The organism is Terrabacter sp. AAH1 (assembly GCF_054456855.1).
Window position 1 is genome coordinate 1 of the sequence record NZ_JBTJJV010000012.1, and the last position, 56,597, is coordinate 56,597.

Consider the following 56,597-nt stretch of genomic DNA (forward strand, 5'->3'; position numbering starts at 1 on the left):
AGTTTCGGCTGTCATAGCGAAGGGGAAACGCCCGGCTCCATTCCGAACCCGGAAGCTAAGCCCTTCAGCGCCGATGGTACTGCACTGGTGACGGTGTGGGAGAGTAGGACGCAGCCGGACAACCATTCACGACAACCCCGCCACACCTGTGGCGGGGTTGTCGCATTTCCCGGCCTTTTCGCGTCCACTAGGGTTGGCTCGTGCCTGAACTCATCCCCTCCCCGACGCGTATCCCCGTTCCCGGCGGCAAGGTCATCGACGAGCACGTCGGTGCCGTCAACACCCCCGACGCCGGCCTTCAGAGCTCGGTCTCCGTGGCGCGCATGGTGGCCCCGGCCGGCTGGTCCGAGCCGTTTCAGAGGCCCGAGTTCGACGAGATCACGCTCGTCCTGGCCGGCACCGTGCTCGTCGACCACGACGGCGGCACCATCGAAGTGGGTGCCGGCCAGTCGGTGCTCACCCGAGGTGGCGAGCGCATCCGCTACTCGTGCGGGCCTGAGGGCGCCGAGTACGTCGCGGTGTGCCTGCCCGCGTTCAGCCCAGACACCGTGCACCGCGACGCGGAGGACGAGGAGAACGCGGGGGAGGCCCGGTGACCACGGTCGAGCAGGGCGCGCCCGGCGAGCTGGTGCGCGCCCCCAAGGTGCTGCTGCACGACCACCTCGACGGTGGCCTGCGGCCCCAGACGATCCTCGAGCTGGCCCGGGAGTGTGGCTATGACGGCCTGCCCGAGAGCACGGCCGCTGACCTGGGACGTTGGTTCCGCGAGAGCGCGGACTCCGGGTCGCTGCCGCGCTACCTCGAGACGTTCGACCACACGCTCGCGGTGATGCAGACCCGCGAGGGCCTGTTCCGGGTGGCGAGCGAGTGCGCCCAGGACCTCGCTGCCGACGGCGTCGTCTACGCCGAGAGCCGCTACGCGCCCGAGCAGCACCTCACCCAGGGCCTGACCCTCGAAGGCGTCGTGGAGGCCGTGAACGCGGGTCTGCGCGACGGCGAGGCCAAGGCTGCTGCGGCGGGTCACCCGATCCGCGTCACGTCGCTGCTCACCGCCATGCGCCACGCAGCCAAGTCCACCGAGATCGCCGAGCTCGCCATCCGCTACCGCGACGAGGGGGTCTCGGGCTTCGACATCGCGGGTGCCGAGGCCGGCTACCCGCCCACCCGTCACCTCGACGCCTTCGAGTACCTCCAGCGCGAGAACTTCCACTTCACCATCCACGCCGGTGAGGCCTTCGGCCTGCCCTCGATCTGGCAGGCCATCCAGTGGTGCGGGGCCGACCGGCTCGGCCACGGCGTGCGCATCGTCGACGACATCACGGTCGACGGCTCGCCGTTCGACGAGTGGCTCGAAGGCAACAAGGGTGACGCGAGCGCCCTGACGACGCTCGAGCTCGACCGGGTGCGTCTGGGCCGTCTGGCGGCCTACGTGCGCGACAAGCGGATCCCGCTCGAGATGTGCCCGAGCAGCAACCTGCAGACCTCGGCGGCGCCGTCCATCGCGCTGCACCCGATCACGCTGCTGCGGCGGCTGCGTTTCCGGGTCACGCTCAACACCGACAACCGGCTCATGAGCGGCACGTCGATGAGCCGCGAGGCCGCGTTGCTGCGTGACGAGGCGGGCTGGACGCTCGGGGACCTGCGGTGGGTGACCATCAATGCGATGAAGTCGGCGTTCATCCCGTTCGACGAGCGCCTGGCACTCATCGACGGGGTCATCAAGCCCGGCTACGCCGACCTGGGCTACGAGGCGCCGCCGATCGGCTGACGTCTGCTGGTGACGGGGCGGTCAGCCGGTCGCGAGGGCGGCCGAGACCGCGGCCTCGACGTGCAGGCGCGTCGTGGGGAAGACCGGCACCGGCGAGTCCGTCTGGTCGACGAGGAGCTCGATCTCGGTGCAGCCGAGGACGATGCCCTCGGCGCCGGCCGCCACGAGCCGGCCGATGATCTCGCGGTAGGCCCGCCGTGACTCGTCGCTGACGACCCCGACGCACAGCTCGTCGTAGATGATGCGGTGCACCACGGCCCGGTCGTGGGCCTCGGGCACGAGGACGGTGAGCCCGTGCCCGGCCAGCCGCTCGCGCAGGAAGGGCTGCTCCATGGTGTACGCGGTGGCGAGCAGCCCGACGCGCGAGAGTCCGTGGAGACGCACGGCCGCGGCCGTGACGTCGCCGATGTGGAGAAGCGGGATCGACACGGCCCGCTCGACGGTGTCGGCGACCTTGTGCATCGTGTTGGTGCAGAGGACCAGCAGTTCCGCGCCGCCTGCCTCGAGCTCGGCAGCGGCGGTCGCGAGCAGGTCTCCCGCCTCGTCCCAGCGCCCCTGTGCCTGAAGGCGCTCCACCTCGGCGAAGTCGACCGAGTGCAGCAGCAGGCGGGCCGAGGCGAGGCCTCCGACCCGCTCGCGCACGAGCTCGTTCGCCAGGCGGTAGTACTCGGCGCTCGACTCCCAGCTCATGCCGCCGAGCATCCCGACGAGCTTCATCGCCCCGCCGCCGTCCCGAGCAGCGCGCCGAGCTCGGCCTCCGCCTCGCGCGGGTGCACGCAGCGGGCCCCGTCGGACCGGGCCCGGGCGACCACCGCGGGCTCGTCACGCCACAGCGTGAGGCCGCGTCGCACGAGGATGTGGGGTGGCTTGCGCCGCTCCGACAGGTCGCGGACGAAGCGGCGCAGGGCCGTCAGCGTGCGGTTCTGGCGCACGCACAGCGCGTCGGCGAGCAGCCCTTCGGCCGACAGGGGCTCCACGAGGCGTCCGGCGAAGAGTCCCTCGGCCAGCACGTAGTCGTGCGGGCGGGCCGTCACGGTGTGGCGGCCGGTGACGGCCGAGGCGCCGATGTCGTAGACGGGAACCTCGACGGAGCCGTGGTCGACGAGGGAGCGCAGCGCCGCGACGGCTGCGCCGGCGTCCCAGGAGCCGGGGTGGTCCCAGTCGGCGATGCCGAGCGGGGAGCGCGGCAGAGCAGGGTCGCTCGCCTCTCGGTAGAAGTCGTCGAGACGCACGACGGGCCACCCGTGGGTCGCGTTGAGCCGCGCCGAGAGCCGGCTCTTGCCCGACCCGCTCGGGCCGGTCAGCAGGATGACCCGGCGGCGGCCCACTGCCGCGTCGTCGACGGAGCCCACCTGTCGTCCTCCTCGTGCGCTCCGCACCGGATGCTCAGAGACCCTTGGGGTGCCAGACGGTCTTGGTCTCGACGAAGGCGCGGATGCGGCCGAGCCCCGGGTCGGCGTTCCAGTCGGGCTCGACGGGCCGGCCGTCGACCACCATCGGACGGTAGACCCGCTTGAGGTTGCCGGCGGCCTCGGCCTCGAGCGCGGCCCAGTCGACGCCGTCGGCACCCGCCACGCCGGTGAGGTCGATGGCGTTGACGTCACGGTGTGCGGCAAGCCACGAGGCGACCTCGGCCGTGCGGGCGGTGATGATGTTGACGACCCCGCCGGGGACGTCGGACGTCGCGAGCACCTCACCGAGCGTGACGGCAGGCAGCGGGCGGTCGGCCGAGCTCACGACGACCGCCGTGTTGCCCGACGCGATGACCGGGGCGATCACCGACACGAGACCGAGCAGCGAGGAGCCTTGCGGCGCGAGCACGCCCACGACACCGGTCGGCTCGGGAGCGGACACGTTGAAGAACGGACCGGCCACGGGGTTGAGGTTGCCGAGAACCTGCGCGATCTTGTCGGTCCAGCCGGCGTACCAGACGACGCGGTCGATCGCGGCGTCGACGGCGGCACCGGCCGCGCGGGTCGAGAGGCCCTCGCCGGCCGCGACCTCCTCGATGAACTGGGCACGACGTCCCTCGAGCACCTCGGCCACGCGGTAGAGCACCTGGCCGCGGTTGAAGGGAGTCGCGCCGGACCAGCCCGACAGCGCCGTACGCGCTGCGACCACGGCGTCGCGGACGTCCTTGCGCGAGCCCATCGAGGCGTTGGCGAGGAACTCGCCCTTGGCAGAGACGATCTCGTAGGAGCGGCCCGACTCGCTGCGCGGGAACTTGCCGCCGATGTAGAGCTTGTAGGTCTTGCGCACGTCGAGGCGGCTCATCGGGTGGCTCCCGTCAGCTGTGTGGAGGATGTCGCAGGGGAAGTGGTGACGTAGGCCTCGAGGCCGTGGCGGCCGCCCTCGCGGCCGTAGCCCGACTCCTTGTAGCCGCCGAACGGCGACGTCGGGTCGAAGCGGTTGAAGGTGTTGGCCCAGACCACACCGGCCTTGAGCTGGTCGGCCATCCAGAGGATGCGCGAGCCCTTCTCGGTCCACACGCCGGCGGAGAGGCCGTATGCCGTGTTGTTCGCCTTCGCCACCGCCTCCTGGGGCGTGCGGAACGTCAGCACCGACAGCACCGGGCCGAAGATCTCCTCGGTGGCGACACGGTGCGTCTGCGAGACGCCGGTGAGCACCGTGGGCGGGAACCAGAATCCCTTTGCGGGCAAGGAGCATTCGGGGCTCCAACGCTCGGCGCCCTCGGCGACGCCGGCCTCGACGAGCGCCGTGATGCGGTCGAGCTGTGCCTTGCTGTTGATGGCGCCGAGGTCGCTGTTCTTGTCCATCGGGTCGCCGACGCGGAGCGTGCCGAGGCGGCGCTTCAGCTTGGCGATGACCTGGTCGTGCACGTTCTCCTGCACGAGCAGGCGCGAGCCGGCGCAGCAGACCTGGCCCTGGTTGAAGAAGATGCCGCTGACGATCCCCTCGACGGCCTGGTCGATGGGGGCGTCGTCGAAGACGATGTTGGCGGCCTTGCCGCCGAGCTCGAGGGTCGCCTTCTTCGACGTGCCGGCGATCGAGCGCGCGATCATCTTGCCGACCTCGGTCGAGCCGGTGAAGGCGACCTTGTCGACGTCGGGGTGCTCGACGAGCGCCTGGCCGGTGCGGCCGTCACCCGTGATGATGTTGACGACACCCGCGGGCAGGTCGGCCTGCTGGCACACCTCGGCGAAGAGCAGCGCCGACAGCGGCGTCGTCTCGGCGGGCTTGAGCACCACGGTGTTGCCGGTCGCGAGGGCCGGCGCGATCTTCCACGCGAGCATGAGCAGCGGGAAGTTCCACGGGATGACCTGGCCGACGACACCGTGCGGCCGAGGCGCCTCGGCCCCGCCGGCGGACAGGCCGGCATACTCCAGCTTGTCGGCCCAGCCGGCGTGGTAGAAGAAGTGCGCGGCCGCCGTCGGCACGTCGACGTCGCGGGTCTCCTTGATGGGCTTGCCGTTGTCGAGGGTCTCGAGGACGGCGAACTCGCGGGCACGCTCCTGCAGGATGCGGGCGATGCGGAAGAGGTACTTGCCGCGCTCGGCGCCGGGCATTGTGCCCCAGACGCCCTCGTAGGCGCGGCGGGCGGCGGCGACGGCCTTGTCGACGTCCTTCGGGCCGGCCTGGCTGACCTCGGCCAGCACCGTCTCGTCGGCCGGGTTGATCGTGGCGAAGGTCGCCTTGGGGCGGGTGAACGCTCCGTCGATGAAGAGGCCGTAGGACTTCTCGATCGTGACGATCGCGCGTGACTCAGGCGCGGGGGCGTACTCGAACGTGGGCATCAGGGTGTCTTTCGTGAGCTCTGTCGGTGCAGTCAAGGGCGTCGTGACGTGGCGGACCGTCAGTCGATGGTCACGTAGTCGGCGCCCGAGTAGGCACCGGTCGCGAGCTTCTGACGCTGGAGGAGGAGGTCGTTGAGCAGGCTCGAGGCGCCGAACCGGAACCACTGCGGGGTCATCCAGTCGTCACCCGCGATCTCGCTGACCATGACGAGGTACTTGATGGCGTCCTTGGTGGTCTTGATGCCACCGGCCGGCTTGACGCCGACCTGCACGCCGGTGAGCTCGCGCCAGTCGCGCACCGCCTCGAGCATGATGAGCGTGACGGGCAGGGTCGCCGCCGGCTGCACCTTGCCCGTGGACGTCTTGATGAAGTCGCCGCCGGCAAGCATCGAGAGGTACGAGGCGCGGCGCACGTTGTCGTAGGTGACGAGCTCGCCGGTCTCCATGATCACCTTGAGGTGCGTGTCGCCGCAGGCCTGCTTCACCTCCGCGATCTGGTTGAAGACCGTCAGGTAGTCGCCGGAGAGGAAGGCGCCACGGTCGATCACCATGTCGATCTCGTCGGCGCCTGCCTCGACGGCGTCACGGGTGTCGGCGAGCTTGACCGGCATGCTGGCGCGGCCCGACGGGAACGCCGTGGCGACGGCCGCGACGTGGATGCCGCTGTCGCCGAGGGCCGCCTTCGCCGTCGCGACCATGTCGCCGTAGACGCAGATGGCGGCCGGGCGAGGGGTCGTCGGGTCGAGCGCGTCGGGCACGAGCGCCTTCGCGCACAGCGAGCGGACCTTGCCGACGGTGTCGGCGCCCTCGAGCGTGGTGAGGTCGATCATCCCGATGGCCGTGTCGATGGCCCAGGCCTTGCTCGTGGTCTTGATCGAGCGGGTGCCGAGCGCCGCGGCGCGGCCCTCGCAGCCGACCTGGTCGACGCCGGGGAGGCCGTGGAGCCACGAGGTGAGGGCGGAGTTCGTCAGGCGCGACACCCCGAGGACGTCACGCGCCTGAGCGGTGAGTTCCTGCGCGGAGCGCGTCGTGGTGCTAACAGTCACCACGGGAGTCTATCCACCATTCGAGACGGCCCGTGACGCGTGAGAGAGTGCCACCGTGAGTCCTGAACCCCAGCACCCCGAGCCCACCCGGGCCACCCCGGGCGCAGGCGGCCACGACGCGCAGACGCTGCGGCCCGGGTCGGCCATCGCGGTCGGTGTCATCGCCGGCCTGTGCGGCTTCGCCCTGCTCGTGCCGGCCCTGCTGACGCCACCGCGCAGCTGGTCGCTCGTCTCCGGGGTGCTGCTCGTCCTCGTGCTCGTCTGGCTCTTCGTCGTGCACCCGTGCGTCGTCGTCCACTCGGAGGGCCTGCGCCTCGTGAACCCCCTGCGCACGGTCGAGCTGACCTGGCCGGCCATCACCGAGGTGCGCTCGCGCTGGTCGCTCGAGCTCGTCGCCGACGGCGCGCGCTACACGGCTTGGGGCGTGCCGGCGGACCCGGGCCGCCCGAGGTACGGCCGCGGCATGCTGAGCCTCGGTGCGAACCAGGTGCGCGGGCGCGGCACCACCGAGCTGCCGACGAAGTCGAAGGTGCAGGCGCAGCTGGTCGCAGCGGAGGTCGAGCGGCTCATCGCGGCCGACCGCAAGCGCAAGGACGGCCGCACCCCGCGCATCGCGACCCAGGCGTGGGACCCCGTCTCGGTGGGGCTCCTGCTGGCCGCGATCGCCTTCTTCGTCATCGCGACCTTCGTCGCCTGACAACCGGCCTCGAGGGCCCATCACAGGCCCACGACCGTCCCCCACTGCGGGCCCCATCGGGGGTCCGCAGCGGGCTCAGAGCGACGTGAGGCGCTCCATGTCGGCGCGGACCGCGGCCAGCCGCGTCTCGGCGACCGCCTTGGCCTCTGCGAGCCCGGCAGCGTCGGTCACCGGCTCGATGACCTCGAGGTAGACCTTCACCTTCGGCTCGGTGCCGCTGGGGCGCACGATGATGCGCGACCGGTCGGCCAGGTGGTAGCGCAGGCCCTCGGTCGGCGGGAGACCGCCGTCGCCGCGCGCGAGGTCGTCGGCGCGGGTGACCTCGGTGCCGGCCACCGTCGTGGGCGGCTCCTCGCGCAGCCGGCCCATCAGGGCCTCGGTCTGGGCGAGGTCCGAGACGCGCACCGAGAACGAGTCGGTGGCGTGCACGCCGTGCTCGACGGCGAGGTCGTCGAGCAGGTCGGTGAGGGTGCGCCCCTCGGCCTTGAGGGTCGCGGCCAGCTCGGCGAGCAACAGCGCCGCGCTGACGCCGTCCTTGTCGCGCACGAGGCGCGGCGCGACGCAGTAGCCGAGGGCTTCCTCGTAGCCGAACCTCAGCCGGCGCACGCGCGAGATCCACTTGAAGCCGGTGAGCGTCTCCTCGTGGGCGAGCTTGGCGGCCCTGGCGATCGAGGCGAGCAGGCGCGACGACACGATGGAGTTCGCGAAGACGTCGCGACGGGAGACCCCGCGCCGCACGACGTGCGCGCCGAGCAGCGCCCCCACCTCGTCGCCCCGCAGCATGCGCCAGTCACCGAGGGCCGGGTCCAGGACGGCTGCCGCGCACCGGTCGGCGTCAGGGTCGCTCGCGATGACGAGGTCGCACCCGACCGCCCGGGCCCGTGCCAGGGCCAGGTCGATGGCGCCCTTCTCCTCGGGGTTGGGGAACGCCACCGTCGGGAAGTCCGGGTCGGGCACCGCCTGCTCGTCGACCGGGATCGGCGCCGCGAACCCGGCCCGCACGAACGCGGCGTGCACCGTGCCGTGGCCGACCCCGTGCAGGCTGGTGTGGACGACGCGCAGATCGCGGGGCGAGTCGGGCGCGACGACCGTGGCGACGGCGTCGATGTAGCTCTCGAGGAGGTTGTCGCCGAGCGTCACCCAGCCCTCGGAGGCGCGAGGCACGTCGGCGACCCGCTCGACGCGACCGATGTGGGCCGCGATCTCGCCGTCGGCCGGGGGCACGATCTGGCTCCCGTCGCCGAGGTAGACCTTGTAGCCGTTGTCCTGTGGCGGGTTGTGGCTGGCCGTCACCATGACCCCGGCGTGGGCGCCGAGGTGGCGGATCGCGAAGGCGAGCACCGGGGTGGGCAGCGGCTGGGGCAGCAGCATCGCCCGACCCCCGGCCGCGACGACGACGGCGGCCGTGTCGCGGGCGAAGACGTCGGAGTTGTAGCGGGCGTCGTAGCCGATCACCACGGTCGGGTGCTCGCCCGCACGCCCTTCGTCCTTGAGGTATGCCGTCAGGCCGGCGGCCGCACGGATGACCACGCTGCGGTTCATGCGGTTGGGGCCCGCCCCGAGCGCCCCGCGCAGCCCCGCGGTGCCGAACTCGAGCAGGCCCGACATGCGGTCGGCGAGGTCGGCCTCGGCGTCGCCGTCCCCGTCGGTCGCCCGGGTGAGCAGCGCGTCGAGCTCGGCCCGCGTCGTCGGGTCGGGGTCGTCGTCGCGCCAGGCCCGCGCGGCGGCATACATGGTCTCGGTGGCGTCCACGGCGGTCATCACAGGCGCCCCACGACGGCGGCGAGCAGGCGCCCGCACCGCTCGGCGGCGAGCTGTCCGGCCTCGAGCACCTCGTCGTGGCTCAGCGGGGTCTCGGAGATGCCTGCGGCGAGGTTCGTCACGAGCGAGATGCCGAGCACGTCGAGACCGCTCTGACGCGCGGCGATCGCCTCGAGCGTCGTCGACATGCCGACGAGGTCGCCACCGATGACCTTGGCCATCTGCACCTCGGCAGGCGTCTCGTAGTGCGGCCCGCGGAACTGGACGTAGACGCCCTCGTCGAGGTCCGGGTCGACCTCGCGGGCGAGGTCGCGCAGCCGCGGCGTGTAGACGTCGGTGAGGTCGACGAAGTTCGCGCCCTCGATGGGGGAGTGGGCCGTGAGGTTGATGTGGTCGCGGATGAGCACGGGCGTGCCGGGCGCCCAGGCCGGGTTGAGCCCGCCGCAGCCGTTGGTCAGCACGATCGTCGAGCAGCCGGCGGCCTTCGCCGTGCGCACGCCGTGGACGACCGAGCGCACGCCACGCCCCTCGTAGAAGTGGGTGCGGGTGCCGAAGACGAGGGCACGGCGGCCGGTGTCGCCGATCGCCACCGAGCGCATGCTGCCCGAGTGGCCGACCACGGCGGCCTTGTGGAAGCCGGGCACGTCGGCGTTGTCGACGGTGGCGAGCGTCTCGCCGATGAGGTCGGCCGTCTGGCCCCAGCCCGACCCGAGCACGAGCGCGACGTCGTGGCGCTCGACGCCCGTGCGCTCGGCGATCACGGCGGCCGCGTCGGCGGCGACGTCGAACGGGTCGGTGGAGGGGTCGTTGAGGTCGCGGGAGGTGCTGTTCACGATGTGGACTCTAGCGAGGTCGTCCTGACCGGCGCACCGGTCCCGCCAGGGTGCGGAGCCCGACCTCGGGGTCGTCCGGGGGATGGTTGGATGGAGCACGTGATCACGCGCGAGACGTCCGTTGTCATCATCGGAGGTGGCCCCGGCGGCTACGAGGCGGCCCTCGTCGCCGCACAGCTCGGCGCACGCGTCACCATCGTCGAGCGCGACGGACTCGGTGGCGCGGCCGTGCTCACCGACTGCGTGCCGAGCAAGGCGCTCATCGCGACCGCCGACTACATGTCCGACTTCGAGACAGCCTCGCAGCTCGGAGTGCGGCTCCAGGACGACGACGGTGACGAGGTGTCCGACGCGGTCGCCCAGGCGCACACGGTCAACGGTCGCATCCTCGAGCTCGCCGCCGCCCAGAGCGCCGACATCCAGGGCAGCCTCGAGCAGGTCGGCGTGACCGTGCTCCGCGGCACCGCCCGGGTCTCCGGGCGCGAGGCGGTCGTCGCCGAGCTCGCCGACGGCACCACGCAGGAGCTGGCCGCGGACGTCGTGCTGCTCGCCACCGGCGCAGCACCCCGGGTCATGGACACGATGCGCCCCGACGGCGAGCGGATCCTGACCTGGCAGCAGATCTACTCCCTCGAGGAGCTGCCCGAACGGATCATCGTCATCGGCTCCGGCGTCACCGGCGCCGAGCTCGCCCAGGCCTACCTCGGCCTCGGCTCCCAGGTCGTGCTCGTCTCCTCGCGCGAGCGGGTGCTGCCGGGCGAGGACGCCGACGCCGCCACCGTGATCGAGGACGTCTTCCGCAAGCGCGGCATGGAGGTCCTGGGCACGTCGCGGGCCGCCTCGGTCGAGCGCACCGGCGACGGCGTCGTCGTCACGCTCGTCGACGGCCGCACCGTCGAGGGCAGCCACGCCCTGCTCGCCGTCGGCTCGGTGCCCAACACCGCCGACCTCGGGCTCGAGGAGCTCGGCGTCGAGCTCAGCCCCTCGGGCCACATCCAGGTCGACCGCGTCTCGCGCACCAGCGTGGGCGGGATCTACGCCGCCGGTGACTGCACCGGCGTGCTGCCGCTCGCCTCCGTGGCCGCCATGCAGGGCCGCATCGCCATGTGGCACGCGCTCGGCGACGCCGTCGCACCGCTCAACGTTCGTGGCGTCGCGGCGAACATCTTCACGGAGCCCGAGATCGCGACCGTCGGCATCAGCCAGGGCGCCGCCGACGAGTCACCCGACGTCGAGTCGGTTATGCTGCCGCTCGCGCGCAACCCCCGGGCCAAGATGCAGGGCATCACCGACGGGTTCGTCAAGCTCTTCTGCCGCAAGGGCTACGGCACGGTGCTCGGCGGGGTCGTCGTCGCGCCCAAGGCCTCCGAGCTGATCTTCCCGGTCGCTCTCGCCGTGCAGAACCGGCTCAGCGTCGACCAGGTCTCGAGCACGATCACCGTCTACCCGTCGCTCTCCGGCTCGATCGCCGAGGCGGCGCGCCAGCTGCATCAGTCCGACTGACGCGTCAGGGGATCGGCTCAGACGCCCTGGTCGGGGTGCTGCGGACGGTCCTGGCGTTCGCTCTCGAGCTCGGCCAGGCGGTCCTGCTCGGCCCACCGCTCCTTGCGGCGGCGCGACACGGTCTGGCGCAGCTTCTTCTGCAGCGGGTAGACGAGGGCCGCCACGACGATGAGGATGACGAGGTTCGTCACCGAGAAGGACGGCTGGTTCGAGGTCGCAGTGGCGAGGGTCGCAAGCACCTGACCAGTGTGTCAGAGGCGTAACGTCGGGCCCGTGGCGGCGTCGCCGTCGCGCCAGGGGAGCGACCGTGCCCGCGGGCCGGCCCCTGACCGGTTCGGACCGTGGAGGCACGCAGTGAGCGACTGGATCGACAAGGCCAAGGACTTCATCAAGGGCCACCCGGACCAGGCCGAGCAGGGGCTCGACAAGGCCGAGGAGATCATCAACGAGCGCACCGGCGGCAAGTACGCCGACCAGATCGACAAGGGAGCCGACGCCGTACGCGAGCAGCTGGGTCTGCCGGACGACGAGGCCACCGCTCCGCCGACGCCGCCGACGCCTCCCACCCCTCCCACGCCCGGCCCGGCGCCGACCCCCGGCCCGGCACCGACCCCCGGCCCGGCACCGACCCCCACGCCGACCCCCACGCCGACCTCCACGCCCGGGCCTCCCGTCGATCCCAACGACCCCTCGCCCGTGGACCCCGGTCTGCCGGGCAGCCCCGGACCGTCCGAGATCCCGCCGGCCACCGGCCCCGCGGGCGAGCAGGACCTGCCGGGCGTGCCCGACCCGAGCAGCGCCGGGAACCAGGGCGGCGCCGGGAACCAGGGCGGCGCCGGGACCCAGGGCGGCGACATCACCCTGGGCGACCCGCCCAGGAGCTGACCCGCCGCAGCACGGCGAGGGCCGCCCCACCGCGACGGTGGGGCGGCCCTGTCGTCGGCTCGACGCGTACGGACCCGGGTGGTCGCCCGGTCAGCCCTCGGCGTCCTTGATCTCGGCGAGCACCGCGCCGGACGTGACGGTCTCGCCGACCTTCGCGGTGAGACCGGTGAGGACGCCGCCCTTGTGGGCGGTGATGGGCTGCTCCATCTTCATCGCCTCGAGGACGATGACGAGGTCGCCGGCAGCGACCGTGGTGCCCTCCTCGACGGCGATCTTGACGATGGTGCCCTGCATGGGGGCGGTGAGGGAGTCGCCGGAGGCGGCGCCGCCGGACTTGCCGCCGCCGGAGCGCTTCGGCGCCTTCTTCTTCGCGGCGGAGCCGCCACCGCCGCCCAGCGACAGGCCACCGGGCAGCGAGACCTCGAGCCGCTTGCCGCCGACCTCGACGACGACGGTCTGGCGCTCCTCGGGCTCGGCGCCGTCGGCGCCACTACCGGGCCCACCGGCATACGGCTCGACGGTGTTGTCCCACTCGGTCTCGATCCAGCGGGTGTAGATCGAGAACGGCGTGCCGTCGGCGGGCGCGAAGGCCGGGTCGGCGACGACCGCGCGGTGGAACGGCACGACGGTGGGCATGCCGTCGATGGTCAGCTCGGCGAGGGCGCGGCGGGAGCGCTCGACGGCCTGCTGGCGGGTGCTGCCGGTGACGATGAGCTTGGCGATCATCGAGTCGAAGGCTCCGGCAACGGTGTCGCCCTCGACGATGCCGGCGTCCCAGCGCACGCCCGGGCCGTGCGGCACGACCATCCTGGTCACGGTGCCGGGGGCCGGGAGGAAGCCGCGGCCGGCGTCCTCGCCGTTGATGCGGAACTCGATGGAGTGCGCGTGCGGCTCGGGGTCGCCGTAGTCGAGGCTCTCGCCGTTCGCGATGCGGAACTGCTCGCGCACGAGGTCGATGCCGGTGACCTCTTCGGTGACCGGGTGCTCGACCTGGAGGCGGGTGTTGACCTCGAGGAAGCTGATGTCGCCCTGCGGCCCGACGAGGAACTCGCACGTGCCGGCACCGACGTAGCCGGCCTCCTTGAGGATCGCCTTGGACGCGCGCAGCAGCTCGGCGTGCTGCTCGTCGGTGAGGAACGGGGCGGGGGCCTCCTCGACGAGCTTCTGGTTGCGGCGCTGCAGCGAGCAGTCGCGGGTCGAGACCACGACGACGTTGCCGTGCTGGTCGGCCAGGCACTGGGTCTCGACGTGACGCGGGCGGTCGAGGAAGCGCTCGACGAAGCACTCGCCGCGGCCGAACGCCGTGACGGCCTCGCGCACGGCCGACTCGTAGAGGTCGGGGATCTCCTCCATCGTGCGGGCGACCTTGAGGCCGCGTCCGCCGCCGCCGTATGCCGCCTTGATCGCCACCGGGAGCCCGTGCTCCTGCGCGAACGCCACCACCTCGTCGGCGCCGCCGACCGGGTCCTTGGTGCCGGGCACGAGGGGCGCACCGGCCTTGGTCGCGATGTGGCGGGCCTTGACCTTGTCGCCGAGGGAGTCGATGGCCTCGGGGCCGGGGCCGATCCAGATGAGCCCGGCGTCGATGACGGCCTGGGCGAAGCCGGCGTTCTCGGCGAGGAAGCCGTAGCCGGGGTGGACCGCGTCGGCGCCGGACTGCTTCGCGACGTCGAGGAGCTTGTCGACGAGCAGGTAGCTCTCGCCGGGCGTCGAGCCACCGAGCGCGTACGCCTCGTCGGCGACCTTCACGTGCAGGGCATCCCGGTCGGGGTCCGCGTAGACCGCCACCGAGGCGATGCCGCTGTCCGCGCACGCCCGCGCGATGCGGACCGCGATCTCACCACGATTTGCGATCAGGACCTTGCTGATGGATGCCATGGCTCGGACTCTATCGGGCTGACGTCACGTCAATTCCGCCTCCAGAGGCGTATTCCCGGCCGTCTCGGAGTGAGGTCGGGCACATCAACCACCGGTGTGCTCGACCTAGCGTGGAGGCCATGACCACACACGCGTCAGTCCCCACGCTCGCCCTCGGCCACGCCTCCACCCCCGGCCTGGCCATCCCGCAGGTCGGTTTCGGTGTCTGGGAGGTGCCCGACGCGGACGTCGACGCCGCCTTCGGTCGCGCCCTCGAGGTCGGCTACCGCCACATCGACACCGCCCGCATCTACGGCAACGAGGAGGGCGTCGGCCGGGTCCTGGCCCGCGGCGACGTCGACCGCGACGACGTCTTCGTCACCACGAAGGTCTGGAACGACGACCACCACGACGTGCCGGCGGCGTTCGACGCGTCCATGGGGCGCCTGGGCATCGACGTCCTCGACCTCTACCTCATCCACTGGCCGGCCCCCGCCCAGGACGCGTACGTCGACGCGTGGAAGGCCATGCTCGAGCTCCAGTCCGAGGGCCGGGTGCGCTCGGTCGGTGTGTGCAACTTCCAGCTGTCGCACCTGCAGCGCCTGCTCGACGAGACCGGCGTGCTGCCGTCGGTCAACCAGATCGAGCTCTCGCCGTACCTCCAGCAGGAGCAGCTGCGCGCCTTCCACGCCGAGCACGGCATCGTGACCGAGGCGTGGAGCCCGCTCGCGGCCCGCGCCGGGCTCCTCGACGACCCGGTCGTCACGGGGATCGCCGCGAAGCACGGCGTGACGCCGGGGCAGGTGGCGCTGCGCTGGCACGTGGAGATCGGCAACGTCGTGCTGACCCGGTCCGTCACCCCCGAGCGCATCGACACGAACCTCGACCTCTTCGGCTTCGCGCTGGACGAGGACGACCTCAAGGCCGTCCGCGGCCTGGACCAGGGGACGAGGACCGGCCCCGATCCCGACACCTTCGGCTGAGCAGGCCGGGTCCGAGGCCGTCGCCAGACACTAGATTGACCCGCATGGGACTGTTCTCGAAGAAGAACAAGGGCGACGACGAGCCGGCTTCGGACCCGACCCCCGCCGACGACGCCGATGAGCCCGGCGACGACGCGCTCGCGTCCGACTTCACCGGTCGACCCGTCACGGCGCCGCTGGGGGAGGCCGAGCGCGGACGCCTCGACGCGGCGCTGGCCCACGCCGCGCAGGCGGGCGTCGACATCGACGACCTCAGCTCGATCAGCGCCCACTACGACGACGCGTACCGCCGGTGGTCGGCGACCCAGGGGGCCGACGGCGACGGCTCCGACGTCATCGTCGACACGTTCGCCACGGCGATCGGCGAGCACCTCGCCCGGCACAGCGCCCGCGAGTGGGCCGTCGTGACCGACGTCTTCGGCACCGACATCGGCCTCGTCGCGGCCCGGGCCGACACGGTCGTGGTGCCGCACAACCTCGTCGGCGCGCGGTGGATGCGTGGTGAGACCGGATGGATCCCGGGTGTCGTCTCGCACCTCGTGAGGATCCGCCCGCGGCCCAGCTGAGGCGCCTCCTAGGATCGCGACATGGCCACGGACGACCGGCGCGTCAAGCGCGAGCTCGAGGAGGGCATCGAGCGCGACTTCACGCGCAAGATGTCGTACGGCGACTACCTGCGGCTCGACACGCTGCTCAGCGCGCAGCAGCCGCTCAGCGACCCGCCGCAGCACGACGAGCTGCTCTTCATCATCCAGCACCAGACGTCGGAGCTGTGGCTCAAGCTCATGATCCACGAGCTGCGTTCTGCCCGAAGGCTTCTCGCTGAGGACGAGCTGGCACCCGCTCTCAAGCGGCTGGCCCGCGTCAAGCACATCCAGCACACCCTCACCGACCAGTGGTCGGTGCTCGCGACGCTGACGCCGAGCGAGTACGCGGAGATCCGCCCGTTCCTCGCCACGAGCTCGGGCTTCCAGTCGGCCCAGTACCGCGAGGTCGAGTTCCTCCTCGGCAACAAGAACGCAGACATGGTCGCCGTGTTCTCGCACGACGAGGGCGCCCGCGGCGAGCTCGACACCCTCCTGCACGAACGCAGCCTCTACGACGAGTTCCTCGCCTACCTGTCCCGGCGTGGGTATGCCGTCCCGTCCCACCTGCTCGACCGTGACTGGACGCAGCCCTACCGCCTCGACCAGGGGCTCGTCGACGTCTTCGCCGGCGTGTACGCCGAGCCGCACGAGCACTGGGGCGTCTACGAGACGTGCGAGGAGCTCGTCGACCTCGAGGACAACTTCCAGCAGTGGCGCTTCCGGCACCTGCAGGTGGTGCAGCGCACCATCGGCCAGAAGACCGGCACCGGCGGGTCGACAGGCGTCGACTTCCTGCGTCGCGCGCTCGACCTGACCTTCTTCCCCGAGCTGTACGAGGTGCGCACGAGGATCGGGGGCTGACGATGGCGCGCGACTGGGACGAGCGAGCGGATGAGCTTGCGGCGCAAGCCATCTCGGACGGCGCGCCGACCTCCTGGTTCGACCGGCTGTACGCGGAGGGTTGCTCGGGCGTCGTCGGCATGCCGTGGGACAGGTCCCAGCCCGCACCGCAGCTGCGGGAGTGGGCGGAGTCGCAGGCGGCCGACGGCAGCGGGCGTCGCGCCGTCGTCGTGGGGTGTGGTCTCGGTGCCGACGCGGAGTACCTCGCGTCGCTGGGCTTCGACACGGCGGCCTTCGACGTCGCCCCGACCGCTGTCCGGGTGGCGCAGGAGCGGCACCCGGGCAGCGCCGTCGACTACCGCGTGGCGGACCTGCTGGACCTGCCGGGGGAGTGGCTCGGCGCGTTCGACCTGGTCGTCGAGATCTACACGGTGCAGGCGCTCCCCGACCCGCCCCGGTCGGAGGCGGTCCGCGGCGTGCGGAGCCTGGTCGCCCGGGGAGGCACGCTGTTCGTGGTGGAGTTCCGCACGGACGGCGAGTCCGACGCGACGACGGGTCCGCCGTTCGCGCTGAGCCGTGGACGCCTGCTGTCGTTCGCGGACGACGGGCTCGAGCAGGTCGAGCTGAGCGCCGTCGAGGGTCAGCACTGGCGGGCCGTGTTCCGCCGTCCGTCGGGCTAGTCCCCGGCGCGTCTCCCGTTGCCGCACCGTGGTGCGTGGGCCAAGGTGGTCAGGCAGGCAACCCACCGTGGCGCTTGGCCACGACCAGACGCATGGGAGGCGACATGGCTCAGGTTGCACAACAGGAGACCCACCAGGGCGGCGAGCTGAAAAGGGTCATGGGACCCGGGCTGCTGCTGCTCTTCATCGTCGGCGACATCCTCGGGACGGGCGTCTACGCGCTCACGGGAGACGTCGCCGCAGAGGTCGGAGGTGCGGCCTGGGCACCGTTCATCGTCGCCTTCGCCATCGCCATGGTCACCGCCTTCTCGTACCTCGAGCTCGTGACGAAGTACCCGCAGGCAGCCGGCGCGGCGCTCTACACCCACAAGGCGTTCGGCATCCACTTCCTGACCTTCATCGTCTGCTTCACGGTCATGTGCTCCGGCATCACGTCGGCCTCGACGGCCTCGCGGGCCTTCGCGTCGAACCTCGCCAAGGGGTTCAGGCTCGACGACGAGAACACGACGCTGATCATGCTCATCGCGCTGGGGTTCATGGCGGTCGTCGCGCTGGTGAACCTGCGGGGCGTCGGCGAGAGCGTCAAGGCCAACATCGTGCTGACGCTGGTCGAGCTGTCGGGCCTGCTCCTCGTCATCTTCGTCGGCTTCTTCGCGATCTTCGGCGGCAAGGGCGACTTCTCGCGCACGATGATCTTCGAGTCGCCGAGCGACAAGTCGACGTTCTTCGCCGTCACCGCGGCGACGTCGCTCGCGTTCTTCGCGATGGTCGGCTTCGAGGACTCGGTCAACATGGCCGAGGAGACCAAGGACCCCGTGCGGATCTTCCCCAAGATGATGATCACGGGCATCGGCGTGACGGGACTCATCTACGTCCTCGTGTCGCTCTGCGCCGTCGCCATCGTGCCGGTGGGCGACCTCGCCTCGAGCGACACCCCGCTGGTGACGGTCGTCGAGAGGGCCGCGCCGAACGTCCCGATCAAGGACCTGCTGCCGTTCATCTCGATGTTCGCCGTCGCGAACTCGGCCCTGATCAACATGCTCATGGCCTCGCGCCTGCTCTACGGGATGAGCAAGCAGGACGTGCTGCCCCACTTCCTCGGCCGGGTGCACCCGCGTCGCCGGACGCCGTGGGCGGCCATCGTCTTCACGACCCTGCTCGCCTTCGGCCTGATCATCTACGTGTCGGGTGCGAGCGAGGACGCGGTCTCGGCCCTCGGCGGCACGACGTCACTGCTGCTGCTCGGCGTGTTCACGATCGTCAACATCGTCGTGCTCGTGCTCAGGCGCGACCCGAAGGACAGCGACCACTTCGTCACCCCGTCGTTCCTCCCGGTCGTCGGAGCGGTCGCCTGCTTCTTCCTCGTGCTGCCCCTGTCGGGCCGGCCGTCGGAGCACTACACGATCGGCGGCGGCCTGCTGGTGCTCGGCGTCGTCCTGTGGGCCCTCACCTGGATGGCGAACCGGGGCCTGCGGGCCAAGAAGACCTACTTCCGCGACCCCGACCACCTCGGCGGCGACGGCCCGGTCAACTAGCCCGCCGGTCGCCTCGGCCCCGCGCGGCCGGCCGAACCGGTCTCGGCCGGGCTCGCACTGGCACGGGCAGTCAGCGGCGCAGTAGGCCTCGAAGCACGTGTCAGGGCAGGTGCAGTCGTCGCTCGGGGGAGGGGCATCGACCACCGGCTGCCGCCCGCGCCTGAGCCTGGCCCGCATGCGCAGCTCTGCCCGGGTCGGGTGGTCGACCTGTCGCTGCCTGTGCGGAGCCGCTTGCGCTTCCCGGTCGCGTGCCGCCCGGTGCCTGAACCACGCTCGGGCTGGCGGCCGGTCGTAGCGCGGGCGTGCCTCTCGCTCGTAGGGCACCTCGTCCGGCGGTGCCAGGTCGAGGTGGGCGGGGAAGCGGCGGCCCTGGTTGTCGCGAACCAGGTCCTCCGGCACCGGCATCACCTCGCAACCGTCCGCATCGACGACCGCAAGTTTCAGGCCGGCGACCGCGAGGATCTGCTCGAAGAGCCCCAGCGTCGGCACCGATGCCCCGGACTCGATGCGGCAGACGGTGCTGGCGGTAGTCCCCACCACCTCGGCCAGGCCCCGCTGGCTCAGGTCGGCAAGGCGCCGCACCCGCACGACGTAGCGTCCGACCCTGTCGTCCGCACCGTCCCCCGCTCCCGTCCGCGCCACGACCTCAGGCTGCAACTTCGAACATGCTGCGCGCAGCGGTCGTCCACAGGGGCTCTCGTACGGGGGTGTTCGGCGCGCACACCACGTCACTGTTCCACGGGGCGCAACAGTGACGTACGCGGCTGGTGTAGTCACCTGGCGAGCGACGCTTCCGCGCGGCTACGTCACTGTTCCACGGGGCGCAACAGTGACGTACGCGGCTGGTGTAGTCACCTGGCGAGCGATGCTTCCGCGCGGCTGCGTCACTGTTCCATGGGGCGCAACAGTGACGCGGGGTGCTCCGGGTCAGCTGGTCACGCGGCGGTCTTGGCGCGGACCTGGCGCTTGATGCGGCCGAGCATGGCGACCATGCCGCGCATCCGGAGCGGGGAGACCGCCTCGGCCAGCCCGAAACGCATCGGGGCGTCGTCGGGCACGGCGAGCACCTCCGCAGCGCTGAGCCCATCGAGCCCCTCGTGGAGGATGCCGGCGAAGCCACGGGTCGTCGGCGCCTCGGCGGGGGCGTCGAAGAAGAGGCTGACCGTGCGGTCGTCGAGCGAGACGCCGTCCGCGACCTCGACCGTGAGGAAGAGGGGCGACTGGCACTCGTCGACGCGCTCGAGCTGGTCGAGGTGACCGGCATACCGCTCGGGCAGGTCGGGCAGCTCGTCGCTGAACTCGAGCAGCAGCTGCAGTTTCAGTTCGTTGCTCGCGGAGCGGAAGTCGTCGGCGATCTCGGCGAGCGAGGTGGGCAGCGACACGGCGTGTGGGGACTCACTCATGCGCTCACCTCTCGATCGGGACGCGCACCGAGTTGCCCCACTCGGTCCACGAGCCGTCGTAGTTGCGCACCGTCTCGAACCCGAGCAGGTGAGTGAGCACGAACCACGTGTGCGAGGAGCGCTCGCCGATGCGGCAGTACGCGACGACGTCGTCGTTGGGGGCCAGGCCCTGCTCGGTGAGGTAGATCGCCTCGAGCTCCTCTCGGGACTTGAACGAGCCGTCCTCGTTGGCCGCACGCGCCCACGGCACCGACTTCGCACCGGGGATGTGGCCGCCACGCATCGCGCCCTCCTGGGGGTAGTCGGGCATGTGCAGCAGCTCGCCGGAGAACTCACCGGGGGAGCGGACGTCGACGAGCGGCTTGCCGAGGTGGGCGAGGACGTCGTCCTTGAACGCGCGGATCGGGGCGTCGTCGCGCTCGGCCACCGGGTACTCCACGGGCGTCGGCGTCGGGACCTCGCGGGTGATCTCGCGTCCCTCGGCGATCCACTTCGCGCGGCCACCGTCGAGGAGGCGGACGTCCTCGTGGCCGAAGAGGCTGAAGACCCACAGGGCGTATGCCGCCCACCAGTTGCTCTTGTCGCCGTACAGCACGATCGTCGTCTCGCGCGAGATGCCGCGCTTGCCCATCACCTCGGCGAAGCGCGCGCCGTCGACGTAGTCGCGGGTGACCGGGTCGTTGAGGTCGACGTGCCAGTCGATCTTGATCGCACCGGGGATGTGGCCGGTGTCGTAGAGCAGGACGTCCTCGTCGGACTCGAGCACCACGATGCCGTCGGGTCCGCCGACAGCCCCGGCCGCGACCTGCTCGGCGAGCCAGTCGGTGGTGACGAGGCGCTCGGGGTGGGCGTACGCGGAGATCTTCGTGTCGTCAGCGCTCATGGGCCCATCGTGTCACGCGAGCTTGTCGAGGTCCTCACGGCACCGGCGCTCGAACTCGCCGAGCTCGGCGATGGCGTCCTGGATGTCGCGCAGCCGCTGGTCGAGGTCGGCGCGGCGCTCGTCGATCTGGCCGAGGACGTACTCGAGCTGCGTGCGCCGGCCGCGGGGGGCGTCGAAGAGGTCGATGATCGTGCGGATCTCCTCGAGGGGGAACCCCAGCCGCTTGCCGCGCAGGATGAGGCCGAGGCGAGTGCGGTCGCGGCGGTGGTAGACGCGCTGCGTGCCGCGCCGCTCGGGGGAGATGAGGCCGAGGTCCTCGTAGTGCCGCACCGTGCGGTGGGTCACGCCGAACTCCTCCGCCACCTGGGCGATGGTCCACGTCGGCGCACTTGTCATGGCGTCGATCCTGCTTTACGTTTACGTCAACGTCAAGCACGCGTCACGAGCGCGTGACGGCGGCGACCACCCCAGGAGAACAGCGATGTTCGAGCTCAGCCAGGACCACGAGGACTTCCGCCAGGTCGTCCGCGACTTCGCCGAGAAGGAGGTCGCCCCCCACATCGCCAAGTGGGACGCCGCCTCGCACTTCCCGGCCGACCTCGTGCCCAAGATGGGTGACCTCGGGCTGTTCGGCCTCGTCGTGCCGGAGGAGTACGGCGGCGCGGGTGACGCCGGCGACTTCACCAGCCTCTGCGTCGCGATCGAGGAGCTCGGCCGCGTCGACCAGTCCATCGGCATCACGCTCTCGGCCGGCGTCGGGCTCGGCATCAACCCGATCCTGACCTACGGCAACGAGGAGCAGAAGCAGCGCTTCCTGCCCGACCTCGTCTCGGGACGCGCGCTCGCCGGCTTCGGCCTCACCGAGCCCGAGGCCGGCTCCGACGCCGCAGCGACGAGGACCCGGGCCGTCCGCGAGGGCGACGAGTGGGTCATCAACGGCGCCAAGGCGTTCATCACGAACTCCGGCACCGACATCACCTCGGTCGTCACCGTCACCGCGCGCACCGGCACCAACGCGGACGGCTCGCCGCAGATCTCGGCGATCATGGTCCCGGCCGGCACGCCCGGCTTCGTCGTCGAGCCGGCGTACCACAAGCTCGGCTGGCACGTCTCCGACACCCATGGCCTCACCTTCGAGGGCTGCCGGGTGCCGGCAGAGAACCTGCTCGGCGCCGAGGGGGAGGGCTTCAAGCAGTTCCTCAAGACCCTCGACGACGGCCGCATCGCGATCTCGGCCCTCGCCGTCGGCTGCGCCCAGGCGTGCCTCGAGCTCGCGACCGACTACGCGAAGACGCGGACGGCGTTCGGCAGGCCGATCGGCGTCAACCAGGGCGTCTCGTTCCAGCTCGCCGACCTGGCCGTCATGGTCGAGGGCGCTCGACTGCTCACCTACAAGGCGGCCTGGCTCAAGGACGAGCTCCACGCCGGCAAGCGCTCCGTCAAGGAGGTCAAGCAGGCCGCGGCCATCGCCAAGCTCTACTCGACCGAGGCCGCCGTCACCGCGACCCGCACCGCCACGCAGGTCTTCGGTGGCAACGGCTTCATGGAGGAGTTCCCCGTGGCGCGCTTCTACCGCGACGCGAAGATCCTCGAGATCGGCGAGGGCACCTCCGAGGTGCAGCGGATGCTCATCGCCCGCGGCCTGGGGCTGCCCGCATGAGCGACTCGGACCCGAGGGTCGCCGACGTCCGGGCCCGGCTCGCCAAGGCTCACGCCGCCTCGGCGAGCGCGCCGGAGAAGGCCCAGGCAAAGCTCGACGCCCAGGGCAAGATCTACGTCCGCGACCGCATCGCGCTGCTCTTCGACGAGGGCTCCTTCGTCGAGGACGGCCGCTACGCCAACGCGCTCCAGCCCGGCCTGCCCGCCGACGGCGTCGTCACCGGCCGCGGCACCGTCGACGGCCGGCCCGCGATCGTCATCGCCAACGACCCCACCGTCAAGGCCGGGTCGTGGGGCTCGCGCACCGTCGAGAAGATCGTGCGCGCCACCGAGATGGCGCTGCGCGAGGAGCTGCCCGTCTTCTGGTTCGTCGACTCGGCCGGCGCCCGCATCACCGACCAGGTCGAGATGTTCCCGGGCCGACGCGGCGCTGGGCGCATCTTCCACAACCAGGTCGCGCTGTCGGGCAAGGTGCCGCAGATCTGCTGCCTCTTCGGCCCCAGCGCCGCCGGCGGCGCCTACATCCCCAGCTTCTGCGACCTCATCATCATGGTCGAGGGCAACGCCTCCATGTACCTCGGCAGCCCCCGCATGGCCGAGATGGTCGTCGGCGAGAAGGTCTCCCTCGAGGAGATGGGCGGTGCCCGCATGCACTGCACCGTCTCGGGTGTCGGCGACCTGCTCGCCCACGACGACGCCGAGGCCATCGAGCTCGCCAAGCTCTACTTCTCCTACGTGCCCGGGACGTGGCGCGACCACCCGCCGACGTATGCCGCCGAGGAGCCCGCGACGCCGCTGACCCGCGACACGGTGCCCGAGCGCGAGTCGGTCCCCTTCGACATCCACGACGTCATCGACGGCCTCGTCGACGACGACTCGTTCTTCGAGCTCAAGCCGCTCTGGGCCGGTGAGCTCGTCATCGGTTTCGGCCGCCTCGACGGGCAGAGCGTCGGCATCGTCGCCAACAACTCGATGGTCAAGGGTGGCGTGCTCTTCACCGACAGCGCCGACAAGGCCGCCCGGTTCATCTGGCTCTGCGACGCCTTCAACATCCCGCTCATCTACCTCGCCGACGTGCCCGGCTTCATGATCGGTTCGGAGGTCGAGCGCGGCGGCATCATCCGCCACGGCGCCAAGATGGTCAGCGCCGTCTCCTCCGCCACGGTCCCGCAGTTCTGCGTCGTCGTGCGCAAGGCGTACGGCGCCGGGCTCTACGCGATGGGCGGCCCCGGCTTCGGCCCCGACGCCACGATCGCCCTGCCGACCGCGCGCATCGCGGTGATGGGGCCCGAGGCCGCCGTCAACGCTGTCTACGCCAACAAGATCGCCGAGATCGCCGACGCCGACGAGCAGGCCCGGTTCGTCGCGGACCGCCGCCGCGAGTACGAGGAGGACGTCGACATCGAACGGCTCGCAGCCGACCTCGTGCTCGACTCCATCATCGAGGCGGATGAACTGCGCTCGGACCTCGTGCGCCGACTGGCCTATGCTTCCCGGCGTGACCGTCACTTCAGCGAGCGCAGACGCGCCGTCCCGCCGGTCTGAGCCGCGCCTCGGTCACCGGCTCGAGCACCCCGACCGCGAGGCGGAGCTGAAACTGCCGTTCTGGCGACGGTTCCCCGTCTGGTTCCCCTTCGCGGTCTTCGGTGTCTCCCGCATCTTCGTGTGGGTCGCGGCCACGTACCTCTCGAGGTACCAGATCCCGCTGCCCATCGGCACCGCCAACATCCGCATCTTCTACCCGACCCCGGCCGACCCCGGCTACAACGCCGTGATGACCGGCTGGGACGGCCAGTGGTACCGCGTCATCGCCGAGCAGGGCTACCCCGCGGTGCTGCCCCGCGTCGGCTGGGGCGGCATCGACATGAACCCCTGGGCCTTCTTCCCGGTGTTCCCGATGACCGTCGGGCTCATCATGAAGGTCACCGGCCTGCCATTCGCCCTCGTCGCGCCCGTGCTCTCGACCCTCATCGGGTTCGTCGCGATGTACATGCTCTTCAAGCTCGTCGACCAGGTCGTGGGCCGCTGGGAGGCGATCGTCGCGGTCGTCGCCACGAGCTTCTTCATCGCCTCACCCGCCTTCTCGGCGTCCTACACCGAGTCGACCGCCCTGCTCGGCGTCGTCACGGTGCTCTGGCTGCTGCGGCGCCGGCAGTACTGGTGGGTCGCCGTGACGCTGCTCGTGCTCTCGCTGAGCCGCAACGTCGTCATCGCCATGGTGCCGGTCATCATCGCGCACGCCGTGGTGCGCTGGCGGCAGGGTGACGAAGGCCCCCACCCGTGGAGGTTCCGGGTCGCGATGGGTGTGCTGGCGGCATACGCAGGCGCACTGACCTGGCTCTGGCCCACGATCGTGACGATCGCGACGGACACCCCGAACGCGTACAACGACACGATGCTCGCCTGGAACATCGAGACGAAGATCAAGCTCTACCTCTGGTGGGACCTGCTCTACGACTACTGGGGCGTGCTCGGGCAGGTCGGCGGCGTGCTCGGCGTCGCGGCGTTCGCGTGGTTCATGCTGTCGAGGCACTCGTGGCGCTGGGGCCCGGAGATCTGGGGCTGGGCCGGTGCCTACCCGGCATACATCATCCTCGTCACCAGCACGACGCCGAGCCGCGTGCGCTACGCGCTGCTCGCGTTCCCCATGACCCTCGTCATCGCCTGGTTCCTCAAGCTGCTCTGGTGGCGGCGCTACCGCTACTGGGTGCTGGCGCTCATCGTCGTCGCGGGCGCGGCGCAGATGTGGTGGTGGACCGAGCACTACCTCGTCATCGAGAACCTCACCGACGACCTCTACCCCTGACCGGCTACTGCTGCCCGGCACCACCGACGACGTCGAACCAGCCGATTCCGGCGTCGCCGAGCAGCTCGCGCAGCAGCGGCAGGGACAGGCCGACGACGTTGTGGTGGTCGCCCTCGACAGCGGTGACGAAGGCGCCACCGAGCCCGTCGATCGTGAACGCGCCGGCGACGGTGAGCGGCTCGCCCGTCGCGACGTAGGCGTCGATCTCGTCGTCGGAGAGCTTCGCGAAGTGGACGGTCGTCGACGCGGTCGCGCCGAGGGTGGCGCCGCCCGGGCCCCGGTCGTCGACGAGCCAGTGACCCGTGTGCAGCACGCCCGAGCGGCCGCGCATCCGGTGCCAGCGGCTGACCGCCTCGGCGGCGTCGGCCGGCTTGCCGTGCACCTCCCCATCGAGCTCGAGCACCGAGTCGCACCCGACGACGACGGCTTCGTCGTCGAGGCCCGAGGCGACGTCCTCGGCCTTCGCCCGCGCCAGGAGCAGGGCGATGTCGGCGGGCTCGAGCGGGCCGTAGCGCTCGGTGGCCTCGGCCACGGCGAGGTCCTCGTCGACGTCGCTCACGACGACGGTCGGATCGATGCCGGCAGCACGCAGGGTCGAGAGGCGCGCGGGGGAGGCCGAGGCGAGGACGAGGTGGACCGCGGCAGCGTCGGAGAGGGGGGTCGACATGCCGTCATCGTAGGGGCCGGCCGAGAGCCGGGGACGACGGACGGCGTCGCCCCGGTCCGGGGCGGCGCCGTCGTCGTCGTGGCAGCTGCGTGGCGCGTCAGGCGATCGCTGCCGTCTGGGCCGAGTAGACGGCCTTGGTGAGGTAGCCGGACCTGACGCCCGTGACCCTGACCTTGACGTACTTGCCCTTGTCGAGGCTCGTCAGCTTGTACGACTTCGCGGTCGCCCCCGAGATGGCGACGCCGGAGCGGTACCACTGGTAGGTGAACGTCGTCGGCGCCGGGGTCCACGTGCCGGGCACGGCCGTCAGCGTGTAGGCGACCTTGCGGGTGCCGGAGATGGTCGGGGCCGGCGCGGTGAACGCGCCGAGCACCGCGGACGTCGCCGCCGAGGTCCGTGCCGTCGTGAGGTAGCCGGACTTGGCCCCGGTGACCTTGACCGTCATCGTCTTGGCCTGGTCGGTGGTCGTCAGCCTGTAGGTGCTCGCCGTCGCGCCCGAGACGGCGACGCCGGAGCGGTACCACTGGTACGTCAGGGTGACCGGCGCAGGGCCCCACGCGCCGGGAACCGCCGTCAGGGTGTAGCCGACGGCCTTGGTGCCGCTGATGGTCGGTGTCGGGGCCGTGAGGGCACCGAGCACCGCGCTGGTCGCGGACGACGTCCTGGCCGCGGTGGCGTATCCCGATTTCGTGCCCGTGACCTTGACGGTCATCGTCTTGGCCTGGTCCGTGGTCGTCAGCGTGTAGGTGCTGGCGGTCGCGCCCGAGACGGCGACGCCGGAGCGGTACCACTGGTAGGTCAGGGTGACCGGCGCCGGGCCCCACGTGCCGGGGACGGCCGTGAGCGTGTAGCCGACGGCCTTGGTGCCGCTGATCGTCGGCGTCGGGGCCGAGAGCGCGCCCAGCACGACCGGGCCGGTCGCCGCCTGCTGGAGCGTGCCGGCGCCGTTCTGGCCGTAGGCGCTCATGCGCAGCGTGATCCGCTTGCCCATCATCGCGCTCGTCAGCGCCAGCGGCGGCGGCTGGTCGTAGCCGTAGCTCGTGTCCTGCGGCACGCCGCCGACGACCCAGGTGTACGAGGGGTTCCAGTCGCCGGCCGGGGCGATGGCGCCGTGGGCGGCCGTCAGCGAGCTGCCGACGACCCCGCTGCCGGAGATGGTCAGCGGGCTCGACAGCGACGGGGCACCGGAGCCCATGACCTCGGCGCCGTTGGCGTGCATCACGGCGCTGCGGTAGCCGGCGAGTGCACCGGTCACCTTCGCGGTGACGTAGGAGCCGGCGAGGTCGCTCGTCGTCGTGAACGTCGACCCGGTGGCTCCGGCGATGGGCACCAGCCCGTCCGTGCCCTGACGCATCCACTGGTAGGTCAGGGCCACGCCCGACGGGCCCCACGCGCCGGGGTCGACGGTGAGCGTGCTGCCCACCGCCGACGAGCCGCTCACGAACGGCTCGCCGGCGGTGAGGCCGTTGCCGGCCACGGGGAGGACCATCGTGAGCTCGCGCTTGCGGTTGTCGCTGGTCACGGTGAAGGGTGTCGCGGCGTCGAGTGTCGCCACGTTGTCGTAGCAGCGGTCCTGGTAGCGCGTGGCGGGTGCCCAGCCGTTGTCGTACCACGTGTCGTAGACGCAGACCTTGTACGTCTTGCCGAGCTCGGTCTCCTCCGCGAAGGTGCCGTCGGCGCCGGTGAGGAGCGGGCCGTACTGGCGCCCCCACCAGTCGCCCTCGGCCGGGCGGTACTCGAAGAGGTTCCAGTTGACGTTCTCGAGAGGCTTGCCGGCGGCGTCGGTCACCGTGACGACGACGCCGGTCCACGGGTCGAGGACGAAGTTGACGCCGGTGATCGTCGTGCCGGCCGGGATGTTCCAGGCGACGTAGTCACTCGTGCTCTTCGTGCCGTCCCAGCTCGCCGAGGCGTACTGGTGCCGGTCGTTCGGGTCGTAGGCCCAGACGTTGCTGGGTCCCGACTCGACGCCGGTCAGGGTGAAGGTCCCGTCGGCGGCCGACGTGGTGTCGTTCGACATGCCGCCCGTGGTCTTGGTGGCGTCGACGGCGAAGCCGCTGACGGGCTGGCCGGCCGTGTTCTTCACGGTGCCCTTGATGGTGGAGCGGCGGTCGAGCTGGATGTTCGCGACGGTGGCCGTCGCGCCGGCGGTGACGGGCGTCGCGTCGTCGAAGCTGCCCTTGTTCGCGTACCACTCGGTGCCCCACTGCGTGGCGCACGTCATCTCGCCCCAGCAGCCGGCCTCCATCTTGTAGGGGCCGGGCGAGGTGAAGGTGGCGGTATAGGTGCCGTCGGACCGGAACGTGACCGATCCGGCGTCGTTGTAGGCGGCGTCGTAGAACCAGAGCCCTGCGTCGCCGACGCCGACGACGGCGCCGGCCGCGTCGAGTCCGGTGACGCGGCCCGAGATGGTGTAGGTGGCGGCGTTGGCCGAGGGCGCGGCCAACGGCAGCAGCCCGAGTGCGACGGTGGTCGCGGTGAGCACGGTCAGGAGACGGCGCGCAGCGCGGCGCGTGGTCGTCCCCTCGGCCCGGCGCACCGCTGTGCGGTGGCGGAACACGGTCTTCTCCCCTGTGAGCTGTGAGGCGCCTGCGTGGAGTCGGCGGCGCGAGCACAGCATAGGTGCGCCGCAGAGCACCCGGCGATGGGGAGGAGTACCCATTCGTCGCACCGTGCATGACGGCCCCCGACCGTGCTGGTCGGGGGCCGTCCACGGCTCGTGACGACGCGCTTTGCTGCGTCCGGTCAGATCTCCTGGAGCACCGCTGCCCGCAGCGTGTCGAGGCCGACGCCGCCGATGTCGAGGGCGCGGCGGTGGAACGCCCTGAGGTCGAAGGCGTCGCCCTCGCGCTCGCGCACCTCGTCACGCAGCTGCAGCCACAGTCGCTCGCCGATCTTGTAGCTCGGCGCCTGACCGGGCCAGCCGAGGTAGCGGTTGAGCTCGAACCGCAGGACCTTCTCGTCCATGAAGCCGTAGCGGGTCAGGTAGGTCCACGCCTTGTCGTAGTCCCACGCCCCGCCACCGACCTCTTCGGGCGCGTCGAAGCCGCAGTGCACGCCGATGTCGATGACGACGCGGGCGGCCCGAAGTGACTGTCCTGCAAGCCAACCCATGCGGTTGCCGGGGTCGTCCATGTAGCCGAGCTCGGCCATGAGGCGCTCGGCGTAGAGCGCCCAGCCCTCGCCGTGCCCGGACGTCCACGCCTCGATGCGCCGCCACTTGTTGAGCAGCGACGACCGGTAGACGGTCTGGGCGACCTGGAGGTGGTGGCCCGGGACGCCCTCGTGGTAGACGGTCGTCAGCTCGTTCCAGGTGCGGAACTCGGTGTTGCCCTTGGGCACCGACCACCACATCCGCCCCGGTCGGGTGAAGTCGTCGCTGGGACCGGTGTAGTAGATGCCGCCGGTCTGCGTGGGCGCGATCATGCACTCGATGGTCTGGACGGGTCCGGGGATGTCGAAGTGGACGTCCTTGAGCTGCGCGATGACCTCATCGGCGCGCTCCTGCATCCACGCCTTGAGGGCGTCGGTGCCGTGGAGGTGGTACTTCTCGTCGGCGTCGAGGATCTCGACCCCGCGCTGCACGCTGGCGCCGGGCTCGAGCCCCTCGGCGATCTCGGTCATCTGCGCGTCGAGGCTCGCGACCTCCTGCTGGCCCCAGCGATAGGTCTCCTCGAGGTCGACGGCCGCACCGAGGAAGTAGCGCGACTCGAGCCGGTAGCGGTCGATGCCGCAGGCGTCCGCCTCCGGCGCGTGGGGCAGCAGCTCCCGCTCCAGCCAGTCGGCCATCTCGCCGTATGCCGCCGCTGCCGCCGCCGCCGCGTCGGCCAACCGTGCCTTCACGTCACCCTCGAGCGGGGCAACGCCGACGGAGGCGTCGGCGACGATCTTCGCGAAGTAGCCGTCGTCGGTGACGAGGTCGCGCGACTGCTCGGCGCACGCCTCGACCTGGCGGCGAGGGGAGACCTGGCCGCGCTCGCGAGCCACGAGCAGGGACTCCTTGTAGCCCTCGAGGGCGGCCGGGACCTTGGCCATGCGGGTGGCGAAGGTGCTCCAGTGCTCCTCGGTGTCCTGGGGCATGAGGTCGAACACGTCGCGCACGGACTGGAGCGGCGACGCGAGGACGTTCAGCGACATCTCGTCGAGCCCGGCGGCATACCGGTCCTCGGAGAGCTGGAGGCGCTCGGTCATCGCGTCGATGGTGACGCGGTCGACGTCGTCGGCGGCCGTCGCGTCGGCGAGCTCGGCGAGGGTGGCGCGACGCAGCGTCGACGCGGCGGCGTTGCCGGCCGGGGAGAGGTCGTCGAGGTCCTCCTCGGCGCCGGGGACGCCGAGGAAGGTCGCGTTGATGGGGCTGAGGGCGACGGCGGCGTCGAAGTAGGTCTCCGCGATGCGGTCCACGTCGGTCCGGGGTCGCGCTGTCTGGGTGTTGGCAGTCACCCGGCGAACGTATGCGAGCGCGGCGGCGCGTGCCAGTGCATTGACGGCGGGGCGCGCCGCCGCCGAGTCGACGCCGAGTCGACGCCGGATCGGCGCCGGGTCGACGCCGGGTCGACGCCGGCGTTCAGTCGCTCTGGTTGCCGTTGCCCTTGTCGTTGGGCTTGCCCTTGTCGCTGCCGCCGTCGCCGCCACCGGAGACGACGAGCACGACGACACCGTCTGCCGTGGTCTGGCCTGCGCTGGGCCACGTGCCGACGACCTGGTCCTTGCCGTCGCCGGGCACGGTCACCCGCGTCACCCGGACGTCCTCCTTCTCGAGGCGCGACATCGCCTGCTTGGCCTCGGTGCCGACGAGGCCGTCGGGCACGACGAAGGAGGTGTTGCTGTCGGAGGGCGCGTGGCCGCGGCTGACCACGAGGGCAACGGTCTGCCCCTTGCTCATCGCCTGTCCCTCGCCGGGGAACGTGCCGAGGACGGTGTCCTCGGGCTTCTCCGAGCGTACGAGCACCCAGCGCACGTTGACGCCGGACTTGATGAGCGCGTCGACGGCGGCGCCACGCTGCGCGCCGACCAGGCCGTTCGGCACGGAGGTGCCGTCGCTCGGCTGGGGGTCCGTGGAGGTGGGCGACGGAGCCGCGGTGGTGCTGCTCGCCTTGGGGGTGGGGCGCGAGACCGGGGCGGCGGTGTCGGCCTCGCTGCCGGAGCCCGACAGCAGGACGAAGCCGAGCACGCCCACGAGGGCGAGGATCACGGCGCCGAGCACCCAGACGGCGACGCTCGGACCACCGCGGCGGCCGTCCGCGGTGCGGGCGCGACGGGGAGCAGCCACGGCGGGGGCGTCAGCCGTGTGCAGCCGCCCGGTGGGCGCGGGGTCGCCGGCCGCCGCCACGGCCTGGGTGGCCGTGCCGGTGTCGGAGGAGACACCCAGCGCCGGCATCCGGGCCGTGTTGGCGCCGGCGGCGAGCACCGAGGTCGCCGCGCCGGCGGGCAGCGCGCGGGTGGCGGCGTCGGCGCCGGACTCGCGGCGGGCCAGGGCCATCGCCATGGCGTCGGCGTCGGCGTAGCGCTCGGAAGGCACCTTCGCGGTGGCGCGGAGGACGACGTCGTCGAGGTCCGCGGGCAGGTCGTGCACGCGCGAGCTGGGCAGCGGCACCGGTTCGTCGAGGTGGCGCATGGCGATCGCGACCGGGGTGTCGCCGTCGAAGGGCACCGACCCGGTGAGCATCTGGAACAGCAGGATGCCGAGCGAGTAGATGTCGGTGGCCGGGGTCGTGGCCTGGCCGCGCGCCTGCTCGGGGGAGACATAGGCGGCGGTGCCCATGACGGTGCCGGTGTCGGTGAGCGAGGCCTGGCCGAGGGCCTGGGCGATGCCGAAGTCGGTGACCTTGACCGTGCCGTCCGGACGGACGATGACGTTGCCCGGCTTGATGTCGCGGTGGACGACGCCGGCTCGGTGTGCGGCGCCGAGCGCGGAGCAGACCTGCTCGGCGATGCGCACGGCGTCGCTCGGGGTGAGGCGGCCGACCTGGCGCAGCAGGCGGGAGAGGTCGGAGCCGTCGACGTGCTCCATGACGATGAAGTGGGAGGAGCCGTCGACGCCGTAGTCGTAGACCTGGGCGATGTTCGGGTGCGAGAGCGCGGCGGCCGTCGTGGCCTCGCGGCGGAACCGCTCGACGGACTCCGGGTAGTGCGCCACGGCGGGCGCGAGCACCTTCACCGCCACGACCCGGCCGAGACGGTCGTCGGTCGCGAGGTGGACCTCACCCATGCCGCCGACGGCGATGCGCTCGCGCAGCGTGTAGCGCTCGGCGAGGCGGACGGCTGCTGAGGAGTCGACGGACATGGGCAAACAGCCTAAGGGTGCACGCCCCGGAACGCCCAACCGAAGTGGGCGTTCCGGGGTCAGCGCGGCAGGCCGCTGGCGCGCCAGCCGCCATGTGCGCGGGACGGCCCCACGAGGCGCCACGACGGGTCGGACCAGGCCGACCTGCCGTGCTCCGGGGGTGCCTCCTCGCCGTCGCCGAGCGCGGAGAGCACGGCGACGAGAGCCGCGACCTCCTCGGGGGTCGCGTTGCCCTGCACCCGGATGGCGGCGGTGGCTGTCGACGTGTCGTTTCCCACACTCGTGCCGTCGCTCACAGCGGGATGTTCCCGTGCTTCTTGGGCGGCAGCGTCTCGCGCTTGTTCTGCAGGGCGCGCAGGGCCCGGGTCACGTTCATCCGCGTGTTGGAAGGGCTGATCACGGTGTCGATGTAGCCGCGCTCGGCCGCGATGTAGGGGTTGGCGAGCGTCTCCTCGTAGTGCGCGACCAGCTCGGCGCGGTGCGCCTCGACGTCGCCGCCCTCGGCGGCCGTGGCCGCGAGCTCCTTGCGGTAGAGGATGTTGACGGCTCCCTGCGCGCCCATGACGGCGATCTGGCCGGTGGGCCAGGCGAGGTTGATGTCAGCGCCGAGGTGCTTGGATCCCATGACGTCGTAGGCGCCGCCGTAGGCCTTGCGGGTGATCACGGTGATCTTCGGGACGGTGGCCTCGGCGTACGCGTAGATCAGCTTCGCGCCGCGACGGATGATGCCGTCCCACTCCTGGCTGGTGCCGGGCAGGAAGCCGGGCACGTCGACGAAGGTGAGCACGGGCACGTTGAAGCAGTCGCACGTGCGCACGAACCGGGCCGCCTTCTCGGAGGCGTCGATGTCGAGGCAGCCGGCGAACTGCAGCGGCTGGTTGGCCACGATGCCGACCGACATGCCGTCGACGCGGGCGAAACCGGTGATGATGTTGGGCGCGAAGAGCGGCTGCACCTCGAGGAACTCGCCGTCATCGACGATGTGCTCGATGACCTGCTTCATGTCGTAGGGGACGTTCGGCGAGTCGGGGATGCACGTGTCGAGCCAGCGGTCGTCGTCGGTGACGGCGAGGTCGGCCTCACCCTCGCCGAACGAGGGAGGCGTCTCCATGTTGTTGCTCGGCAGGTAGGACAGCAGCGCCTTGACGTAGTCGATGGCGTCCTGCTCGTCGGTGCCCATGTAGTGCGCGACACCCGACTTGCTGTTGTGGGTCAGGGCGCCGCCGAGGTCCTCGAAGCCGACGTCCTCACCGGTGACCGTCTTGATGACGTCGGGGCCGGTGATGAACATGTGCGACGTCTGGTCGACCATGACGGTGAAGTCGGTGATGGCGGGGGAGTAGACGGCACCACCCGCGCACGGGCCCATGACGAGGCTGATCTGCGGGACGACGCCGGAGGCGCGCACGTTGCGGTGGAAGATCTCGCCGTAGAGGCCGAGGGAGACCACGCCCTCCTGGATACGGGCGCCACCGGAGTCGTTGAGGCCGATGACGGGGCACCCGATCTTCATGGCGAAGTCCATGACCTTGACGATCTTCTCGCCGAAGACCTCGCCGAGGGAGCCGCCGAAGACGGTGAAGTCCTGCGCGAAGACCGCGACCTGGCGGCCGTCGACGAGACCGTAGCCGGTGACGACGCCGTCGCCGTACGGGCGGTTCTTCTCCTGCCCGAAGTTGTTGCTGCGGTGCCGGGCGTACTTGTCCATCTCGATGAAGGTGCCCTCGTCGAGCAGCATCGCGATGCGCTCACGGGCGGTCTTCTTGCCGCGGGCGTGCTGCTTCTCGACCGCGCGGTCCGACCCCGCGTGGGCGACCTCTGCGACCCGCCTCTTGAGGTCGGCGAGCTTGCCGGCGGTCGTGGTCAGGTCGGGACCGTCTGAGGTGCTGGTGGGCTGCTCCGCCACGGCGTGTTCGCTTGCCATGCTGGGCAGCCTAGCCTTGGAAGCGTGCGCGATTCGCTCGACTCGGACTCCGTCGGTGCGGCCTTGGTCACGTCCGGCCGCCCATGGCGCGGCCTGGAGTTCCACCCCGCCCTCGGCTCGACCAACACCAGGCTGCGAGAGCTGCTGACCGGACGCCCGGACCAGCCGCCTGCGGCGACCCCGGGGCCGTATGCCGGCTCGCCGGCTCCCGGCGAGGGCGCGCTCTGGTGGGTGGTGGCCACCGACCACCAGACCGGCGGTCGCGGACGCCTGGGCCGGGCCTGGACGGTGCCGGACCGCGCCTCGCTCGCGGTCAGCGCCGCCGTCCCGGTCGCGGACCCGGCCCAGGCCGGGTGGCTGCCGCTGCTGGCCGGCCTCGCCCTCGCCCGGGCCGTGCGGGACGTCTCGCGGGCGGCCGGGCACGAGATCGCGCCGCGGCTGAAGTGGCCCAACGACGTGCTCGTGCCCGAGGACGGCGACCGCAAGCTGAGCGGCATCCTCTGCGAGCTGGTGACGGTGGGCGAGGGGCAGGCCGTCGTCGTCGGCACGGGCGTCAACGTCGACCAGGGGCGTGAGGAGCTGCCGGTGGACACCGCGACCTCGCTGGCCCTTGCCGGTGTCGCGGTGCGCCGCGAGGAGCTCCTCGTCGCCTACCTCGACCACCTCGCCGGCGTGCTCGTCGATGCCGGCATCGTCCCGGTGCCGGCGGCCCCCGGCGACGCGTCGGTGCGAGCCGGCGCCGGCGCCGACGCGGTGCGCGCGGCCTACCGCGAGGCGTGCTCGACCATCGGGAGGCAGGTGCGGGTGCTCCTTCCGGCGGGCGACTCGGTCCTCGGCGAGGCCCTGGGCGTCGACGACGACGGGGCCCTCGTCCTGCGCACCGACCGAGGCACGCGGGCGTTCGCGGCCGGCGACGTCGTCCACGTCCGACCCGCGGGTGACGGGCTGGCATGATCGGGCCATGACCGAGCCGGGCACCGAGCCGAGCACCGGGCCCGGCGCCGCTGCCGACGCCGCTCCCGGCGCCCCGCTCAGCGGCGAGGCAGCGGGCAGCGCGGACTACACCGAGCGGCTGCTCGGTCGGCCCCTCGAGCTGCGCCGACGCGACGTCAGCCGCGGCGCCGAGGTCTCGTTGCTGTCGGCCCGCAAGTTCTGGCACGCGCTCGGCTTCCCCGTCGTCGACACCGACGACGAGCTGTTCACGGCGGCCGACCAGCGGGCGCTCGCGGCGGTCGCCGGCATCGTGCGTGACGGGCTGCTCGACGAGCAGGTGGCGCTCGCGATGACCCGGGCCTTCGCCCGGTCGGCCGACCGCCTCGCCGGTTGGCAGTCGCAGCTCATCGCCGAGGCGGTCGAGGAGCACATGACCGCCGCGCTCGCCGACGAGGGCGACGACGACGAGCACGAGACGCGGTCGGTGCCGAGCGTCGAGACCGCCACCGAGACGGCCCGTCGCCTCGCCGAGCTCACCGACCGGCTCGAGCCCCTGCTCGTCTACGCGTGGCGACGGCACCTCTCCGCCACCGTGGCGCGCATGCTCGCCGACGCCGACCCTGAGTCCTACGGCATGACGAAGATGCGGTCGGTGGGCTTCGCCGACCTCGTCAGCTTCACCGCGCTGGTGCGGCGGCTCTCCGAGCGTGACCTCGCCCGCCTCGTCTCGCGGTTCGAGGCGCTGTCGGCCGACGTCATCACCGCCCACGGTGGACGCCTCATCAAGACGGTGGGCGACGAGGTGCTGTTCACGACCGTCGGTGCGGCCCCGGCGGCGGCCATCGCCCTCGACCTCGTCGACACGATGACACAGGACGACGTGCTCCCAGCGGTGCGCTGCGGCATGGCGCGGGGCCCGATCATCTCCCGGCTCGGCGACGTCTTCGGCACGACGGTCAACCGCGCCTCGCGCCTCACCGCCGTCGCGCAGGCGGGCACCGTGCTCGTCGACGCCACGATGGCCCGCGAGCTCGCTGCCCTCTCGGGCTTCGAGCTGACCGGCCAGCGGCGGCGCATCCTCCGGGGCGTCGGGCCCGTGACGCCGTCACTGCTGCGCCGCGCGGCCGCCACCGGACGACGGCAGGCCCCGAACGGGTCAGTGCCCGACCTCATCCAGCCCACCGAGCCCAGCCAGCGAGCCGGGTCACGCAGCGACGCGTGACCTTCGAAGGAGACCGACGTATGCCGTCAACGCCGACCGCAGCCGAGCCCCCCGCCGAGCCCCCCACCGAGCGCCCCGCCGAGACCGCCGACGGTGCGGGCGACTCGGTCCTCGTGCGCGTCGAGCGCTTCGACGAGCCGGACCTGGCCCACGTCGCGGAGATCGTGCTCGACCGGCCCGAGGCCATGAACGCCGTCTCGACCGCGATGGCGAGGTCGATCGCGGCCGCCACCGCTCAGGTCGCCGCCGACGAGTCGGTGCGCTGCGTCGTGCTCACGTCAAGCCACGACAAGGCGTTCTGCGTCGGCGCCGACCTCAAGGAGCGCAACTCCTTCACCGACGCCGACCTCATGGAGCAGCGGCCGGTGGCACGGGCGGCGTACGGCGGGGTGCTCGCCCTGCCGGTGCCCGTCATCGCCGCCGTCGACGGGTTCGCCCTCGGGGGCGGCTTCGAGCTCGCCCTCTCGTGCGACCTCGTCGTGGCAGGGGAGGACGCCCTCGTCGGGCTGCCCGAGGTGAGCGTCGGCGTCATCCCGGGCGGCGGCGGCACACAGCTGCTCGTGCGCCGCGTCGGGTGGTCACGCGCCGCCCGCGCCATCTTCACCGCCGCGCGCCTGCCGGCCCGCGAGGCGCTCGAGCTCGGCGCTGTCGACGAGGTCGTGGCCGCCGGGACCGCGCGCGAGCGCGCACTCGAGATCGCCCGCACCATCGCCCGCAACTCGCCCGTCGGCCTCCGCAACGCCAAGCGAGCCATGCGTCTCGGCGCCGACGTCGACCTCGCGTCGGGCCTCGAGATCGAGGACGGCTGCTGGCGCGCGACCGCCTTCTCCGGCGACCGGCGCGAGGGTGTCGCCGCCTTCGCCGAGAAGCGCAGGCCGGTCTGGCCGGGACGCTGAGCCTCCGAACTCCCGTGTCCGTGTCGCGGGCGCCTCAGGGTGCGGACCGGGCCTTTCTCGATAGGCTCACGTCGGTCGGTGCGCCCCCACGCCGGCAGATCCTTGAGGACGGTGACATGACCCGAGTGCTCCTGGCGGAGGACGACCCAGCCATCTCCGAGCCGCTGGCGCGCGCGCTGCGGCGCGAGGGCTACGACGTCGACGTGCGCGAGGACGGAGCGGCCGCCCTCGACGGAGCCAAGGAGAACCCCGACCTCGTGCTGCTCGACCTCGGCCTGCCGCGCATCGACGGCCTCGAGGTCTGCCGCCGCATCCGTGCCGAGGGCCGGACCATCCCCGTGCTGATCCTCACCGCCCGGGCCGACGAGGTCGACACGGTCGTGGGTCTCGACGCCGGCGCCGACGACTACGTGACGAAGCCCTTCCGGCTCGCCGAGCTGCTCGCCCGCGTGCGGGCGCTGCTGCGGCGCACGCCGACCGAAGTCGTGGCCTCGGGAGAGCTGGTGCGCATCGACTCCGACGGCCGGCGCGCCTGGTTCAAGGGCGAGGAGCTGCAGCTGACCGCGAAGGAGTTCGACCTCCTCCGGGTGCTCGTGCGCGAGCAGGGCAAGGTCGTCTCGCGCGAGCAGCTGATGCGTGAGATCTGGGACACCGCGTGGTTCGGGTCCACCAAGACCCTCGACATGCACATCTCGGTGCTGCGCCGGAAGCTCGGCGACGACGCCACCTCACCGCAGTACATCGCCACGGTGCGTGGCGTCGGTTTCCGTTTCGAGCGACCGCAGGCCGACTGACCGTGAGGCGCATGCTCGATCGGATGGCGTTCGTCGTGGCGGCGGTGTGTGCTGGTGTCTGCGTGCTGCTGGCCACTGCCGTCATCGCCTTCGTCATCTCGAGCCGGCGCGACTTCGTCACCGACTGGCTGGGCTCCGACCCGTCCACCGGCGTCGCCCGCTTCGGGGCGGTGATGCTGGCCGTCGGCGCGGTCGGTGGCGTGTCGGCATACCTCGTGACCCTCGGCACCCGCGCCCGCGTCGAGCGCTCGTCGAGGGAGCTCGTCGACCTCGCCACGCGCTTCGCCGCGGGCGAGGCTCGGCTCACCCCCGTGCACTCCGAGATCGACGAGATCGAGCACGTGTCGGGCGTCATGACCCGCCGCGCCCACGACATGACGAAGTCCCTCGCGGCCGAGCGCGACTTCGCGGCCGACGCCTCCCACCAGCTGCGCACGCCGCTGACGGCGCTGCTCATGCGTCTCGAGGAGATCTCCGAGACCGACGACGCCGAGGTCGTCAAGGAGGAGGCCAACATCGCCATCGCGCAGGTCGAGCGCCTCACCCGCGTCGTCGACGACCTGCTCGGGCGCACCCGTGGCGCCGGTGGGCCCTCACCCGCGGTGTCGCTCGACTCGGTCATCGCCGCCCTGCAACGCGAGTGGCAGCCGGCCTTCGAGCAGGCCCGCCGCTCGGTGCGCGTCCGTGGCGAGCGTGGCCTCTTCGTCCGCTCCACGCCGGTCGCGCTCTCGCAGGTGCTCTCGACGCTGCTCGAGAACTCCCTCGTGCACGGGCGCGGCACCGTCGACGTGCACGCCCGCCGCTCCGGGCCGTCGGTGATCGTCGAGGTCAGCGACCAGGGCGACGGCGTGCCCGCCGCGATGGCGCCACACATCTTCGAGCGCTCCGTCAGCAGCGGCGCCGGCGGCAGCACCGGGCTGGGCCTCGCCCTCGCCCGCGACCTCGCCGAGTCCAACGGCGGCCGTCTCGACCTCGTCCAGGCGCAGCCGGCGCGTTTCGCGCTCTTCCTCTCCGAGGCCGAGACCGACTGACGATCCTCCACGTCGGGTCCGGCGAACGCGCCGGGAACGCCGGGTTCGTCGGGGTAGGGTGCCCGCGTGAGGCGCCTGCATGAGTTCCTGTTCGTGCGCCACCGCCACAACTGGGTGCTGCTGCTCCGGTTCGGGGTCGTGGGGGCCTCCGGCGTGCTCGTCAACCTGCTGACCCTCATCGCCGTCAAGAAGCTGGGGCCGGGCTTCAACGAGGCGATCGTGGGCCTGCCGGCGAGCGACTTCAACGTGCGCTGGTACCACGTCTACTCGACCGTCGCGTTCGTCGTCGCCAACCTCTGGAACTTCCAGCTGAACCGGACGTGGACCTTCCGCACCTCGGCGCACGCCCGCTGGTGGCACGAGTACTGGCCGTTCCTGGCCGTCGGGCTGCTCGGCCAGGTCGTGGGCCTGCTGCTGCTGACGATGCTGATGCACCTCGACTCGCCGCTGCACCTGCCGACGTCGGTCTTCGACGACTCGACCGGCTTCCGCACCCGCCTCTACTGGGCGCAGCTGATCGTCATCGCCGTCGTCACGCCGATCTCCTTCGTGCTCAACAAGATCTGGACCTTCGCCGCGGTGCGCAGCCACCACCCCGACCTCGCCGACCCGAGCCATGCCGAGGCGGTGCTCCACGACGAGACCGCGGACGCCGCTCTCGCCGCCGGTCAGGCGGCCGGCACCGCGACCGGTCCGGGGACGGGCCGCTCCGACCGCCCCGCCTGAGGCCCACTACGCTTGGGCGACGTGAGCAAGCCGAAACGCGCCCCCGGAGGATTCCCCGTCGTCGGCGTGGTCGGAGGTGGTCAGCTCGCCCGCATGATGCAGGGGCCTGCCGTCGAACTGGGCCTGCAGCTGTCGGTGCTCGCCGAGAGCGACATGGCGGCCGCCGCGCTCGTCGTGCCGAGCTCGCCCGTGGGCGAGCACACCGACCTCGACACGGTGCGGGCCTTCGCCGAGCACTGCGACGTCGTCACCTTCGACCACGAGCACGTGCCGCCGGAGGTCCTCGAGGCGCTCGAGGCAGACGGCATCACCATCCACCCCACCCGCGCCGCCCTGCGCTTCGCCCAGGACAAGCTGGCCATGCGCGAACGCCTCACCGACCTGGGCATCGCGTGCCCCCGCTGGGCTCGCGCCACCACGGCCGACGAGGTGACGGCCTTCGGTGACGAGGTCGGCTGGCCGATCATCGCGAAGACCCCGCGCGGCGGCTACGACGGCAAGGGGGTGGCCGTGGCGTCGTCGGCCGACGACGTCGCCGACTGGCTGTCGAAGGTCGGAGAGCCCGGTCCGCTCGCGGACGGCCTGCTCCTCGAGGAGAAGGTCGACTTCGTCCGAGAGCTCGCCGTCCTCATCGCGCGCAGCCCGTCCGGGCAGGCGGCCGCGTGGCCCGTCGTCGAGACCGTCCAGACCGACGGCATCTGCACCGAGGTGCTCGCACCCGCGCCGGCGCTCGACGACGACCTCGCCTCCGTGGTCACCGAGGCGGGGCTGCGGATCGCCGGGGAGCTCGGCGTCACCGGGGTGCTCGCCGTCGAGATGTTCGAGGTGCGTCCCGGCAGGGGTGGCCAGGCGGCATACGTCGTCAACGAGCTCGCGATGCGCCCGCACAACAGCGGGCACTGGACCATGGACGGCGCGGTCACCGGTCAGTTCGAGCAGCACCTGCGGGCCGTGCTCGACCTGCCGCTCGGCGACCCGCGGCCCCGCGCCCCGTGGACCGTCATGGCCAACGTGCTGGGCGGCGACCGGCCAGAGCACGGGGAGCTCTACTCCGCCTACCGCCACATCATGGCGCGCGATCCCGGGGCCAAGGTGCACGTCTACGGCAAGGGCGTGCGGCCCGGTCGCAAGATCGGGCACGTCAACGTCAGCTCGGGCGACCTCGACGAAGCGCGAGAGCGCGCCGGGCACGCGGCCGACTACCTCCGAGGAGTGATCACCGAATGAGCGCCACCGCAGCCACGCCTCCCTCCAACGAGGGGGCCGCGCCCGTCGTCGGCATCGTCATGGGCAGCGACAGCGACTGGCCCGTCATGCGCGAGGCCGCGCGGGCGCTCGAGGAGTTCGGCATCCCCTACGAGGCCGACGTCGTGTCGGCGCACCGGATGCCCGACGAGATGATCGCCTACGGCCAGAGCGCTGCCGACCGCGGCCTCCGCGTGGTCATCGCCGGCGCCGGCGGCGCTGCGCACCTGCCGGGCATGCTCGCCTCGGTGACGCCGCTGCCCGTCGTGGGCGTGCCGGTGCCACTCAAGTACCTCGACGGGATGGACTCGCTGCTGTCGATCGTCCAGATGCCGGCCGGCGTCCCGGTCGCGACGGTCTCGATCGGTGGGGCCCGCAACGCGGGGCTGCTCGCGGCGCGGATCGTCGGGACAGGCAGCGACGAGCTCGCCGCCGACGTGCGTGAGCGCATGGTGGCCTTCCAGGCCGACCTGCGCGACCAGGCGCACGCCAAGGGAGCCTCGCTGCGCGAGCACGTGACCCGGGGGCTCGGCGACTGACGGCCCCCCGGGCGCCCGTCAGGACGCGGTCCGCTCAGTCGGTGACGGCGTCGGCCCCGTCACCGGGCCGGACCCGTGGGTACTCGATCTTCGGGCAGGTGTCCATGACGACCGAGAGCCCGGCCGCCTCGGCGCGGGCGGCCGCGTCGTCGTCGATGACGCCGAGCTGGAGCCACAGCGCCTCGATGCCGAGCCGGGCGCTCTCGGCGATGGCCTCGTCGACGACCGCGCCCACGCGCCCGCTGTTGACGAAGCAGTCGACGACCTTGACCACCGTGCCGTCAGGGATGTCGGCGAGGGTCTTGTAGCCCTGCGCGCCGTGCACGGTCGCGGCGGTGGGGTGGACGGGCACGAGTCGGATGCCGAGCTCACGCTGGAGCCACAGCGAGACCCGGTATGCCGTGCGGTCGGGATTGTCACCGAGGCCCACGACGGCCCACGTCGCCGGGGTGTAGAGCAGGTCGCGGATGACGTCGGGGTCGTTGCGGTGCAGGCTCATGGCCCCATCCTCACACGCGGGCCGGTGGTGGTCGCGCGTCGATGATGTCCGGAGCGTCCCCAGCCGACCGTGGTTGGATGGTCGGATGCGATTTGGAATGTTCGTCCCCCAGGGTTGGCGCATGGATCTCGTCGGCATCGAGCCGGCGCAGCAGTGGGAAGCCATGGTCAACCTCGCCAAGCACGCCGACGACGGCGACGTCTTCGAGTCCATCTGGGTCTACGACCACTTCCACACCGTGCCGGAGCCCTCGGACGAGGCGACGCACGAGGCGTGGACGCTCATGGCGGCCTTCGCGGCCGCGACGAGCCGGGTGCGCCTCGGCCAGATGTGTACGTGCATGGCCTACCGCAACCCCGCCTACCTCGCGAAGGTCGCGGCGACGGTCGACGTCATCTCGGGCGGCCGCACCGAGATGGGCATCGGCGCCGGCTGGTACGAGCACGAGTGGCGCGCCTACGGCTACGGCTTCCCCAAGGCGGGCGACCGCCTGGGCATGCTGCGCGAGGGCGTCCAGGTCTTCCGCGACATGTGGACCAAGGGCTCGGCCACGCTCGACGGCACGTACTACCAGGTCGACGGCGCCCTCTGCGCCCCACGGCCGCTGCAGGGCACGAGCCACCCGGGCAGCGCCGCCAACGGCATCCCCATGTGGATCGCCGGCGGTGGCGAGAAGGTCACGCTCAAGATCGTGGCCCAGTACGCCGACTACGCGAACGTCGACGGCACGCCCGACGGCTTCACGCGCAAGAGCGAGATCCTCGAGGGCCACTGCAAGGACGTCGGCCGCGACTTCGGCTCGATCGTGCGCTCGGCCAACTACAACGTCGTCATCGGCGAGACCGAGGCCGATGTCGAGGACCGCCTCGCCTTCAACGGCGAGCTGCTGCGCCGCGGCGGCGTGCCCGAGAAGAAGGTCGAGGAGCACGTCGCGAACCTGCGCACGCAGCCCGCGGTCGGCACGCCGGAGAAGATCGTCGAGATGTTCAAGGACATGGAGTCGCGCGGCATGACGTACGCGATCACCTACTTCGGCGAAGCGGCGTACGACCGCTCGGGCATCGAGCTCTTCGAGGACAAGGTCGCCCCCGAGCTCAAGGGCTGAGTGCCGGTCGGCTGGGCGGCCTACCAGGCCGTCCAGCCGCCGTCTACGGCGACGACCTGCCCGGTGACGTACGCCGACGCGTCCGACGCGAGCCACGAGACGACACCCCTGAAGTCGTCCTCGGTGCCCATCCGCCCCAACGGGGTGAGCCGTTCGTAGCGTCCCACGAAGGCGTCGTCCTGCCCGCGCGCGATGCCGCCGGGGGCGAAGGCGTTGACGCGCACCTCCGGTGCGAGAACCGTGGACAGGTAGCGGGTCAGCTGCGCGAGCCCTCCCTTGCTGGCTGCGTAGGCCGCCGGGTTGCCCATGCGCGTGCCCTCGTAGAGCCCCATGTTGGGTCCGACGAGCCCGTAGATGCTCGAGACGTTGACGACGCTGCCGTGACCGCTGGCGCGCAGCAGTGGCGCGAGGCGGCGGGTCAGCGAGAAGGGCGCCGTCAGGTTGAGGGCCAGCGCCATCGTGAAGGCCTCGTCGGTCTGCTCGTCGAACGGGACGGCATACCCGGGAACGCCGGAGGTGCCGGTGAACGCGGCGTTGTTGACGAGCACGTCGCAGGCGCCGAGGTCGGTGACGGTGCCGACGACGTGCGACAGGCCTTGCGGGTCGAGGAGGTTCGCGCCGAGCGCCACGTGGCCCGAGCCCTGCAGCTCGTCGGCCGCCGTGGAGCACGCCGTCTCGTCGAGGTCGACGACGACGACGCGGGCGCCCGCGGTCGCGAGCGCGTCGGCGAGCACCCGTCCGAGGGGGCCGGCGCCGCCGGTGACGACGGCGGTGCGTCCGGTCAGGTCGGTCGTCATCGGACGGTCTCCTCGGTGGCCACGGCGGTGTCGAGCCAGGGCAGTCTGATGAGCCCGGCTCCGATGAGGGCCTCGATGAGGCGGAACTCGTACTCGTCGTCGATCGAGAACGCCTGGGCCTCGGGGATCTCCAGCCCCGCGTGGGTGCCCTCGTCGAACCACGAGGCCTCGAGGCGGCGCACGAAGTCGGCCCGCCAGAGGTAGAAGTTGCCGTTGATGCGCAGGAACCGGTCGACGTCCTGGCGGCGGGTGACGCCGGTGCCGGCGTCGAAGTAGCGGCCCAGGGCGCCGTCACGACCGGCGTCGGGGCGCACGCCCACCCAGACGGGGTTGAAGGTCGGCTCGGACACGCTGATGACGCCGTCGAGCGCAGGGGTGTCGGTGAGGCGGCGGGCGGCCTCGGCGAGCTGGTCGGGCACTCGCGCGGGGCTGGTCGGGTCGAGGAGGAGCACGGCGTCGTAGGCGCTGCCCTCGTCGTGCTCGGCCCACTCGAGGGCGTGCCGCACGACGGGCGCCATCGGGGTGTCGTCGGCGGCGAGCTCCGCGGGCCGCAGGAAGGGCGCCTCCCCACCGTGCTCGCGCACGACGCCAGCGATCTCGTCGGAGTCCGTCGTCACGATGCAGCGTGTGACCTCGGGCGTCAGCGCGGCGGCGCGCACGCTGTGCACGATGAGCGGCAGACCCCACATCGGACGGATGTTCTTGCCGGGCAGACCCTTCGAGCCCCCTCGCGCCGGGATGATGGCGAGGACGCGTGGGGTGGCGGGCGGCGCATCTGTCACGAGGGCTCCTCCGGGAGGCTGGGTGCGGGGCCGGTGCGGGGTCGGGTGGCCCGTGCGGCGTCACACAGGGCCACGGCGGCGACCCCGTCGGCGAGAGTGGCGGGGGCGCCCCGGGCGGTGCGCTGGTCGACCGGCGCGGTGGGCAGCAGGTCGAGGGCGGCGCGGGCCTGGGTGCCCATGACGATGTCGCGGTCGCGGTCGAGGTCGAAGACCTGCTCGGAGGTGTCGCCCTCCGGTGTCGTGTGGCGCACGACGGCGTTCACCACGTCCCACTCGAGGCGGCCGTCGGGGGAGTGGACGACGACCCCGCGGCTCGTCGGGCGGGTGGTGTAGTCGAGGCGCGCCGTGACGGTGAAGGACCGGTCGGTGGTCCACAGGAGGGTCGCCGCCTGGTCGGCTCGGATGTCGAGCGGACCGCTGGTCTCGACGGCCGCGCCGAGCAGTGTCGGTGCGCCGAAAAGGACGCCGGCGTAGTCGATCTCGTGCACGAGGTCGCGCAGGACACCGCCTTCGTCGGCCCGCGCCGAGTAGGAGTCGCGGTAGTCGCGGTCGGGCCGCCAGTCGGGCAGCCACGACTGCGACCACACGTGCGCGGAGGCGGGCGGGTCGAGATGGTTCACGAGTCGGCGCAGGTGGCGGAAGGCCTCGTGGGCCCGGAGCGGGGCCGCGACCCAGACCAACGTGTGTCGCAAGTGCGCCACCAACGCGGCGGCGTCAGCGGCGGTGGGCGCAACTGGCTTCTCGAGAAGCACCTTCTCGGCGCCTCCGTCGAGAGCCTCGAGCGCGTCGGCGACGTGTCGCGACGTGTCGGTGGCCACGACCACGAGAGCGGCGCCGCGCACTGCGTCAGGACCGGTCGTGTCGTCCAACAGGCGAGCGCCGGTCACCTCGTCGACGGCGTCGCCACCCGCGCCTCGGTCGCGGACCGGCCACAACGAGACGTCGGCACCGACTTGGCGGAAGACGCGAGCGTGACGCTGCCCGATCGAACCGGACCCGCGCACGACGACGCTCGCGCTCACGACGCGCTCACCCGGTCCTCCTTCGCTCTAGTAGGTTTCCCATCGTGGCAGATCCACCCGCGGCTGAGGCAGCGACCACCCCCTTCGGGCGCACCATGGCGCTGCACTCGGTCGTCTACGTGCTCGGGACGGCGCTGCAGGGCGTCGGCGTGCTGCTCATCATCCCATTCGCCACCCGCGTGCTCGGCGCCGCCGAGTTCGGCCGCGTCGCCACCGGGCTCGTGGCCGTTCAGATGGTAGGTACCCTCGCTGCTGCCGGCCTTCCGCAGGTGATCCTGCGCGAGCAGCACCGGGGCAGTGAGGGGCCGCGCGTGAGCCGGGCGCTCGCCGGCGCCATGGTCCTTGTGGCGCTCGGCGTCGGCGTGCTCGGTGCGGTGGTCGTCGCGGTCGTCGCCGCCACGGGTAGGGGCGCGCTCGGCCAGATGCTGCCCGTCGTCGTGGCAGCTGTGGCCCTCACTGTCGTCGTCAGCGGCCAGACCCTGATGCGGGCCCGGATGAAGCCGCTCGGCTTCTTCGTCCTCGCGGTCGGCTCCACGGTGCTGGCCCAGCTCGGCGGCTTGCTCGCTGCGCGCGCCCAACCGACCGCGACGACCTACCTGACGGCATATGCGGGCGTGCTCGCCGCTGTTGCGGCCGTGGCCGTCGTCGTCGGCCGACCGTTGCCGCCCACCGCAGAGCCGGCCCGCGTCCGCGCGGGAGCGCGGCTCGCCGCGCCGCTCCTGCCCCAGGCGGCCGCGATGCTCGGCCTGCTCATGGGTGACGTCGTGCTGACCAGCACTCTGCTCGGGGCGTCGGCCGCCGGTGGCTACCAGGTCGCGCTGCAGCTGGCGAACACGGCGTTCGTTCTGTCGACGGCGCTGTTCAACGCCTGGGGTCCGCTCGTGCTCTCGCACCCGATCGATCGACGCTGGTCGTTCACGTCCCGGACCGGAGCCGTGCTCATCGGCCTGGTCGTGGCCGGCGGCGCCGGCGTGGCCGTGCTCGGGCCGTGGCTCGTCTCCCTCATGACCCGTTCGGACTTCGACCGTGCCGCGATGGTACCGACTCTCGGCTGGCTCACGGCGGTGGCTGCGGCCTACATGCTCTATCAGGGCAGCTCGCTGGCCGTCCTCGACGCCGAGCGCACCGGACATCTGGCGTGGGGAGCAATCCTGGCGTTGGGCGTGCTCGTCGTCGGCACCCTCGTGCTGGCTCCGCCGCTCGGCATCGTCGGTATCGCTGTGGCAAAGGTGGCCGCGTACCTAGTGCTCGCCGGCACGACGGCCTGGCTGGCCGCGCGCCACTCGGAGCTGCGGTGGTCGCCTCTCGCCTACGCCGCGGTCGCCACGTCTGTCGTCCTCGGGGCATGCACGGGGCTGCTCGGCACCTCAGGCATCGGCGCCTGGCTGCGCATCGGAGTGGCCGTAGCCATCGTGGTCGCCGTGCTCGCAGCGACGCCCGCGGCCCTGCGCGTCGTTCGCCGATAGGCTGACGTCGCTCGTTCGCCCAGACGTCAGGAGTCGTGTTCGTGGTTGTCCCGTTGGTCCACATGGGGTTGGGTTACGACGACCTCCTCGTCCCCTCGCTCGTGCACGCCGGCTTCGAGACCAAGGAACTCATCCTGGTGGCGCGCACCGAGGCCAACCTCGCCTGGGTGCGCAGGCACGCCCCACGGGCCACCGTCGTCCGCCTGCCGTACGCGGCCGCGCGCCGCGCCAACGTCGTCTCGGGCCTCACGCCCCATGCCGCGCTCAAGCGGGCCGCGGCGGGCGTCGGCCTCGACGTCCTCGACCTGCTCGTGTCCGAACGGGCGGTGCGGCGCAACCGGGTCGACACCGCGATGAACTTCCTCAACCTCGCCGCGGAGGAGCTGGAGTCGGCCATCAAGGGACGTGGCCCAGTCTTCGCCCTGGCTGAGTTCACCGTCGTCTCGGAGCTGCTGACGGCCGGCCTGGTCACCCACCACGGCGGCCTCGCCGTGTGGCCGCGTGGCATCCGGCTGCCCTCCGACCGCTTCGGCCTCGTCGGCACCCCGACCGGGATCACCCTGTGGGAGCGCACGGTCGAGGCACCCGACGCGATCGCGCGCGGCGAGGAGTTCATCGCCACGTGGCGCAGCGAGCAGGGCCGGCCCGTAGGCTTCGCCCGTAACCTCAGGGTCGAGTCGGGCCAGGAGATCTGGCGACTGGCAACCGACCGGATCCGCGAGTTCAGCCTCGACCGTGGCCGCAACCTGCAGCTGCCCAGGCCGAGCGACTACGCCAAGCTCCCGTGGCTCAACCCGCTCAAGGCGCGGCTCAACCTGCGCGAGTACCAGACCCGCCGCTGGGACCCCGTGCCCGAGAAGTTCGTCTTCATGCCGCTGCACGTGCAGCCGGAGTCCAGCGTCGACGTGATGGGCCAGGAGTGGCGCGACCAGGCCTACACGGCCCGAGTGCTCGCCGATGCGCTCGCACCGCTCGGCATCGGCGTGGCCGTCAAGGAGCACGCCCACTTCATGTGGCGGCGCGATCCCGATTACTGGCCGCAGTTCGACGTCCACCCGAACATCGCGACGATCGACCCGTTCGCCGACTCGCGCCAGCTCATGCGGGAGGCAGTCTTCACCGTGACCGCCACCGGTACCGTCGGACTCGAGGCCGGTCTGCTGGGCCTGCCGGTCGTCTCCGGAGCGAAGATGCCGTGGACGTCGCTCGGCAACGTCGCGCACATCCCGCAGCCCGACGACCTGCCGCGCTTTGTCGAGGACCGCGGCTGGGAGTCGCTGCGCGAGGACCAGTCGCGCATCGACAAGTGGTTCGTGCGCGAGTACGTCCGCAACTCATGGGAGGGCCTCGTGCTCGACCCGCCGCGTGTGCCGGCCGTCCTTGAGCCGGAGAACATCCGCAAGGTCGGCGCCGCCTTCGAAGAGGCCGCGGCCTCCATCGGCCACGTGCCAGCGCGCGGGGTGGCATGACCGAGCCGGCCAGCCGGGCCGACGGGCAGGCCTGGGTCGTCTTCGGCGCCGGCGGTCACGCCCGCTCCGTAGTGGACGTGATCCAGAGACGCGGCGAGATCGTGTTGGCTGTCGTGGGCGAGCCGCGCGGAGCCGCCTGGCCGCAGTCGTTGCTCGCCGACGAGGTCGCCGGCCTCGACCTCGCCGTCCGGCGCGGCTACCTCGTCGTGCCCGCGATCGGTGCAAGCGCGCCAAGGGTGCGGATCATGGACGCCCTGGCCGCCCGCGGCTGGGAAGGTGGCGGTCTCATCGCCGCGACCGCCACCGTCGCGCGCGACGTCGCGCTCGGCGCGGGAACCGCCGTCCTCGAGCACGCGCACATCGGGCCGGCGAGCCGCGTCGGGCGGGCGGTCATCGTGAACACCGGGGCCGTCGTCGAGCACGACTGCATCGTCGGCGAGGGCGTCCACCTCGGGCCGGGCGCCTACCTACTCGGAGCCGCCGAAGTCGGCGACCGCTCCTTCGTCGGGTCCGGAGCCCGAGTGCTGCCAGGCGTGCGGGTCGGCTCCGACGTGACGGTCGGGGCTGGGGCCGTGGTTGTGGCCGACGTGCCCGATGGCGTTACCGTCGTCGGGATGCCGGCGCGACCGCCCGGCCGACGCGCCTGACCCCGGTCCCGCCGTCCCGACGTCCCGTCCCCGTCCCTCAGCCAGGAGCTCCCGTGCAGACCGTGACCATCGCCGCGACAGCGGTCCCCACCCCCGGAGACGTCTACGTCATCGCCGAGGCTGGGGTCAACCACAATGGCGACGTCGACCTGGCCCACCAGCTCATCGACGTCGCGGTCCGCTCCGGCGCCGACGCCGTGAAGTTCCAGACCTTCTCGCCTGACAAGCTCGTGTCGTCGGCCGCGGCCTCCACGCCCTACCAGCGCGAGCGCGGTGGCAGCGCCGACCAGCGCAGCCTGCTCGAGGCCCTCACCCTGCCCAGGAGTGCCTGGGAGGAACTGCGCGACCACGCCACCGAGGGCGGCACGACCTTCCTGTCGACGCCGTTCGACCTCGACAGCGCGGAGATGCTCGTCACCCTCGGGCTGCCTGCCCTCAAGGTGAGCTCGGGCGAGCTGACCAACCTGCCCTACCTGCGGCAGATAGCGGCACTGGGCGTCACCCTGCTCGTCAGCACCGGCATGGGCACCGAGGCCGAGGTGACCGCCGCCGTCGAGGCCTGCGCCGAGGCGCCCGGGCTCGTGCTTTTCCACTGCGTCTCCGCCTACCCAGCGCCGATCGAGGAGTGCAACCTGCGGGCCATTCCCCGTCTCGCCGACGCGCACGGCGTGCCCGTGGGGTGGAGCGACCACACGCCCGGCCTGACGACCGCCCTCGGCGCCGTGGCGCTCGGGGCGCCGATCCTCGAGAAGCACTTCACGACCGACCGCACCCTCCCCGGCCCCGACCACATGGCCAGCCTCGAGCCGGACGAGCTCGCACATTACGTCGCGCAGACCAAGCTGCTTGCCCGGGGGCTCGGCGACGGCAACAAGGTGCGTCAGCCGTCCGAGCAGGAGAACGCCGTCCTGGTGCGTCGGTCGTGGCACGCCGTGAGCGACCTGGCCGCTGGGGCGGTCCTCGACGGTGCCGACCTCGCCCTGCTGCGACCGGAGGGTGGCATCAGCCCTGCCCACGACATCCGCGGACGCGTACTCGCCCGCGACGTCGCCGCCGGCGCGCCCCTGACCGACGAAGACCTGCAGGTCCCGTGACTCTTCCGCCCGCTTCCTCCGCCGCGCCCGCAGACCATGGCACGACACGCACCGCCGCGACGACCGTTGCCGTCTTCGTCGGCACCCGCGCCGACCTCGGGCCACTCTCACCGGTCATCGAGGCGCTCGAGCAGTCTCCTGACATCGCGCTCCGTCTCCTGACCGGCGTCATGTACGCCGCGGACGACCTCGCCGCTGCGCTGCCCGACCTCCTGACGCCGCTGGAATGGCGCGAGCGGGTGACCCCGCTCGCCGAACCGATGTCGGACGTCACGGTCGAGACCCAGCTCGAGCAAGGAGCCGTGCTCGCCCGCGGGACGGGACAGGCTCTGGCGCGTCTCGAGGCCGAAGTACTCGTCGTGCTCGGCGACCGCTGGGAACTGCTGTACGTCGTGCCATCGGCCTTCCTGCTGGGGGTGCCGATCGTGCACCTGCACGGTGGAGAAGTGACCGAGGGCGCCGTCGACGAGCGGGTCCGCCACGCCGTGAGCAAGCTCGCCGACCAGCACTGCGCCGCCTCTGCCGACGCCGCCGCACGCCTCGTCCAGATGGGCGAGCCGGTGGAGCGCGTGCACGTCACCGGGGCTCCGGGCCTCGACCGCCTCGCCGCGGCGACACCGCTTCCCGACGACGTGCTCGCGCGGCTCGTCGGGCTGCCCGAGGTGCGCCGCCCCCTCGGCCTCTTCACCTACCACCCGCCGACCGCCGACGGTGACGCCCCGGTCGGCCGGTGGGCCCGCGAGGCCGCCGAGGCCACTCTCGACGAGTGCGGCACGGTCATCGCCACCTACCCTGGCATGGATCACGGACGCGAAGAGATCCTCGCGACGCTCTCCGAGCTGGCCGCGGCCGAGCCCGAGAGGTTCGCCTTCGTCGAGGCGCTCGGCCGCGACTACCCCTCCGTCCTGGCTGGCGTCGACGTCGTCGTAGGGAACTCCTCCTCCGGCGTCATCGAGGCGGCGACCGTCCACACAGCAGGCGTCGACATCGGCGACCGCCAGCTGGGCCGTCTTCGCGGCGGTAACGTGCTGCACAGCGCCGAGGGGGCCGACGCGGTGCGCGAAGCGGTGCGCACCGTCCTGCAGCCGGCCTGGCAGGCTAGGGTCGCCAAGGTCGCCAACCCCTATGGCGCAGGTGACGCCAGCCGGCGAATCGTCGATATCGTTCGCTCAGCACCGTCTGGGAGCCGGCGCAAGCCGTTCGTCACTCTGGACGAGCGGGCCGACGCCTACGCGGGTGCGCCGGCGCACCCATCGACCGAGGCTGTGACCGACCCATCGACCGACATGAGGGGAGAGCCGTGACCTCGCGGGACCTTCGGGCGGCGTGCGCTCCGACGACCGCCACGATCAGAGAGGCCCTGGAGGTCATCGACCGGAGCGCGACGTCCGTCTGCCTCCTCGTCGACGACGAAGGGCGCCTGACCGGACTGCTCACCGACGGTGACCTGCGCCGCGCCTTCCTCAACGGCGCTGCGCTCGACGACCCAGCGCTGCACCACGCGACGACCGAGCCGAAGACGGTCGACGCCGGCACCACCCGCGCCCTCGTGCTCGATCTCATGCGCGCAGTGCGCATCTCCGTCGTGCCGGAGGTCGAGACCACCGGCCTCGTCGTGGGCCTGCACACGCTCTCGGACGTGGTGGGGGCATCGCCACGCGACAACGTCGCCGTCATCATGGCCGGCGGCAAGGGCACCCGGCTGGGGGCACTGACCAAGCACACCCCCAAGCCGCTCATGACCGTCGCAGGCCGCTCGATCATCGAGTGGATCATCCTCAACCTCGTCGGTGACGGCATTCGCGACGTCTACGTCAGCGTCAATTACCTTGCCGAGCAGATCGAGGAGCACCTCGGTGACGGCAGCCGCCTCGGCTGCCGCATCTCCTACCTGCGCGAGGAGCCGGACAACCCACTCGGGACTGCGGGCAGCCTGACGCTGCTGCGCGCCGAGCGTCCCGACCTCGCCGACCCGGTCATCGTCATGAACGGCGACCTCATGGTCCAGTTCGAGGCGAGCGCGCTCCTCGAGACGCACCGACGGCACCGGGCGTCGGTGACGATGGCAACTCGCTCGTATCAGCACGAGGTGCCCTTCGGCGTCGTCGAGAGCGACGGTGGTCGCGTGACCGGGGTCGTCGAGAAGCCGACGCTGTCGTTCGACATCAACGCCGCCGTGTACGCCGTCGAGCCCGAGGCTCTCGCACTCCTGCCTGAGGGGCAGCCGAGTACCATGCCGGGGCTCGTTGAGATGTGCCTGCAGCGCGGGAAGACCGTTGCTGCGTGGCCGATTTCCACCGATTGGATCGACGTGGGCACCCCCACGGACCTTGCCCGCGCGAAAGGACAGGCGTGACCAACGCTCAGCACAGTGACATGACGGCCCTCGAGGCCGTCCCCATGAAGGACTCGGTCTCGGGAAAGAGCGTCCTGGTGACGGGCTCGGACGGGTTCATCGGGTCGCACGTCGTCGAGCGGCTGGTGGCCGACGGGGCGCGGGTCAAGGCGTTCTGTCTCTACAACTCGAACGGCTCGACCGGCTGGCTCGAGGAGTCCGACACGTTCAAGCGGGCCGTGCGCGACGGGCAGGCCGAGGTCGTGCTGGGCGACATCCGCGACCCCGAGCACGTGATGGCGAGCACCGAGGGCGTCGACGTCGTGCTGCACCTGGCGGCGCTCATCGCGATCCCGTTCTCGTACGTGGCCCCCCGCTCGTACGTCGAGACCAACGTCATCGGGACGCTCAACGTGCTCGAGGCGGTGCGCCGGCACGGCACGCCGCGGATGGTGAACACATCGACGTCGGAGGTGTACGGCACTCCCGAGGAGGTGCCGATCACCGAGGCGCACCCGCTGCGGGGGCAGTCGCCGTACTCGGCGACGAAGATCTCGGCCGACAAGATGTGCGAGTCGTACGCCCTGTCGTTCGAGACGCCGGTGACGACGCTGCGCCCGTTCAACACCTTCGGGCCGCGGCAGTCGACGCGTGCCGTCATCCCGACGGTGCTCGCGCAGCTGCTCGCCGGCGCGAGCCAGCTGAAGCTCGGTGACGTGAGCCCGAAGCGCGACTTCACCTTCGTCACCGACACCGCAGACGGGTTCGTGCGAGCCGCGCTGGCCGACGTCGCGCCCGGCACGACGATCCAGCTCGGCACCGGCCGCACGGTCTCGGTCGGCGAGGTGGTCGAGCTGTGCCGCAAGGTCACCGGCAGCGACGCCGAGATCGTCACCGAGAGCGCCCGCATCCGGCCCGAGGGATCGGAGGTGCAGATCCTGCTGTCCGACCCCTCCCGCGCCAACGAGGTGCTCGGGTGGGCGCCGACCGTCTCGCTGGAGGAGGGCCTCGCCGCGACCGCCGAGTGGCTGCGCCCGCGCGTCGACCCCGAGACGGCCGGGCGGTACCACCGGTGAGCGGCACGGACAGCGCTTCCGCGGTGGAGGCGCACGCCCCCGGCGCTCGAGGGCCCGAGGGGACCATCCCGCTCGCGGTGCCCAACATCGGCGAGCTTGAGCGGCGCTACGTCCTCGAGGCCGTCGAGTCCGGATTCGTCTCGTCGGTCGGGCCGTTCGTCTCGGAGTTCGAGCGGCGCTTCGCCGCTCGGGTCGGGTCGAAGCACGCCATCGCGTGCGCCACCGGCACGGCGGCGATCCACGTCGGGCTCCTGCTCCTCGGGGTCGAGCAGGGCGACGACGTCGTCTGCTCCGACTTCACCTTCGTCGGCTCGGTCAACCCCATCGCATATCTCGGAGCCCGGCCCGTCCTCGTCGACTCCGAGACCACGACGTGGAACCTCGACCCGGCGCTGCTCGCCGCCGAGCTCGACCGACGCGCCGCCGCGGGCGAGGCCCAGCCAAAGGTTGTCGAGATCGTCCACGTGCTCGGCCAGCCCGCCGACATGGAACCGCTCATGGACGCCTGCGACCGGCACGGCATACCCGTGCTCGAGGACGCCGCTGAGTCGCTCGGGGCCACCTGGTCGGGCGGGCGCTACGCCGGCAGGCACACCGGAACGGTCGGGCGCATCGGCTGCTTCTCCTTCAACGGCAACAAGATCGCGACCACCGGCGGGGGCGGCATGATCGTCACCGACGACGACGACCTCGCCGCCCGGGCCCGGCACCTGACGACGCAGGCGAAGGTGCCCGACGTCGGCTACCTCCACGACGAGGTCGGCTACAACTACCGCCTCACCAACCTCGCCGCCGGCCTCGGCCTCGCGCAGCTCGAGCGGCTCGACGAGTTCGTCGCGGCCAAGCACCGCATCGCGGCCCGCTACGACGCGGCGTTCGCCGACCTGTCGCTCGTGCTGCCGCCGCGCGTCGAAGGCCTGGACGCCACCTACTGGCTGTACTCGGTGCTCGTGCCCGAGGGCGACGGCCGCGGCCGTGACGACTTCCTCGAGCACCTCCACGCCCGCGGCGTCGGCGCGCGCGCCCTGTGGCGGCCGCTGCACGCCCAGCCGCCGTTCCTCACCGCGCCGGTGCTCGGCGGGGCCGTCGGCGACGGGCTCTTCGGGCGCGGCCTGTCGCTGCCGTGCGCGACCGAGCTGACCGAGACCGACCAGGACCGCGTCATCGAGGCCGTGCGCTCCTTCTTCGCCTGACGCGAAAGGGAGCGACAGCACGAGAGCCGCGTACGGCAGGATGTCGTCGTGGAGATCGCCATCGGGCTGCTCGCCATCGCGGCCACCGTCCTCGGCGGCGCGTGGCTCGCCGACCGCTTCGAGCTGCCGGCGCCGCTCGTGCTCATCGTCCTCGGCATCGCCGGGTCCTACCTGCCGTTCGTGCCCGAGGTCGCGCTCAGCCCCGATGTGGTGCTGCTCGGCATCCTGCCCCCGCTGCTGTATGCCGCCGCGATCCAGACCTCGCTCGTCGACTTCCGCAACAACCGGGCCGTCATCCTCGGGCTCTCCGTGGGGCTCGTGCTCTTCACGGCTCTCGGGGTCGCGGTCTTCCTCAGCCTGGTGCTCGACGTGCAGTTCGGCGTCGCCTTCGCGATCGGCGCGGTCGTCGCTCCGCCCGACGCCGTGGCGGCAACGGCGGTCGGTCGCCGGATCGGGCTGCCGCGCCGCCTCGTGTCGATCCTCGAGGGCGAGTCGCTCGTCAACGACGCCACCGCGCTCGTGTCGCTGCGCACCGCTCTCGCCGCGGCCGGTCTGGCGTCAGGCACGGTCGCCTCCGACGTGACCTTCGGCCGAGTCGTGCTCGACTTCCTCTGGGCCTCGCTCGGCGGTGCAGCCATCGGCTTCGTCGTCTCGCTGGTGATCGTGGTGCTGCGCAAGCGGTTCTCGACCGAACCGGCCTTCGACACCGTGCTGTCGTTCATGGCGCCCTTCGCCGCCTACGTGCCCGCCGAGGAGGTGCACGCCTCGGGCGTCATCGCCGTCGTCACGGCGGGCCTGATCCTCGGCCACAAGTCGCCGACGACCCAGTCGGGAGCCTCGCGCCTCAGCGAGCGGATCAACTGGGGGTCAATCCAGTTCCTGCTCGAGAACGCGGTCTTCCTGCTCATCGGGTTGCAGGTGTTCTACGTGCTCCAGGACGTCCGCAGCTCCGACCTCTCCGCCGGCCGGATCGCCTTCGCGGCGGTCGGCACCCTGGTGGCGGTGCTCCTGCTCCGGCCACTGTGGGTCTTCCCGTTCCGCTACGTGCGCACCCACGTCCTGCGCGCCGAGGCCGAGGCGCCGTGGTCGCACTCGGGGGTGCTGTCGTGGGCGGGCATGAGGGGCGTCGTGACGCTCGCCGCCGCGCTGCTGCTGCCCCTCGAGACCCAACACCGTGACGTGCTCGTGCTGATCGCCGTCGTCGTCACCATCGGCACGCTCCTCATCCAGGGCACCACGTTGCCGTGGGTCGCCCGGCGCCTCGGGGTGCGCGGGCCCGACCCGCGTGAGGACGCGCTGCAGGCCGCGACGGTGCTGCAGGCGGCCACCCGGTCGGGGCTCGAGCTGCTCGACGGGATGTCCGACGTCGAC

General features: G+C 71.8%; 53 protein-coding genes, 1 rRNA gene and 1 pseudogene (1 of these 55 running past the window's edge). 32 read left to right on the forward strand and 23 right to left on the reverse strand.

Features of this window, described 5'->3' with window-relative positions:
* The first annotated feature begins 3 nt into the window (after positions 1-3).
* The 3 genes from rrf (at position 4) to ACXR8F_RS16480 (ending at position 1,768) form a co-directional block, all read left to right on the forward strand.
* Positions 4-120: ribosomal RNA gene (gene rrf / locus ACXR8F_RS16470) — 5S ribosomal RNA — on the forward strand.
* Positions 121-200: 80 nt separating this feature from the next.
* Positions 201-596: a cupin domain-containing protein gene (locus tag ACXR8F_RS16475; protein WP_045192770.1), complete on the forward strand. Its 396-nt coding sequence runs from the start codon at positions 201-203 to the stop codon at positions 594-596.
* Positions 593-1,768 (forward strand): adenosine deaminase, encoded by a 1,176-nt coding sequence (locus ACXR8F_RS16480; RefSeq protein WP_458802067.1) that lies wholly within the window; start codon positions 593-595, stop codon positions 1,766-1,768. Before ACXR8F_RS16475 ends, ACXR8F_RS16480 begins: the two co-directional genes overlap by 4 nt.
* Before the next feature lie 21 nt (positions 1,769-1,789).
* Here ACXR8F_RS16480 and ACXR8F_RS16485 read toward each other — a convergent pair whose 3' ends face one another.
* Genes ACXR8F_RS16485 through deoC form a run of 5 tightly spaced genes read right to left on the reverse strand, consistent with a single transcriptional unit; the run spans position 1,790 to position 6,569 of the window.
* Positions 1,790-2,485, reverse strand: coding sequence for an aspartate/glutamate racemase family protein (locus ACXR8F_RS16485; RefSeq protein WP_458802068.1), 696 nt, complete (start codon positions 2,483-2,485; stop codon positions 1,790-1,792).
* The gene (locus ACXR8F_RS16490) at positions 2,482-3,120 is read right to left on the reverse strand and encodes a uridine kinase family protein (RefSeq protein WP_458802070.1); all 639 of its coding nucleotides are present in this window, start codon (positions 3,118-3,120) and stop codon (positions 2,482-2,484) included. Before ACXR8F_RS16490 ends, ACXR8F_RS16485 begins: the two co-directional genes overlap by 4 nt.
* A 34-nt stretch (positions 3,121-3,154) precedes the next feature.
* The gene (locus ACXR8F_RS16495) at positions 3,155-4,042 is read right to left on the reverse strand and encodes an aldehyde dehydrogenase family protein (protein ID WP_458802072.1); all 888 of its coding nucleotides are present in this window, start codon (positions 4,040-4,042) and stop codon (positions 3,155-3,157) included.
* A complete protein-coding gene (locus ACXR8F_RS16500) occupies positions 4,039-5,523 on the reverse strand; it encodes an aldehyde dehydrogenase family protein (RefSeq protein ID WP_458802074.1) in 1,485 nt (494 codons plus the stop codon). The genes ACXR8F_RS16495 and ACXR8F_RS16500 overlap by 4 nt, the downstream gene beginning before the upstream one ends.
* 59 nt (positions 5,524-5,582) lie before the next feature.
* Positions 5,583-6,569: a deoxyribose-phosphate aldolase gene (gene deoC / locus ACXR8F_RS16505; RefSeq protein ID WP_458802076.1), complete on the reverse strand. Its 987-nt coding sequence runs from the start codon at positions 6,567-6,569 to the stop codon at positions 5,583-5,585.
* Positions 6,570-6,624: 55 nt separating this feature from the next.
* On the opposite strand from deoC, the gene ACXR8F_RS16510 reads away from it, so the two are divergent.
* Entirely contained in the window at positions 6,625-7,266 is a 642-nt protein-coding gene (locus ACXR8F_RS16510; protein WP_458802078.1) for a PH domain-containing protein, read from the forward strand.
* 75 nt (positions 7,267-7,341) lie between these two features.
* Here the strand turns inward: ACXR8F_RS16510 and ACXR8F_RS16515 are convergent, their stop codons facing one another.
* Both ACXR8F_RS16515 and ACXR8F_RS16520 read right to left on the reverse strand, forming a co-directional pair.
* Entirely contained in the window at positions 7,342-9,027 is a 1,686-nt protein-coding gene (locus ACXR8F_RS16515) for a phospho-sugar mutase (RefSeq protein ID WP_458802080.1), read from the reverse strand.
* Positions 9,027-9,860: a purine-nucleoside phosphorylase gene (locus ACXR8F_RS16520; protein WP_045192781.1), complete on the reverse strand. Its 834-nt coding sequence runs from the start codon at positions 9,858-9,860 to the stop codon at positions 9,027-9,029. Before ACXR8F_RS16520 ends, ACXR8F_RS16515 begins: the two co-directional genes overlap by 1 nt.
* Before the next feature lie 90 nt (positions 9,861-9,950).
* On the opposite strand from ACXR8F_RS16520, the gene ACXR8F_RS16525 reads away from it, so the two are divergent.
* Positions 9,951-11,363 carry an NAD(P)H-quinone dehydrogenase gene (locus ACXR8F_RS16525; RefSeq protein ID WP_458802082.1) on the forward strand — a complete coding sequence of 471 codons (1,413 nt, stop codon included), beginning with the start codon at positions 9,951-9,953 and terminating at the stop codon, positions 11,361-11,363.
* Between the two features lie 17 nt (positions 11,364-11,380).
* Here ACXR8F_RS16525 and ACXR8F_RS16530 read toward each other — a convergent pair whose 3' ends face one another.
* Positions 11,381-11,602: a hypothetical protein gene (locus tag ACXR8F_RS16530; RefSeq protein WP_458802084.1), complete on the reverse strand. Its 222-nt coding sequence runs from the start codon at positions 11,600-11,602 to the stop codon at positions 11,381-11,383.
* A 115-nt stretch (positions 11,603-11,717) separates the two neighbouring features.
* On the opposite strand from ACXR8F_RS16530, the gene ACXR8F_RS16535 reads away from it, so the two are divergent.
* Entirely contained in the window at positions 11,718-12,248 is a 531-nt protein-coding gene (locus ACXR8F_RS16535) for an antitoxin (RefSeq protein ID WP_458802086.1), read from the forward strand.
* Between the two features lie 90 nt (positions 12,249-12,338).
* On the opposite strand, the gene ACXR8F_RS16540 is transcribed toward ACXR8F_RS16535, so the two are convergent.
* On the reverse strand, positions 12,339-14,126 hold the full coding sequence (locus tag ACXR8F_RS16540; protein ID WP_458802088.1) for an acetyl/propionyl/methylcrotonyl-CoA carboxylase subunit alpha: 1,788 nt from the start codon (positions 14,124-14,126) through the stop codon (positions 12,339-12,341).
* Between the two features lie 119 nt (positions 14,127-14,245).
* On the opposite strand from ACXR8F_RS16540, the gene ACXR8F_RS16545 reads away from it, so the two are divergent.
* From ACXR8F_RS16545 to ACXR8F_RS16565, 5 genes are all read left to right on the forward strand, one after another.
* Complete coding sequence (locus tag ACXR8F_RS16545) at positions 14,246-15,088, forward strand: aldo/keto reductase (RefSeq protein WP_458802090.1); 843 nt, start codon at positions 14,246-14,248, stop codon at positions 15,086-15,088.
* A gap of 44 nt (positions 15,089-15,132) precedes the next feature.
* Positions 15,133-15,654, forward strand: a complete 522-nt coding sequence (locus ACXR8F_RS16550; RefSeq protein WP_458802093.1) for a DUF3806 domain-containing protein — start codon at positions 15,133-15,135, stop codon at positions 15,652-15,654.
* 21 nt (positions 15,655-15,675) lie between these two features.
* Complete coding sequence (locus ACXR8F_RS16555; protein ID WP_458802095.1) at positions 15,676-16,536, forward strand: tryptophan 2,3-dioxygenase; 861 nt, start codon at positions 15,676-15,678, stop codon at positions 16,534-16,536.
* A gap of 2 nt (positions 16,537-16,538) precedes the next feature.
* On the forward strand, positions 16,539-17,195 hold the full coding sequence (locus tag ACXR8F_RS16560; protein ID WP_458802097.1) for a class I SAM-dependent methyltransferase: 657 nt from the start codon (positions 16,539-16,541) through the stop codon (positions 17,193-17,195).
* Positions 17,196-17,299: 104 nt separating this feature from the next.
* Complete coding sequence (locus ACXR8F_RS16565; RefSeq protein WP_458802099.1) at positions 17,300-18,730, forward strand: APC family permease; 1,431 nt, start codon at positions 17,300-17,302, stop codon at positions 18,728-18,730.
* Between the two features lie 435 nt (positions 18,731-19,165).
* Here ACXR8F_RS16565 and ACXR8F_RS16570 read toward each other — a convergent pair.
* The 4 genes and pseudogenes from ACXR8F_RS16570 to ACXR8F_RS16585 all read right to left on the reverse strand — a co-directional run.
* Positions 19,166-19,507, reverse strand: a pseudogene (locus ACXR8F_RS16570) (helix-turn-helix transcriptional regulator); the annotation flags it as partial.
* A gap of 158 nt (positions 19,508-19,665) precedes the next feature.
* Complete coding sequence (locus tag ACXR8F_RS16575; RefSeq protein WP_458802100.1) at positions 19,666-20,133, reverse strand: SufE family protein; 468 nt, start codon at positions 20,131-20,133, stop codon at positions 19,666-19,668.
* A 4-nt stretch (positions 20,134-20,137) separates the two neighbouring features.
* Positions 20,138-21,016 (reverse strand): sulfurtransferase, encoded by an 879-nt coding sequence (locus ACXR8F_RS16580; RefSeq protein WP_458802102.1) that lies wholly within the window; start codon positions 21,014-21,016, stop codon positions 20,138-20,140.
* A 12-nt stretch (positions 21,017-21,028) separates the two neighbouring features.
* Complete coding sequence (locus ACXR8F_RS16585) at positions 21,029-21,412, reverse strand: MerR family transcriptional regulator (protein ID WP_458802104.1); 384 nt, start codon at positions 21,410-21,412, stop codon at positions 21,029-21,031.
* An 85-nt stretch (positions 21,413-21,497) separates the two neighbouring features.
* Between ACXR8F_RS16585 and ACXR8F_RS16590 the strand changes: the two genes are divergently transcribed.
* Genes ACXR8F_RS16590 through ACXR8F_RS16600 form a run of 3 tightly spaced genes read left to right on the forward strand, consistent with a single transcriptional unit; the run spans position 21,498 to position 25,481 of the window.
* Positions 21,498-22,676, forward strand: a complete 1,179-nt coding sequence (locus ACXR8F_RS16590) for an acyl-CoA dehydrogenase family protein (protein WP_458802106.1) — start codon at positions 21,498-21,500, stop codon at positions 22,674-22,676.
* Positions 22,673-24,220 carry an acyl-CoA carboxylase subunit beta gene (locus tag ACXR8F_RS16595; RefSeq protein WP_045192796.1) on the forward strand — a complete coding sequence of 516 codons (1,548 nt, stop codon included), beginning with the start codon at positions 22,673-22,675 and terminating at the stop codon, positions 24,218-24,220. The genes ACXR8F_RS16590 and ACXR8F_RS16595 overlap by 4 nt, the downstream gene beginning before the upstream one ends.
* Positions 24,174-25,481 carry a hypothetical protein gene (locus ACXR8F_RS16600; protein WP_458802107.1) on the forward strand — a complete coding sequence of 436 codons (1,308 nt, stop codon included), beginning with the start codon at positions 24,174-24,176 and terminating at the stop codon, positions 25,479-25,481. The genes ACXR8F_RS16595 and ACXR8F_RS16600 overlap by 47 nt, the downstream gene beginning before the upstream one ends.
* 4 nt (positions 25,482-25,485) lie before the next feature.
* Here ACXR8F_RS16600 and ACXR8F_RS16605 read toward each other — a convergent pair whose 3' ends face one another.
* From ACXR8F_RS16605 to ACXR8F_RS16630, 6 genes are all read right to left on the reverse strand, one after another.
* Positions 25,486-26,148, reverse strand: a complete 663-nt coding sequence (locus tag ACXR8F_RS16605; RefSeq protein WP_458802109.1) for a Maf family protein — start codon at positions 26,146-26,148, stop codon at positions 25,486-25,488.
* A gap of 97 nt (positions 26,149-26,245) precedes the next feature.
* Complete coding sequence (locus tag ACXR8F_RS16610; protein ID WP_458802111.1) at positions 26,246-28,708, reverse strand: carboxypeptidase regulatory-like domain-containing protein; 2,463 nt, start codon at positions 28,706-28,708, stop codon at positions 26,246-26,248.
* A gap of 185 nt (positions 28,709-28,893) precedes the next feature.
* Positions 28,894-30,588: a DUF885 domain-containing protein gene (locus tag ACXR8F_RS16615; RefSeq protein WP_458802113.1), complete on the reverse strand. Its 1,695-nt coding sequence runs from the start codon at positions 30,586-30,588 to the stop codon at positions 28,894-28,896.
* A 124-nt stretch (positions 30,589-30,712) separates the two neighbouring features.
* Positions 30,713-32,431, reverse strand: a complete 1,719-nt coding sequence (gene pknB / locus ACXR8F_RS16620; RefSeq protein ID WP_052677487.1) for a Stk1 family PASTA domain-containing Ser/Thr kinase — start codon at positions 32,429-32,431, stop codon at positions 30,713-30,715.
* Positions 32,432-32,490: 59 nt separating this feature from the next.
* The gene (locus ACXR8F_RS16625; protein ID WP_458802114.1) at positions 32,491-32,727 is read right to left on the reverse strand and encodes an acyl-CoA carboxylase subunit epsilon; all 237 of its coding nucleotides are present in this window, start codon (positions 32,725-32,727) and stop codon (positions 32,491-32,493) included.
* Complete coding sequence (locus tag ACXR8F_RS16630) at positions 32,724-34,355, reverse strand: acyl-CoA carboxylase subunit beta (RefSeq protein ID WP_045192801.1); 1,632 nt, start codon at positions 34,353-34,355, stop codon at positions 32,724-32,726. The genes ACXR8F_RS16625 and ACXR8F_RS16630 overlap by 4 nt, the downstream gene beginning before the upstream one ends.
* Before the next feature lie 24 nt (positions 34,356-34,379).
* Between ACXR8F_RS16630 and ACXR8F_RS16635 the strand changes: the two genes are divergently transcribed.
* From ACXR8F_RS16635 to purE, 8 genes are all read left to right on the forward strand, one after another.
* Entirely contained in the window at positions 34,380-35,309 is a 930-nt protein-coding gene (locus ACXR8F_RS16635; protein WP_458802117.1) for a biotin--[acetyl-CoA-carboxylase] ligase, read from the forward strand.
* 7 nt (positions 35,310-35,316) lie between these two features.
* The gene (locus tag ACXR8F_RS16640; RefSeq protein WP_458802119.1) at positions 35,317-36,510 is read left to right on the forward strand and encodes an adenylate/guanylate cyclase domain-containing protein; all 1,194 of its coding nucleotides are present in this window, start codon (positions 35,317-35,319) and stop codon (positions 36,508-36,510) included.
* 20 nt (positions 36,511-36,530) lie between these two features.
* On the forward strand, positions 36,531-37,406 hold the full coding sequence (locus ACXR8F_RS16645) for an enoyl-CoA hydratase/isomerase family protein (protein WP_458802121.1): 876 nt from the start codon (positions 36,531-36,533) through the stop codon (positions 37,404-37,406).
* Between the two features lie 116 nt (positions 37,407-37,522).
* A complete protein-coding gene (locus ACXR8F_RS16650) occupies positions 37,523-38,200 on the forward strand; it encodes a response regulator transcription factor (RefSeq protein WP_045192804.1) in 678 nt (225 codons plus the stop codon).
* An 11-nt stretch (positions 38,201-38,211) separates the two neighbouring features.
* A complete protein-coding gene (locus ACXR8F_RS16655; protein WP_458802123.1) occupies positions 38,212-39,231 on the forward strand; it encodes a sensor histidine kinase in 1,020 nt (339 codons plus the stop codon).
* Positions 39,232-39,297: 66 nt separating this feature from the next.
* Complete coding sequence (locus tag ACXR8F_RS16660; protein ID WP_045192806.1) at positions 39,298-39,957, forward strand: GtrA family protein; 660 nt, start codon at positions 39,298-39,300, stop codon at positions 39,955-39,957.
* Positions 39,958-39,978: 21 nt separating this feature from the next.
* Complete coding sequence (locus tag ACXR8F_RS16665) at positions 39,979-41,184, forward strand: 5-(carboxyamino)imidazole ribonucleotide synthase (RefSeq protein ID WP_458802126.1); 1,206 nt, start codon at positions 39,979-39,981, stop codon at positions 41,182-41,184.
* Entirely contained in the window at positions 41,181-41,741 is a 561-nt protein-coding gene (purE, locus tag ACXR8F_RS16670) for a 5-(carboxyamino)imidazole ribonucleotide mutase (RefSeq protein WP_458802128.1), read from the forward strand. The genes ACXR8F_RS16665 and purE overlap by 4 nt, the downstream gene beginning before the upstream one ends.
* Positions 41,742-41,775: 34 nt before the next feature.
* On the opposite strand, the gene ACXR8F_RS16675 is transcribed toward purE, so the two are convergent.
* Positions 41,776-42,240 (reverse strand): CoA-binding protein, encoded by a 465-nt coding sequence (locus ACXR8F_RS16675; RefSeq protein WP_045192808.1) that lies wholly within the window; start codon positions 42,238-42,240, stop codon positions 41,776-41,778.
* Positions 42,241-42,325: 85 nt separating this feature from the next.
* On the opposite strand from ACXR8F_RS16675, the gene ACXR8F_RS16680 reads away from it, so the two are divergent.
* On the forward strand, positions 42,326-43,345 hold the full coding sequence (locus ACXR8F_RS16680) for an LLM class F420-dependent oxidoreductase (RefSeq protein WP_458802130.1): 1,020 nt from the start codon (positions 42,326-42,328) through the stop codon (positions 43,343-43,345).
* Positions 43,346-43,365: 20 nt separating this feature from the next.
* Here the strand turns inward: ACXR8F_RS16680 and ACXR8F_RS16685 are convergent, their stop codons facing one another.
* Genes ACXR8F_RS16685 through ACXR8F_RS16695 form a run of 3 tightly spaced genes read right to left on the reverse strand, consistent with a single transcriptional unit; the run spans position 43,366 to position 45,946 of the window.
* On the reverse strand, positions 43,366-44,142 hold the full coding sequence (locus tag ACXR8F_RS16685) for an SDR family oxidoreductase (protein WP_458802132.1): 777 nt from the start codon (positions 44,140-44,142) through the stop codon (positions 43,366-43,368).
* The gene (locus tag ACXR8F_RS16690; protein ID WP_458802134.1) at positions 44,139-44,924 is read right to left on the reverse strand and encodes an acylneuraminate cytidylyltransferase family protein; all 786 of its coding nucleotides are present in this window, start codon (positions 44,922-44,924) and stop codon (positions 44,139-44,141) included. The genes ACXR8F_RS16685 and ACXR8F_RS16690 overlap by 4 nt, the downstream gene beginning before the upstream one ends.
* Complete coding sequence (locus tag ACXR8F_RS16695; protein WP_458802136.1) at positions 44,921-45,946, reverse strand: Gfo/Idh/MocA family oxidoreductase; 1,026 nt, start codon at positions 45,944-45,946, stop codon at positions 44,921-44,923. The genes ACXR8F_RS16690 and ACXR8F_RS16695 overlap by 4 nt, the downstream gene beginning before the upstream one ends.
* 44 nt (positions 45,947-45,990) lie before the next feature.
* On the opposite strand from ACXR8F_RS16695, the gene ACXR8F_RS16700 reads away from it, so the two are divergent.
* The 9 genes from ACXR8F_RS16700 to ACXR8F_RS16740 form a co-directional block, all read left to right on the forward strand.
* Positions 45,991-47,412 (forward strand): lipopolysaccharide biosynthesis protein, encoded by a 1,422-nt coding sequence (locus ACXR8F_RS16700; RefSeq protein WP_458802139.1) that lies wholly within the window; start codon positions 45,991-45,993, stop codon positions 47,410-47,412.
* Between the two features lie 62 nt (positions 47,413-47,474).
* Positions 47,475-48,881, forward strand: a complete 1,407-nt coding sequence (locus ACXR8F_RS16705; protein WP_458802141.1) for a hypothetical protein — start codon at positions 47,475-47,477, stop codon at positions 48,879-48,881.
* Entirely contained in the window at positions 48,878-49,528 is a 651-nt protein-coding gene (locus tag ACXR8F_RS16710; RefSeq protein ID WP_458802143.1) for a NeuD/PglB/VioB family sugar acetyltransferase, read from the forward strand. Before ACXR8F_RS16705 ends, ACXR8F_RS16710 begins: the two co-directional genes overlap by 4 nt.
* A gap of 53 nt (positions 49,529-49,581) precedes the next feature.
* On the forward strand, positions 49,582-50,622 hold the full coding sequence (locus tag ACXR8F_RS16715; RefSeq protein WP_458802145.1) for an N-acetylneuraminate synthase family protein: 1,041 nt from the start codon (positions 49,582-49,584) through the stop codon (positions 50,620-50,622).
* Entirely contained in the window at positions 50,619-51,926 is a 1,308-nt protein-coding gene (gene neuC, locus ACXR8F_RS16720) for a UDP-N-acetylglucosamine 2-epimerase (RefSeq protein ID WP_458802147.1), read from the forward strand. Before ACXR8F_RS16715 ends, neuC begins: the two co-directional genes overlap by 4 nt.
* Positions 51,923-52,978, forward strand: a complete 1,056-nt coding sequence (locus tag ACXR8F_RS16725; protein ID WP_458802148.1) for a nucleotidyltransferase family protein — start codon at positions 51,923-51,925, stop codon at positions 52,976-52,978. The genes neuC and ACXR8F_RS16725 overlap by 4 nt, the downstream gene beginning before the upstream one ends.
* Positions 52,975-54,033: an SDR family NAD(P)-dependent oxidoreductase gene (locus ACXR8F_RS16730; protein ID WP_458802150.1), complete on the forward strand. Its 1,059-nt coding sequence runs from the start codon at positions 52,975-52,977 to the stop codon at positions 54,031-54,033. The genes ACXR8F_RS16725 and ACXR8F_RS16730 overlap by 4 nt, the downstream gene beginning before the upstream one ends.
* The gene (locus ACXR8F_RS16735; RefSeq protein ID WP_458802152.1) at positions 54,030-55,226 is read left to right on the forward strand and encodes a DegT/DnrJ/EryC1/StrS family aminotransferase; all 1,197 of its coding nucleotides are present in this window, start codon (positions 54,030-54,032) and stop codon (positions 55,224-55,226) included. Before ACXR8F_RS16730 ends, ACXR8F_RS16735 begins: the two co-directional genes overlap by 4 nt.
* 48 nt (positions 55,227-55,274) lie before the next feature.
* Positions 55,275-56,597 carry the 5' portion of a Na+/H+ antiporter gene (locus ACXR8F_RS16740; RefSeq protein WP_458802154.1) on the forward strand. The gene runs 564 nt beyond the window's last position, so only the first 1,323 of its 1,887 coding nucleotides appear in the window; the start codon lies at positions 55,275-55,277; its stop codon lies beyond the right edge, outside the window.

Excerpts from the sequence above, each read along its gene's own strand:
- ACXR8F_RS16485 (WP_458802068.1), bottom strand. The coding sequence starts at position 2,485 with ATGAAGCTCGTCGGGATGCTCGGCGGCATGAGCTGGGAGTCGAGCGCC.
- ACXR8F_RS16495 (WP_458802072.1), bottom strand. The coding sequence starts at position 4,042 with ATGAGCCGCCTCGACGTGCGCAAGACCTACAAGCTCTACATCGGCGGC.
- ACXR8F_RS16500 (WP_458802074.1), bottom strand. The coding sequence starts at position 5,523 with ATGCCCACGTTCGAGTACGCCCCCGCGCCTGAGTCACGCGCGATCGTC.
- ACXR8F_RS16515 (WP_458802080.1), bottom strand. The coding sequence starts at position 9,027 with ATGACCGCCGTGGACGCCACCGAGACCATGTATGCCGCCGCGCGGGCC.
- ACXR8F_RS16525 (WP_458802082.1), top strand. The coding sequence starts at position 9,951 with ATGGAGCACGTGATCACGCGCGAGACGTCCGTTGTCATCATCGGAGGT.
- ACXR8F_RS16540 (WP_458802088.1), bottom strand. The coding sequence starts at position 14,126 with ATGGCATCCATCAGCAAGGTCCTGATCGCAAATCGTGGTGAGATCGCG.
- ACXR8F_RS16545 (WP_458802090.1), top strand. The coding sequence starts at position 14,246 with ATGACCACACACGCGTCAGTCCCCACGCTCGCCCTCGGCCACGCCTCC.
- ACXR8F_RS16550 (WP_458802093.1), top strand. The coding sequence starts at position 15,133 with ATGGGACTGTTCTCGAAGAAGAACAAGGGCGACGACGAGCCGGCTTCG.
- ACXR8F_RS16555 (WP_458802095.1), top strand. The coding sequence starts at position 15,676 with ATGGCCACGGACGACCGGCGCGTCAAGCGCGAGCTCGAGGAGGGCATC.
- ACXR8F_RS16560 (WP_458802097.1), top strand. The coding sequence starts at position 16,539 with ATGGCGCGCGACTGGGACGAGCGAGCGGATGAGCTTGCGGCGCAAGCC.
- ACXR8F_RS16565 (WP_458802099.1), top strand. The coding sequence starts at position 17,300 with ATGGCTCAGGTTGCACAACAGGAGACCCACCAGGGCGGCGAGCTGAAA.
- ACXR8F_RS16575 (WP_458802100.1), bottom strand. The coding sequence starts at position 20,133 with ATGAGTGAGTCCCCACACGCCGTGTCGCTGCCCACCTCGCTCGCCGAG.
- ACXR8F_RS16580 (WP_458802102.1), bottom strand. The coding sequence starts at position 21,016 with ATGAGCGCTGACGACACGAAGATCTCCGCGTACGCCCACCCCGAGCGC.
- ACXR8F_RS16585 (WP_458802104.1), bottom strand. The coding sequence starts at position 21,412 with ATGACAAGTGCGCCGACGTGGACCATCGCCCAGGTGGCGGAGGAGTTC.
- ACXR8F_RS16590 (WP_458802106.1), top strand. The coding sequence starts at position 21,498 with ATGTTCGAGCTCAGCCAGGACCACGAGGACTTCCGCCAGGTCGTCCGC.
- ACXR8F_RS16595 (WP_045192796.1), top strand. The coding sequence starts at position 22,673 with ATGAGCGACTCGGACCCGAGGGTCGCCGACGTCCGGGCCCGGCTCGCC.
- ACXR8F_RS16605 (WP_458802109.1), bottom strand. The coding sequence starts at position 26,148 with ATGTCGACCCCCCTCTCCGACGCTGCCGCGGTCCACCTCGTCCTCGCC.
- pknB (WP_052677487.1), bottom strand. The coding sequence starts at position 32,431 with ATGTCCGTCGACTCCTCAGCAGCCGTCCGCCTCGCCGAGCGCTACACG.
- ACXR8F_RS16630 (WP_045192801.1), bottom strand. The coding sequence starts at position 34,355 with ATGGCAAGCGAACACGCCGTGGCGGAGCAGCCCACCAGCACCTCAGAC.
- ACXR8F_RS16640 (WP_458802119.1), top strand. The coding sequence starts at position 35,317 with ATGACCGAGCCGGGCACCGAGCCGAGCACCGGGCCCGGCGCCGCTGCC.
- ACXR8F_RS16645 (WP_458802121.1), top strand. The coding sequence starts at position 36,531 with ATGCCGTCAACGCCGACCGCAGCCGAGCCCCCCGCCGAGCCCCCCACC.
- ACXR8F_RS16650 (WP_045192804.1), top strand. The coding sequence starts at position 37,523 with ATGACCCGAGTGCTCCTGGCGGAGGACGACCCAGCCATCTCCGAGCCG.
- ACXR8F_RS16655 (WP_458802123.1), top strand. The coding sequence starts at position 38,212 with ATGCTCGATCGGATGGCGTTCGTCGTGGCGGCGGTGTGTGCTGGTGTC.
- purE (WP_458802128.1), top strand. The coding sequence starts at position 41,181 with ATGAGCGCCACCGCAGCCACGCCTCCCTCCAACGAGGGGGCCGCGCCC.
- ACXR8F_RS16675 (WP_045192808.1), bottom strand. The coding sequence starts at position 42,240 with ATGAGCCTGCACCGCAACGACCCCGACGTCATCCGCGACCTGCTCTAC.
- ACXR8F_RS16680 (WP_458802130.1), top strand. The coding sequence starts at position 42,326 with ATGCGATTTGGAATGTTCGTCCCCCAGGGTTGGCGCATGGATCTCGTC.
- ACXR8F_RS16685 (WP_458802132.1), bottom strand. The coding sequence starts at position 44,142 with ATGACGACCGACCTGACCGGACGCACCGCCGTCGTCACCGGCGGCGCC.
- ACXR8F_RS16705 (WP_458802141.1), top strand. The coding sequence starts at position 47,475 with ATGGGGTTGGGTTACGACGACCTCCTCGTCCCCTCGCTCGTGCACGCC.
- ACXR8F_RS16710 (WP_458802143.1), top strand. The coding sequence starts at position 48,878 with ATGACCGAGCCGGCCAGCCGGGCCGACGGGCAGGCCTGGGTCGTCTTC.